General features: G+C 58.3%; 51 protein-coding genes and 1 riboswitch (2 of these 52 cut by a window edge). Of the genes, 32 read left to right on the forward strand and 19 right to left on the reverse strand.

Translation table 11 applies throughout. From position 1 onward, the window contains the following. Window positions 1-2598, reverse strand: partial view of a sensor histidine kinase gene (locus tag CU102_RS18135; RefSeq protein WP_106712506.1) — the 5' portion only. It extends 87 nt beyond the left edge of the window; the window shows 2598 of its 2685 coding nt (coding positions 1-2598); it begins with the start codon at window positions 2596-2598; its stop codon lies off the left edge, out of view. A gap of 155 nt (window positions 2599-2753) precedes the next feature. On the opposite strand from CU102_RS18135, the gene CU102_RS18140 reads away from it, so the two are divergent. Beyond that, entirely contained in the window at window positions 2754-3047 is a 294-nt protein-coding gene (locus CU102_RS18140; RefSeq protein WP_106712507.1) for a Dabb family protein, read from the forward strand. A gap of 62 nt (window positions 3048-3109) precedes the next feature. On the opposite strand, the gene CU102_RS18145 is transcribed toward CU102_RS18140, so the two are convergent. Both CU102_RS18145 and CU102_RS18150 read right to left on the reverse strand, forming a co-directional pair. Continuing rightward, on the reverse strand, window positions 3110-4078 hold the full coding sequence (locus CU102_RS18145; protein WP_425351568.1) for a methylated-DNA--[protein]-cysteine S-methyltransferase: 969 nt from the start codon (window positions 4076-4078) through the stop codon (window positions 3110-3112). 5 nt (window positions 4079-4083) lie between these two features. Further along, on the reverse strand, window positions 4084-4578 hold the full coding sequence (locus CU102_RS18150) for a DUF2244 domain-containing protein (RefSeq protein WP_166648399.1): 495 nt from the start codon (window positions 4576-4578) through the stop codon (window positions 4084-4086). A 34-nt stretch (window positions 4579-4612) separates the two neighbouring features. On the opposite strand from CU102_RS18150, the gene nth reads away from it, so the two are divergent. Then, window positions 4613-5371: an endonuclease III gene (nth, locus tag CU102_RS18155; protein ID WP_106712510.1), complete on the forward strand. Its 759-nt coding sequence runs from the start codon at window positions 4613-4615 to the stop codon at window positions 5369-5371. Here the strand turns inward: nth and CU102_RS18160 are convergent. Then, complete coding sequence (locus tag CU102_RS18160) at window positions 5368-6081, reverse strand: sulfate transporter family protein (RefSeq protein WP_106712511.1); 714 nt, start codon at window positions 6079-6081, stop codon at window positions 5368-5370. The genes nth and CU102_RS18160 overlap by 4 nt on opposite strands. Window positions 6082-6240: 159 nt before the next feature. On the opposite strand from CU102_RS18160, the gene CU102_RS18165 reads away from it, so the two are divergent. Then, window positions 6241-7233 carry an adenosine kinase gene (locus CU102_RS18165; protein WP_106712589.1) on the forward strand — a complete coding sequence of 331 codons (993 nt, stop codon included), beginning with the start codon at window positions 6241-6243 and terminating at the stop codon, window positions 7231-7233. Here the strand turns inward: CU102_RS18165 and CU102_RS18170 are convergent. From CU102_RS18170 to hrcA, 3 genes are all read right to left on the reverse strand, one after another. Beyond that, window positions 7225-7878, reverse strand: a complete 654-nt coding sequence (locus tag CU102_RS18170) for a trimeric intracellular cation channel family protein (protein WP_106712590.1) — start codon at window positions 7876-7878, stop codon at window positions 7225-7227. The two genes, CU102_RS18165 and CU102_RS18170, sit on opposite strands and share 9 nt — an antisense overlap. A 113-nt stretch (window positions 7879-7991) precedes the next feature. After that, entirely contained in the window at window positions 7992-8705 is a 714-nt protein-coding gene (gene grpE, locus CU102_RS18175) for a nucleotide exchange factor GrpE (RefSeq protein ID WP_106712512.1), read from the reverse strand. Window positions 8706-8779: 74 nt separating this feature from the next. Further along, window positions 8780-9850, reverse strand: coding sequence for a heat-inducible transcriptional repressor HrcA (hrcA, locus tag CU102_RS18180; protein ID WP_106712513.1), 1071 nt, complete (start codon window positions 9848-9850; stop codon window positions 8780-8782). Between the two features lie 126 nt (window positions 9851-9976). On the opposite strand from hrcA, the gene rph reads away from it, so the two are divergent. From rph to rsmI, 5 genes are read left to right on the forward strand one after another with little or no spacing between them, the layout of a single operon-like run. Beyond that, window positions 9977-10693: a ribonuclease PH gene (rph, locus tag CU102_RS18185; RefSeq protein WP_106712514.1), complete on the forward strand. Its 717-nt coding sequence runs from the start codon at window positions 9977-9979 to the stop codon at window positions 10691-10693. A 9-nt stretch (window positions 10694-10702) separates the two neighbouring features. Next, entirely contained in the window at window positions 10703-11110 is a 408-nt protein-coding gene (locus CU102_RS18190) for a VOC family protein (protein WP_106712515.1), read from the forward strand. Further along, the gene (gene rdgB / locus CU102_RS18195) at window positions 11107-11754 is read left to right on the forward strand and encodes an RdgB/HAM1 family non-canonical purine NTP pyrophosphatase (protein ID WP_106712516.1); all 648 of its coding nucleotides are present in this window, start codon (window positions 11107-11109) and stop codon (window positions 11752-11754) included. The genes CU102_RS18190 and rdgB overlap by 4 nt, the downstream gene beginning before the upstream one ends. Next, complete coding sequence (gene hemW, locus CU102_RS18200; protein WP_106712517.1) at window positions 11751-12914, forward strand: radical SAM family heme chaperone HemW; 1164 nt, start codon at window positions 11751-11753, stop codon at window positions 12912-12914. The genes rdgB and hemW overlap by 4 nt, the downstream gene beginning before the upstream one ends. Before the next feature lie 12 nt (window positions 12915-12926). Next, a complete protein-coding gene (rsmI, locus tag CU102_RS18205; protein WP_106712518.1) occupies window positions 12927-13826 on the forward strand; it encodes a 16S rRNA (cytidine(1402)-2'-O)-methyltransferase in 900 nt (299 codons plus the stop codon). Between the two features lie 147 nt (window positions 13827-13973). On the opposite strand, the gene CU102_RS18210 is transcribed toward rsmI, so the two are convergent. After that, window positions 13974-14369, reverse strand: a complete 396-nt coding sequence (locus CU102_RS18210; protein WP_106712519.1) for a VOC family protein — start codon at window positions 14367-14369, stop codon at window positions 13974-13976. A 346-nt stretch (window positions 14370-14715) separates the two neighbouring features. Here CU102_RS18210 and cysG point away from each other — a divergent pair, with 346 nt between their 5' ends. From cysG to CU102_RS18245, 7 genes are read left to right on the forward strand one after another with little or no spacing between them, the layout of a single operon-like run. Continuing rightward, window positions 14716-16167 carry a siroheme synthase CysG gene (gene cysG / locus CU102_RS18215; protein ID WP_106712591.1) on the forward strand — a complete coding sequence of 484 codons (1452 nt, stop codon included), beginning with the start codon at window positions 14716-14718 and terminating at the stop codon, window positions 16165-16167. Window positions 16168-16185: 18 nt separating this feature from the next. Continuing rightward, window positions 16186-16500 (forward strand): DUF2849 domain-containing protein, encoded by a 315-nt coding sequence (locus tag CU102_RS18220; RefSeq protein WP_106712520.1) that lies wholly within the window; start codon window positions 16186-16188, stop codon window positions 16498-16500. 17 nt (window positions 16501-16517) lie between these two features. After that, on the forward strand, window positions 16518-18188 hold the full coding sequence (locus tag CU102_RS18225; RefSeq protein ID WP_106712521.1) for a nitrite/sulfite reductase: 1671 nt from the start codon (window positions 16518-16520) through the stop codon (window positions 18186-18188). Beyond that, window positions 18178-18933 carry a phosphoadenylyl-sulfate reductase gene (locus CU102_RS18230; protein ID WP_106712522.1) on the forward strand — a complete coding sequence of 252 codons (756 nt, stop codon included), beginning with the start codon at window positions 18178-18180 and terminating at the stop codon, window positions 18931-18933. The genes CU102_RS18225 and CU102_RS18230 overlap by 11 nt, the downstream gene beginning before the upstream one ends. A 5-nt stretch (window positions 18934-18938) precedes the next feature. After that, complete coding sequence (locus tag CU102_RS18235; RefSeq protein ID WP_425351570.1) at window positions 18939-19466, forward strand: DUF934 domain-containing protein; 528 nt, start codon at window positions 18939-18941, stop codon at window positions 19464-19466. A gap of 38 nt (window positions 19467-19504) precedes the next feature. Next, window positions 19505-20530 carry an NAD(P)/FAD-dependent oxidoreductase gene (locus CU102_RS18240; protein WP_106712524.1) on the forward strand — a complete coding sequence of 342 codons (1026 nt, stop codon included), beginning with the start codon at window positions 19505-19507 and terminating at the stop codon, window positions 20528-20530. A gap of 11 nt (window positions 20531-20541) precedes the next feature. After that, window positions 20542-20889 carry a 2Fe-2S iron-sulfur cluster-binding protein gene (locus CU102_RS18245; protein WP_106712525.1) on the forward strand — a complete coding sequence of 116 codons (348 nt, stop codon included), beginning with the start codon at window positions 20542-20544 and terminating at the stop codon, window positions 20887-20889. 104 nt (window positions 20890-20993) lie between these two features. On the opposite strand, the gene CU102_RS18250 is transcribed toward CU102_RS18245, so the two are convergent. Together CU102_RS18250 and CU102_RS18255 are read right to left on the reverse strand one after the other, a co-directional pair. Beyond that, on the reverse strand, window positions 20994-21557 hold the full coding sequence (locus tag CU102_RS18250; protein WP_106712526.1) for a L,D-transpeptidase: 564 nt from the start codon (window positions 21555-21557) through the stop codon (window positions 20994-20996). A gap of 169 nt (window positions 21558-21726) precedes the next feature. Continuing rightward, entirely contained in the window at window positions 21727-22665 is a 939-nt protein-coding gene (locus CU102_RS18255) for a nucleoside hydrolase (protein WP_106712527.1), read from the reverse strand. A gap of 147 nt (window positions 22666-22812) precedes the next feature. Between CU102_RS18255 and CU102_RS18260 the strand changes: the two genes are divergently transcribed. Then, window positions 22813-23235 (forward strand): Hsp20 family protein, encoded by a 423-nt coding sequence (locus CU102_RS18260; protein ID WP_106712528.1) that lies wholly within the window; start codon window positions 22813-22815, stop codon window positions 23233-23235. A gap of 56 nt (window positions 23236-23291) precedes the next feature. Next, window positions 23292-23549 (forward strand): BQ00720 family protein, encoded by a 258-nt coding sequence (locus CU102_RS18265; RefSeq protein ID WP_245425401.1) that lies wholly within the window; start codon window positions 23292-23294, stop codon window positions 23547-23549. A gap of 19 nt (window positions 23550-23568) precedes the next feature. On the opposite strand, the gene pncB is transcribed toward CU102_RS18265, so the two are convergent. Then, window positions 23569-24876 carry a nicotinate phosphoribosyltransferase gene (gene pncB / locus CU102_RS18270; protein ID WP_106712529.1) on the reverse strand — a complete coding sequence of 436 codons (1308 nt, stop codon included), beginning with the start codon at window positions 24874-24876 and terminating at the stop codon, window positions 23569-23571. 274 nt (window positions 24877-25150) lie between these two features. Here pncB and CU102_RS18275 point away from each other — a divergent pair, with 274 nt between their 5' ends. The 4 genes from CU102_RS18275 to preA all read left to right on the forward strand — a co-directional run bounded on the left by CU102_RS18275 (window position 25151) and on the right by preA (window position 32570). Continuing rightward, the gene (locus CU102_RS18275; protein ID WP_106712530.1) at window positions 25151-26323 is read left to right on the forward strand and encodes an efflux RND transporter periplasmic adaptor subunit; all 1173 of its coding nucleotides are present in this window, start codon (window positions 25151-25153) and stop codon (window positions 26321-26323) included. Window positions 26324-26384: 61 nt separating this feature from the next. Further along, the gene (locus CU102_RS18280; protein WP_245425404.1) at window positions 26385-29459 is read left to right on the forward strand and encodes an efflux RND transporter permease subunit; all 3075 of its coding nucleotides are present in this window, start codon (window positions 26385-26387) and stop codon (window positions 29457-29459) included. Window positions 29460-29790: 331 nt separating this feature from the next. After that, window positions 29791-31248, forward strand: a complete 1458-nt coding sequence (locus CU102_RS18285) for an NAD(P)-dependent oxidoreductase (RefSeq protein ID WP_106712532.1) — start codon at window positions 29791-29793, stop codon at window positions 31246-31248. Window positions 31249-31259: 11 nt separating this feature from the next. Next, window positions 31260-32570: an NAD-dependent dihydropyrimidine dehydrogenase subunit PreA gene (gene preA / locus CU102_RS18290; protein ID WP_106712533.1), complete on the forward strand. Its 1311-nt coding sequence runs from the start codon at window positions 31260-31262 to the stop codon at window positions 32568-32570. Window positions 32571-32577: 7 nt separating this feature from the next. On the opposite strand, the gene rutR is transcribed toward preA, so the two are convergent. Next, window positions 32578-33237: an HTH-type transcriptional regulator RutR gene (gene rutR, locus CU102_RS18295; RefSeq protein WP_106712593.1), complete on the reverse strand. Its 660-nt coding sequence runs from the start codon at window positions 33235-33237 to the stop codon at window positions 32578-32580. A 207-nt stretch (window positions 33238-33444) separates the two neighbouring features. Between rutR and aptA the strand changes: the two genes are divergently transcribed. The 8 genes from aptA to CU102_RS18335 are packed head-to-tail and all read left to right on the forward strand — an operon-like array spanning window position 33445 to window position 41841. Then, a complete protein-coding gene (aptA, locus tag CU102_RS18300) occupies window positions 33445-34770 on the forward strand; it encodes an omega-aminotransferase AptA (protein WP_106712534.1) in 1326 nt (441 codons plus the stop codon). Between the two features lie 11 nt (window positions 34771-34781). Then, window positions 34782-36029 carry a Zn-dependent hydrolase gene (locus CU102_RS18305; protein WP_106712594.1) on the forward strand — a complete coding sequence of 416 codons (1248 nt, stop codon included), beginning with the start codon at window positions 34782-34784 and terminating at the stop codon, window positions 36027-36029. A 59-nt stretch (window positions 36030-36088) separates the two neighbouring features. Further along, window positions 36089-37543 (forward strand): dihydropyrimidinase, encoded by a 1455-nt coding sequence (gene hydA / locus CU102_RS18310; RefSeq protein WP_106712535.1) that lies wholly within the window; start codon window positions 36089-36091, stop codon window positions 37541-37543. Beyond that, window positions 37543-38382, forward strand: coding sequence for an ABC transporter ATP-binding protein (locus tag CU102_RS18315; protein ID WP_106712536.1), 840 nt, complete (start codon window positions 37543-37545; stop codon window positions 38380-38382). The genes hydA and CU102_RS18315 overlap by 1 nt, the downstream gene beginning before the upstream one ends. A gap of 16 nt (window positions 38383-38398) precedes the next feature. After that, complete coding sequence (locus tag CU102_RS18320) at window positions 38399-38860, forward strand: GNAT family N-acetyltransferase (protein ID WP_106712595.1); 462 nt, start codon at window positions 38399-38401, stop codon at window positions 38858-38860. Continuing rightward, a complete protein-coding gene (locus tag CU102_RS18325; RefSeq protein WP_106712537.1) occupies window positions 38857-39732 on the forward strand; it encodes an ABC transporter permease in 876 nt (291 codons plus the stop codon). Before CU102_RS18320 ends, CU102_RS18325 begins: the two co-directional genes overlap by 4 nt. After that, entirely contained in the window at window positions 39729-40829 is a 1101-nt protein-coding gene (locus tag CU102_RS18330) for an ABC transporter permease (RefSeq protein ID WP_208113818.1), read from the forward strand. The genes CU102_RS18325 and CU102_RS18330 overlap by 4 nt, the downstream gene beginning before the upstream one ends. A 25-nt stretch (window positions 40830-40854) precedes the next feature. Continuing rightward, on the forward strand, window positions 40855-41841 hold the full coding sequence (locus CU102_RS18335; RefSeq protein WP_106712538.1) for an ABC transporter substrate-binding protein: 987 nt from the start codon (window positions 40855-40857) through the stop codon (window positions 41839-41841). Window positions 41842-41910: 69 nt separating this feature from the next. Here CU102_RS18335 and ilvD read toward each other — a convergent pair whose 3' ends face one another. Both ilvD and CU102_RS18345 read right to left on the reverse strand, forming a co-directional pair. Continuing rightward, complete coding sequence (gene ilvD / locus CU102_RS18340; RefSeq protein WP_106712597.1) at window positions 41911-43764, reverse strand: dihydroxy-acid dehydratase; 1854 nt, start codon at window positions 43762-43764, stop codon at window positions 41911-41913. Window positions 43765-43927: 163 nt separating this feature from the next. Next, window positions 43928-44164: an Lrp/AsnC ligand binding domain-containing protein gene (locus CU102_RS18345; RefSeq protein WP_106712539.1), complete on the reverse strand. Its 237-nt coding sequence runs from the start codon at window positions 44162-44164 to the stop codon at window positions 43928-43930. Between the two features lie 106 nt (window positions 44165-44270). Then, window positions 44271-44357, forward strand: a riboswitch (glycine riboswitch). A 212-nt stretch (window positions 44358-44569) separates the two neighbouring features. Here CU102_RS18345 and CU102_RS18350 point away from each other — a divergent pair. The 3 genes from CU102_RS18350 (at window position 44570) to CU102_RS18360 (ending at window position 52648) form a co-directional block, all read left to right on the forward strand. Then, window positions 44570-45844, forward strand: coding sequence for a D-amino acid dehydrogenase (locus CU102_RS18350; protein ID WP_106712540.1), 1275 nt, complete (start codon window positions 44570-44572; stop codon window positions 45842-45844). Window positions 45845-46121: 277 nt separating this feature from the next. Further along, on the forward strand, window positions 46122-48050 hold the full coding sequence (locus tag CU102_RS18355) for an autotransporter assembly complex protein TamA (RefSeq protein WP_106712541.1): 1929 nt from the start codon (window positions 46122-46124) through the stop codon (window positions 48048-48050). After that, window positions 48047-52648 carry a translocation/assembly module TamB domain-containing protein gene (locus CU102_RS18360; protein WP_106712542.1) on the forward strand — a complete coding sequence of 1534 codons (4602 nt, stop codon included), beginning with the start codon at window positions 48047-48049 and terminating at the stop codon, window positions 52646-52648. The genes CU102_RS18355 and CU102_RS18360 overlap by 4 nt, the downstream gene beginning before the upstream one ends. A 22-nt stretch (window positions 52649-52670) precedes the next feature. Here the strand turns inward: CU102_RS18360 and CU102_RS18365 are convergent, their stop codons facing one another. The 5 genes in view from CU102_RS18365 to CU102_RS18385 are tightly spaced (at most 27 nt apart) and all read right to left on the reverse strand, a layout consistent with a single transcriptional unit that may run on beyond the window. Continuing rightward, entirely contained in the window at window positions 52671-53510 is an 840-nt protein-coding gene (locus CU102_RS18365; protein ID WP_106712543.1) for a fumarylacetoacetate hydrolase family protein, read from the reverse strand. A 23-nt stretch (window positions 53511-53533) separates the two neighbouring features. Further along, window positions 53534-54286 (reverse strand): SDR family NAD(P)-dependent oxidoreductase, encoded by a 753-nt coding sequence (locus tag CU102_RS18370; protein WP_106712544.1) that lies wholly within the window; start codon window positions 54284-54286, stop codon window positions 53534-53536. Between the two features lie 27 nt (window positions 54287-54313). Further along, on the reverse strand, window positions 54314-56116 hold the full coding sequence (locus CU102_RS18375; protein ID WP_106712545.1) for an IlvD/Edd family dehydratase: 1803 nt from the start codon (window positions 56114-56116) through the stop codon (window positions 54314-54316). Window positions 56117-56132: 16 nt separating this feature from the next. Then, window positions 56133-57032, reverse strand: a complete 900-nt coding sequence (locus CU102_RS18380) for a carbohydrate ABC transporter permease (RefSeq protein WP_106712546.1) — start codon at window positions 57030-57032, stop codon at window positions 56133-56135. Between the two features lie 12 nt (window positions 57033-57044). Further along, window positions 57045-57671, reverse strand: partial view of a carbohydrate ABC transporter permease gene (locus tag CU102_RS18385; protein ID WP_425351571.1) — the 3' portion only. Its footprint extends 225 nt past the window's final position; the window shows 627 of its 852 coding nt (coding positions 226-852); its start codon lies beyond the right edge, outside the window; it ends in the stop codon at window positions 57045-57047.

Genomic DNA, 57671 nt, shown 5'->3' on the forward strand with positions numbered 1-57671 from the left:
CGCCTTGATAGTTCCGCCCATGGATTCCACAAAGCCGCGGGCTATCGATAGACCGAGGCCTGTTCCCGGCGCCCGGCCGTCACCCTTCGCGCGCCGGTAGAATTTGTCGAAAATCTTGTCGAGATCCTTGGGCGGAATGCCTTTGCCCTGGTCGGTGACGCTGATGGACACTTCCGAATCCTCCTGCCTGGCGTAGACGGCGATGGGCCCCTCACCGGCATATTTGGCGGCATTGTCGAGTAGATTGAACAATACCTGACCCAACAGGGAAGGGTCACCGCTCACTGCAGGAAGATCGGGAGCGATGCTGATCTCGATGGCAATTTCCGGCTTCTGCTTCTTCATTCGCTCGATTGATGAGGCAATCGCATCGGCCACGTCAACCGGTATACTCCTGACTTTGAGCGTACCCGCCTCGATGCGTGTCATGTCAAAAAGGTTGGCAACGAACCGTGTGAGGCGCCCGGCCTCTTCCTCGATGGACAACAGGAGATCGTCGCGGCCATCTGGTTTGATACGGTCGCCGAGTTGACGCAAGGTGGTGACGGCGCCGGTGATGGACGCGAGCGGTGTCTTCAAATCATGTGAAAGCGAGGAAAACAGCGCAGTGTGTAGCTTTTCGCTTTCCTGCAGGGCAGTGGTCTGGGCGTTTTCGCGGACGAGCTGCGCGCGATCAATGGCGATGGCTGTCTGGTCAAGAATTGCCGTCAGCATCCGGTCTTCATGCTCGGTGAAGGCGTCATGATCCTGCATTGACAGGCCCAGCACCCCAGCAACTCCATGTGAGGTGTGGATGGGAAGAAATTGCCAATCGATCAGGGGCAATGTCGCCGTGTCATGGCCCGCTTGCTCATTCTTTTCGAAAGCCCAACGAACGGCGGTCATATCCGTGCCATCAAGCGTCAGATCCGGTGGCCAGATCGTCTGTATCGCAAGGTCGCCATCATTGGGCAACAGGATGGCGACGCCGGTGCCAAAGGTCGAATGCAGATGGGTCGCGGTCGAAAACAGCACATCGTCGAGCCGGGCGGTCCCCGACAACTTGCGCGAGAATTCGTAGAGCGCCTGCGTATTCTTTGCCTGATTGCGTGAACGGGCAACCTGATCGCGAAGGCGTCCGGCGAGATCGCCGATCATCAGCGCAACGGTGAGGAAGACGACAAGGGAAAACAGCTGGTGTGGTTTGGCAATGCTGAGGTCGTGCAGCGGTTCGAGAAAGAAGAAGTTGTAAAAAGCGAAGGAAAGCCCTGCTGCAATCACCGCGGCAAGCCGTCCGCTGTACATGGCCGAGAGAATGACGGCTACGAGGAACAGCATTGAGAGATTCTGCGGATGGACGATCGTGCTAGCGCCAAGGCCAAGCAATGTTGCTATGCCCGTTGCAGCGACAGGCACTGCGATCGCTGTTGCAAGCTCAAGCCGGGTGCGCTTGCGCAGCGACGGTGGCTGATAGGGTGTGCCCTGTTCTTCCCCAGTGACGATATGCACGCCTATGTCGGTGAAGCGTTTGATAATCTCGTCAGGCAATGAACGCCGGAAGGGATTGGCAAATCGTCGCGATTTGGGGCGACCGACAACAATCTGAGTGACGTTTTCTCGCCGGGCGATGCGGAATATCTCTTCGACAAAATCCTGTGCGATGACACGACGCGTTTCGGCGCCAAGGCGTTCGGCGAGGTCGAGCAGTTCATCGATGCGTTTGGTCGTCTCGGTTCCCGCGTCGTTCGTCTGGGTAAGCGAAACAACCAGCCAGCGCGCGTTGAGTCCGGAAGCCAGCCGGCTCGCCGTACGCACAACCTTGTCGGACAGACTATCGGGCCCGACACAAACCAGAAGGCGTTCGCCGGTCGCCCATGGACCTTCGATAGCGTTCTGACGCAAGAGGTCGATCATCTGATCATCGACTCGGTCGGCCGTGCGCCGCAGTGCCAGTTCACGCAGGGCAGTCAGGTTTGCCGGTTTGAAGAAACCCTCGGCTGCTCGCTCGGCATTGCCGGGCAGATAGACCTTGCCCTCCTTCAAACGTTCGATCAGTTCCGCGGGGGGCAGGTCGACGAGCAGGACTTCGTCCGCTCGCTTAAGGACCGTGTCGGGCACGATCTCGCGCACGGTCACGCCGGTGATCTTTGTCACCAGATCGTTCAGGCTTTCCAGATGCTGGACGTTCATCGTAGTCCACACGTCGACGCCCAGCCAAAGCAATTCTTCTATATCCTGATACCGCTTCGGGTGGCGACTTCTTGGAGCATTGGTATGCGCAAGTTCATCAACGACTAGAATTTTCGGTTTGCGGACGATCGCGGCGTCGAGGTCGAATTCCTCCAGTTGCCGCTCGCGATAACCGACCTGTTTGCGCGGTAAGATCTCAAGGCCTTCCAGCAATTGCGCGGTCTCGGCACGGCCATGGGTCTCGGCCAGGCCAATAACGATGTCCTCGCCGTCATCCTTGAGCCGGCGGGCCCGCAGGAGCATTGCATAAGTCTTGCCGACGCCGGGCGCCGCTCCGAGGAATACAGTCAGCTTACCGCGTGTTTCGCGCGTAGCCAGCTCGAGCAACTTGTCGGGATCTGGTCGATTTTTTTGACCACGATCGGTCATCCATACCTCAATTTATTCGTGTTGCCCATCGAGCACCAGACGTTTAGCCCACCTTGTCTGCAATTGCCAAGGGCAGACTGCGACAGCGCATCTATTGACGGCAGCCGTCCGAATATGAAAAGTCCCGCGCAGTCAATGCAGCAGGAAATCAGACAGTGATCCGCCATATTGTGTTCTTTAGCGCCCGTAATCCGGCAGATGTCGAGGCGATTGCCGCCGGCCTGAGACGCCTGGGCGAAATTCCTCATTCAGACGTCTTCGAAGTGATGACGAACACCAAAACGGATCCGATATCCGGTGAAATAGATGTGGTTGTCTACGGGGAATTCAAGGATGCCGAGGCGCTGGCAGCCTACAAAGCGCATCCGATCTACAGCGAAACGACAGCGGTCGTCCGCCCCTTGCGTGAGCTGCGCATTTCCGCTGACGTCGTCTCAACACTCCGTTAAGCCAATAGCAAAAAGCCCGGCAAAATGCCGGGCTTTTTGCTTGGGAGGATGCAAATTCGAATTCAACCCGTCTGGCCCATTGCGGAATCCGCACTCAGTTGACCAGCTTCCCATCCGAGGATGGCGCGTTTGCGGGTCAGGCCCCAGTGGTATCCGGTCAGCGCGCCCGACTTGCCGACGGCGCGATGGCAGGGCACGACAAACGAGACCGGATTGGCACCAACTGCGGCGCCAACTGCGCGTGATGCAGTGGGTGATCCGATCTCCGCGGCGATGTCCGAATAAGCTACACATTTGCCCATCGGGATCTTGAGCAGGGCCTCCCAGACGCGCAGTTGGAAGTCCGTGCCTATTGTTACTACTTTGAGCGGACGGTCGGCACGCCACTCTGCCGGGTTGAAGATGCGTGCCGCATAGGGAGCGGTTGCGGCGATATCTTCGACATAGGTGGCATTCGGCCAGCGTGATGTCATGTCGGCCAGCGCCTCGTGTTCCTTGCCCGGATCGGCGAAGGCAAGACCCGCCAGCCCGCGGTCCGTGACCATAATCAGAGCGAGACCGAATGGCGAGATGAGAAAGCCGTAGCGGATGGTGAGGCCGGCGCCACGAGTCTTGTAATCGCCCGGTGACATGCCCTCATGGGTGACGAACAGGTCGTGCAGGCGGCTTGGACCGGACAGTCCCGTCTCATAAGCTGTTTCCAGGAGCGGCATGCCCTCGTCGAGAAGACGGCGTGCATGGTCAATGGTCACCGCCTGCAGAAAGCCTTTGGGTGAAAGACCGGCCCAGCGCGTGAACAATTTCTGCAGCGCGGTCGGAGACAGACCGGTATCTTGGGCCAATGTCTCAAGCGATGGCTGGTCGCGATAGTCCTTGCTGATACGCTCGATGATATGGCTGACGATGGCATAATCGTCGCCAGTAGGGGTGATGTCTTTCTGGAGTATGGCTTGTGGTGTCATGAGCTTTACCTCTCTATTGAGGCTATATGAACATTCCGGTGTCTGATCTGCCACCCGATTCTTGCACAAGAGGATCAGCGGCCTTTGGCCGTCGCAAGCGCAACCTGGAATGCAGAGGCGAAGCTTTCGCGGTCGTCAGGATTGAGAAACGAGCCGATTGTCACGATCTTGCCCTGCCCCTCGATCTTCATCGAGGTAATGCCGATCTCCGCATGGCGGGCGACACTGAATCGCGCCCAGAACGGATTGAATTCATGCAGCTTTAAACGGCCAGACGGGGCAACCTGGCGGATCTGCAGCGCAATGCGCGAGATGCTCACCTCCTCATGGACCTTTCCTGAGGCGTAGTTCATTCGAAACGCGATGTAGATAATCAGAACGTCGAGGCCAAAAAAGCCGAAAACCGGCCAGGCGCCGAGCGACAGGAAAAACAGGCCGGTAAAAAAGCTGCTTACCCCAAACGTGCCCATGAGGATGAGGAAACCCGTCTTGCCAAGCGACCGGTGTGGCACGAGAAGTGCGCGGAAGATTTCTTCCTCGTTCATGGCCGCCGGGTCGATCGGGTTCATTGTTTGACTCATGGCAATTAAGTATAGAAGGCAAATGGAAAATCCCAAGCGCAAAATTGACCCGATCGATGCGAGCCTTGCCAAGCCTGCCAAGGTCCGCAACGTTCCCGGGATCCGCTATACTGCCGCGGAAATCTACGAAATCTTCCGTCGATTCTCCATCCAGCGTCCTGAACCGAAGGGCGAACTTGAGCACGTTAATCCCTTTACGCTGCTGGTCGCTGTGGTGCTGTCGGCGCAGGCAACCGACGTGGGTGTCAACAAGGCAACCCGGGCGTTGTTCAAAGCCGCGGACACGCCGGAAAAGATGCTGGCTATGGGTGAGGCCAAGGTTGGTGACTACATCCGCACCATCGGGCTCTGGCGCAACAAGGCGAAGAATGTGATCGCCTTGTCCGAGGCCCTGATCGATCAATATGGCAGCGTGGTTCCGCCCGATCGCGACGAGTTGGTCAAGTTGCCCGGTGTAGGCCGCAAGACGGCCAATGTCGTGCTCAGCATGGCGTTTGGACAATCGACCATGGCTGTCGACACGCACATTTTCCGCATTGGCAACCGGCTGGGGCTCGCCCCTGGCAAGACACCGGAAGAGGTGGAAGCCAGGCTGATGAAGATCGTTCCGTCAGAGTATCTCTACCACGCCCATCATTGGCTGATCCTGCATGGGCGATACATCTGTAAGGCCCGTAAACCGGATTGCCCCGCCTGCGTTATTGCCGATATCTGCAAGGCGGCAGAAAAAACATCGGAGATTCCGGCGCCGCTGGTCCCTCTACCGCCCCAAGTTTTCTAGACCGCCGCCGGTGGTTCGGCGCGCGTCACGGCCTTGTGCAGATGGACCATCATGGCAGCGGCAAAGAGCGGCGTCAGCAGGTTGAGGATTGGGATTGCCATGAAGGCGGCAATAATCAGGCCAGCAAGAAATACCGTCGTCGAATGTTTCGAACGGAGCGCCTTTGCCTCCATTTCCGGGCGAAAGCGCATTGCGGCGAACTCGAAGAACTCGCGCCCGAGCAGATAGCCATTGACGACGAAGAAGGCGATAATATTGACGGCGGGGATCAGGAGCATGAGCAGTGCGACGATATTGCCGACTATGACAACACCCATGAATTTAACGGACAGGACGAACGATCGTATTGCGGGAAGGGGTTTGCCCTTCGGATCAAGGGGATAGTCCGCCTTTTCCACGATCTCAGCCACGTCGTCGAGGAACAGACCGGCAACGATTGCCGTGACCGGCGCAATCAACAGGGCAAGGCCGAGCGCAAGGCCCACACTGGCAAGGATGCCGGCGATGAGTCCGATCCAGCCGGTCCAGGAGGGCAGGTCCGGCATCATCTGATCGAAAAATGGCCAGGCCAGAAGTTCGAACACTTCACGCAAGCCGAACCATATGCCGATAAGCAGGAGCAGGGTCAGTCCAAGCGATTTCCACAGGACGGCGCGGAACTCGGGACGGAACAGATGACTGGCGGCTGCACGGGCACTTTCTACGATCATTTGTTAACTCGCTTCCGTGGGTATCGAAACCCGACATAGGGGCGTCTTTCCACGCAGACAAGACAAGACGTGAAAGAAGGGGTGGTCAATTGCCCGCCTTTGCTCTAGAGCAGGGGCAAAATGACAACCGCCAACCGGCAGCCCAATTCCGGAGTTTTCATGTCCAGCTATGACGTGCTTTGCATCGGCAACGCCATTGTCGATATCATTGCCCGAACCGATGACGATTTCATCGTCAAGAACGGCATCATCAAGAACGCAATGAACCTGATCGATGCCGATCGTGCAGAGTTCCTCTACGAGCGCATGGGCCCCGCGATCGAAGCTTCAGGCGGAAGTGCCGGCAATACCGCGGCAGGTATAGCCAGCCTTGGTGGGCGTGCCGCATATTTCGGCAAGGTTGCCGACGATCAGCTTGGTCATGTCTTCACCCATGATATCCGTTCACAGGGCGTTGCATTCGACACGCGCGTGCTGAATGCGCCGCCACCCACGGCTCGCTCGATGATCTTCGTGACGCCAGATGGCGAACGCTCGATGAATACGTATCTCGGTGCCTGCATCGAGCTTGGACCCGAAGACGTCGAAAGCTCCAAGGTTTCTGAAGCCAAGGTGACCTATTTCGAAGGCTACCTCTGGGATCCGCCGCGGGCCAAGGAAGCGATCCGCCTCTCGGCGAAGATTGCCCATGAGCACAAGCGCGAAGTGTCGATGACCTTGTCCGATCCGTTCTGCGTTGATCGCTACCGGGAAGAATTCCTTGATCTGATGCGCTCCGGCACAGTCGATATCGTCTTTGCCAATGAAGCTGAACTGAAATCGCTCTACCAGACGCACGATTTCGAAAAGGGCCTTGAGCTGATCCGCAAGGATTGCAAGCTTGCTGCTGTCACGCGTTCTGAAAAAGGCTCCGTCGTCGTTTCTGGCGACGAAACCGTTGCGGTTCCGGCAATCGAGATCGCCGAACTTGTGGACACCACGGGCGCTGGCGACCTTTACGCCGCCGGGTTCCTGTTCGGGTATACGACTGGCCGCACCTTGAACGATTGCGCCCGCCTTGGCTCGCTGACAGCAGGCCTGGTTATACAGCAGATCGGCCCACGCCCGCAGCTCAATTTGAAACTTGCCGCCGAGCAGGCAGGCTTACTCTGACCGGATAAAGCCGTCGCGCTCAAGTTCCTCGGTCGTGCGGCCGGGCTTGTGATATGTCGGCAATGCCCAGCCGAAATAGAGTGCGCCGCCGCGTACCGCAAAGGCAGTGAGGGCTGCGGCAAGGGCCGACAGCTCCAGCCCGGCGGAAAGGGCATGCAGGATGATGTAGACGATCGATCCCGCAAGGGCGGCCGTTACATAGATTTCGCGCCGCATGAGCACCGATGGCTCGCCGGAAATGATGTCGCGCAATATTCCGCCGAAGGTCGCAGTCATGACGCCCGTGACGACGGCGATGCTTGAATCAAAACCCAAGGCCAGGCTCTTGGCTGCACCCATGACGCTATAGGCGGCGAGGCCGACGGCATCGAGCCACAGCAATACGCGATAGCGCGATTCAACCAGGTTGGCGGAGAAATAGACGACGACTGCGGCGGCAGCGCAGACGAGCAGATAGTCGGGATCCTTGACCCAGAACACCGGCACGCCGAGGATGAGATCGCGCAGCGTACCGCCGCCGATGCCGGTAACAGCCGCAAGAAAAATGAAGGCAATGATATCGAGCTGGCGACGCGAGGCTGCCAAGGCGCCCGTTGCAGCAAATACGAAAATACCGGCATAGTTGAACAGCTGGATCGTGGTCATCGGCAATTCCCCTTCGCCGTTATTCTCACCACGATAGTGCATGATCGTTGCAATTGAAAAGAGCCGCATTTCATGGATGAAACGCGGCTCTAATGGAAGACAATTCGTTGAGATCAGGCGTCTTTTTCCGCCTGGGGATTGATCGGGCCCGGTTCTGGTTGGCTTTCGCCCGCCGCCTGCTTGGGGCCGCCCTTGGATACGCCGACAAGCGCCGGCCGCAACATGCGGTCGCCAATAACGAAGCCAGCCTGCGCTACCTGCAGGACGGTGTTATGCGGCACGTCCGCATTCGGAATTTCGAACATCGCCTGATGGAAGTTCGGATCGAACTTCTGGCCTTGTGGCTCGATCTTTTTGACGCCATGCCGTTCCATGGCCACCATCATGGCCCGCTCGGTCATCTCGACGCCGTCGACAAGGCTCTTCAACCCTGTATCGCCATTGGTCAGCGCTTCGGCGGGAATGGCTTCCAGTGCGCGCTTTAGATTGTCGGATACCGAAAGCATGTCGCGAGCGAAATTGGCGACCGAATAGGCACGCGCATCGTGAACATCGCGCGCGGTGCGCTTGCGCAGGTTTTCCATGTCGGCAACTACCCTGAGCAATTGGTCCTTCAGGTCGCCGTTCTCGGCGCGCAACCTGTCGAGCTCGGCCCAATTTTGGGCGTTGGCCTCAACTTCGTCTTCCTGGGCGCTGGCATACTCTTCGGCCTTGCGCGATTTCAGAAAATCATCGGCAGCGCGCTTCAGCGCATCGCGATCGCGCGGATTCTTCAGGTCGCGCTGGTCGAGATCGGGAGTGTCGTGATTTTTCTTTTCGTCAGCCATGTATCCTGTCCGTTCACTATTCGTAAGTTGCGCTGGATATCGAGGTTTAGGCCATAAAAATCAAGTGCAAATGACTATCTCAGAAGGCGCGACACAAGTTGGGCCGTATAATCCACCATCGGTACGATGCGCGCATAGTTGAGCCGCGTCGGCCCGATGACGCCAAGCGCACCGATGACCCGCTGCTCCGTATCCCGATAAGGTGCAATGACCAGCGAGGATCCGGACAGCGAAAACAGCTTGTTCTCGGAGCCAATGAAAATGCGCACACCGGGTCCCGCTTCAGCCAGATCGAGCAATTGCAGCGTGCCCTCCTTGGTTTCGAGGTCGTCGAAGAGATGGCGCAGGCGTTCAAGATCGGCTTCGGCGCTGACCTGCTCGAGCAGATTGCCGCGCCCGCGGACGATCAGTCGCGCGGGCTGCCCGCCACCGGCTCCGCCCCAGATGGCGAGGCCCTGTTCGACCAGATGCTGCGACAAAGCGTCGAGTGCCTGTTGGGTTTCTTCCTTGAGCCGGGCGATTTCCTGCCGCGCTTCGGTGATGGTCCGTCCCTGAATATGTGCGTTGAGGAAATTCGATGCTTCGATGAGTTGAGATGGTGTGACGCCGACCGGAAGGTCTATCACCCGATTCTCAATGTCGCCGCTTTGGGTAACAAGCACCGCTAGTGCTTTGGTCGGTTCAAGCCGGACGAATTCAATGTGCTTCAGTGCACCTTCGGCCTTGGCAGCAAGAACAAGACCGGCCCCACGCGACATGCCGGACAGGATCTGGCTTGCCTGCGTCAAAACACTCTCGGGTGAATGGGTTTCGTCGGCCGCGCGGACTTGCGCCTCGATCGTGTTGCGCTCTGCCGAGGACAGGTCACCAACCTCCATGAAGGCATCAACGAAGAAGCGCAGGCCAAGCTGCGTCGGTAAGCGCCCCGCAGAGATATGCGGAGCATAGACCAGCCCGAGATGTTCAAGATCGCTCATCACATTGCGGATGGTCGCAGGCGACAGCGATACGGGCAGGATGCGTGACAGGTTACGCGATCCCACCGGCTCGCCATCGCCGAGATAACTCTCGACAATGCGCCGGAAAATATCGCGCGACCGCTGGTCGAGCGACTGCAATGTTTCCGGAACCACGGCCCTGTTCATCGTACCTCGTACTTCTGTTCGCAATGGACCTGATATAAGCATTGTCTGGCCAATCATCAAAGCCTTTGCTTCGCATGCCCTTTGCTCTAAAAGGCCGGACAACGTATTTTTCAAAGAGGTATTTCAATGCGTCCTTCCAAACGAGCCCCCGACGAGATGCGTGCCATTTCCTTTGAGCGCGGCGTTTCCAAACATGCCGAGGGCTCGTGCCTGGTCAAATTCGGCGATACCCACGTTTTGTGCACCGCCAGCCTTGAGGAAAAGGTGCCAGGCTGGATGCGCAACACCGGTAAAGGGTGGGTCACCGCAGAATATGGCATGCTGCCGCGTTCGACCGGCGATCGAATGCGCCGCGAAGCTTCCTCGGGTAAGCAGGGCGGGCGAACGCTGGAAATCCAGCGGCTGATCGCCCGCTCGCTGCGTGCGGTCGTCGATCTGCAGGCGCTAGGCGAAGTGCAGATCACCGTTGACTGCGATGTCATCCAGGCCGATGGCGGCACACGCACGGCGGCGATCACCGGCGGTTGGGTTGCGTTACACGAATGCCTGAGCTGGATGGAAGCGCGGCAGATGGTCAAGGTCGATAAGGTTCTGAAGGATCATGTTGCCGCGATCTCCTGCGGAATTTCCGATGGTTCTCCGGTTATCGACCTCGACTATCAGGAGGACTCGACGGCTCAGACTGACGCCAATTTCGTCATGACTGGCAAGGGTGGTATCGTTGAGGTGCAGGGAACTGCGGAAGGCGAACCCTTCTCAGAGGACGAGCTGCTTTCATTGATGAGCCTTGCGCGCAACGGCATCAACCGCCTGGTGTCCTTGCAGAAAATGGCGATCAGCTAGAGATCGAACATGCAGCCATCGGGAATTTTGGAAACAGCGCTCTATGTAACCGATCTGGTGGCGGCAAAGGACTTCTACGCCGGAATTCTTGGGCTCGAGATCATTCTCGAGACGCCAAAGCGTTCGATCTTCTTCCGCTGTGGTTCCGGTGTGCTTATCCTGTTTGATCCCGTCTTGATCAACGAACGTCCGGCCGGCAGCCTTCCAATACCCTCGCACGGTGCGACTGGTCCGGGTCACGTATGTTTTCGCGCGACGCGGGATGAAATTGCGGAGTGGAAATCCCATCTGCAGGCGCATGGTATTGCCATCGAGAGCGAATTCGATTGGCCGAATGGCGCACACTCACTGTATTTCCGCGATCCCTCGGGAAACTCGATTGAATTCGCGGAACCAGAACTATGGAATCTGAAATGAGAACACTCGAAAAGGGCAAACTGCTCGTCGCCAGCCACAACCAGGGCAAGATCAAGGAAATGATCGATCTGCTCGGACCGTTTGGCTTCGAAGTCGTGTCGGCGGGCGACCTTGGCCTGCCTGAACCCGACGAGACGGGCATGACCTTTGAGCAAAACGCCTATATCAAGGCCTTCGCAGCGGCCAAGGCGACGGGTCTCGTCGCGCTCTCTGATGATTCTGGGCTATGCGTCGATGCGCTGGGTGGCGATCCGGGTGTCTACACCGCCAATTGGGCGGAGCTGCCCGGCGGGAAGCGCGATTTTGCTTTCGGCATGCAGAAGGTGGAGAAAGCGCTGCAGGACAAGGGCGCGATCAGACCGAAAGACCGCAGCGGCCGTTTCGTTTCCGTTATCTGTCTCGCCTGGCCGGACGGCGAAGCCAATTATTATCGCGGCGAAGTAGAAGGCGAGATCGTCTGGCCGCCGCGCGGTACAGCCGGTTTCGGCTATGATCCTGTGTTCAAGCCGGAGGGCTACGATGCGACCTTCGGTGAGATGACCGCAGAACAGAAGCATGGCTGGAAGCCGGGCGACACAGACGCGCTGTCGCACCGCGCCCGCGCATTCCAGCACTTTGCCAGAGATTGCCTGGACGCCGGATGATCCACCCCGACCAAGGCGAATCCGGCTTCGGCGTATACGTCCACTGGCCCTTCTGCATGGCCAAATGCCCTTACTGCGACTTCAATTCGCATGTCCGGCACGAACAGGTCGACCAACCGCGCTTTGCCGCCGCCTTTGCGCGAGAAATGGCCACGATGCGCGAGCGTAGCGGCCAGCGCACGGTTTCCAGCATCTTTCTCGGCGGTGGTACCCCGTCGTTGATGCAACCGGAGACCGTTGCGTCGGTTCTCAATGAAATTGCCCGCAACTGGCATGTACCAGACAATATCGAGATTACGCTGGAGGCCAATCCAACCAGCGTCGAGGCGGACCGGTTTCGCGGCTATCGCGCGGCTGGTGTCAATCGTGTCTCGCTTGGGGTGCAGGCGCTCAACGATGCGGATCTGCGCAGGCTTGGCCGCATGCACAATGTCAACGAAGCGTTGGCTGCGATCAAACTGGCCCGCGAAATATTCCCGCGGCTGTCATTCGATCTGATCTATGCGCGTCCGGACCAGACCATCGAAGCTTGGCGTGAAGAACTTGCTCGCGCGATATCCTATGCTGCCGACCATCTGTCGCTCTATCAGCTGACCATCGAGGAAGGCACGCCCTTTTACAATCTCTGGAAAGCGGGCAAGCTCGTGACGCCAGACGGCGACCATGCGGCAGCGCTCTACTCGGAAACCCAGGATGTGACGGAACAGCACGGTTTGCCAGCCTATGAGATATCCAATCATGCTGTGCCCGGTGCGGAGTCGCAGCACAATCTGGTTTATTGGCGCTACGGCGAATATGTCGGCGTCGGCCCGGGAGCGCATGGGCGCTTCATCGAAAAGGGCACACGAGCAGTGACGATCACCGAACGCCATCCCGAAACCTGGGTGCAAAGGGTCGAGGCAGGGGGGCACGGTGTCGTCGAGGAAGAGGTCCTGACTCACGAACAGGAAGGTGATGAATTCCTGCTCATGGGCCTGCGACTCTTCGAGGGCATCGACCTTGCCCGCTATGAGCGTTTGACCGGGCACAGCGTCAAGGAAAAGCGCGTGATCTCGTTGGCCGAACAGGGCCTTATCGAATATATCGGCAACAGCCGCATCCGCACGACACCCGAGGGCGCGATCGTGCTCAATGCTGTAATTGCTGATCTCGCGGCCTGAAGGGGATCGAGCGTGTCTGACGGCGAAGCCAGAGAACGAGACTATCAAATCGGTAGCGCTTCATTCCGGGCGCGCCCGCTCGAGCCAGCGCTCTATATCGTGGCGACGCCTATCGGCAATCTTGGCGACATGACGATACGCGGTATCGAGACCCTGGCGGCCGCGGACGTCATCGCCTGCGAGGATACGCGGGTCAGCCGTGTCCTGCTCGACCGCTATGGTATTTCGCGCCGCCCCTATGCCTATCATGAACATAATGCAGACCAGGCGGGCCCAAAGCTGATTGAAGCGCTGCTCGCAGGCAAGAGTGTCGCCTTGGTCTCCGACGCGGGCACGCCGCTGGTTTCGGACCCGGGCGGACGCCTGGTCCCGGAAGCCAAAGCCGCGGGTATCAGGGTTGTGCCGATTCCGGGTGCATCGTCTGTCCTTGCAGCGCTGACCGCTTCGGGATTGTTCAAGGATAGTTTTTATTTTGCCGGCTTTCTATCATCGAAGCAGGGTCAACGACGTACGAAACTGGAGTCGCTGAAAGCGCTCGACACGGCACTGGTTTTTTTCGAATCGCCCAACCGGGCTGTAGCAACACTGGCCGATATGGTCGACGTCTTCGGACCCGAGCGCGAGGCTTCGTTATGCCGCGAACTGACCAAAACCTACGAGACCGTGGTTACCTTGCCACTCAAGGATCTTGCGAGCGAATTCGATGGCGAAGACCGGATCCGCGGTGAGGTTGTGCTAGTGATCGGGCCGCCCCTGGTGGACGAGAACGTGCCGCGCTCGGATGACGATATCGATACCCTTTTGCGGGCGCTCGTTCTTGAGATGCCGCCGGCGAAGGCAGCGGGGGAGGCGGCGCGCATGACCGGGCGACCGAAAGGCGAACTCTATCAACGGCTCTTGGCGATGAAATGAGCGCGGCGGGCAAACGGCAAAAGGGCCAATCTCAACGGTTATGACGCATATTGCCTGGCGGTTCGATACCGGCTCATGCCCGGGGTCTGGTAAACGCCGCAACGAATATTGCCCTCCTGACTCCGCGCAGGAGGGTCGTTTCCTCTGTTACTCTGCAGGCATGTCCATATGCATGACTTCCCAGACGTGCCCATCTAGATCCTGGAAACTGCAGCCATACATGAATCCCATATCCATGATCGGCTTCCACGCCTTGCCGCCGGAAGCAAGTGCCTTGGCGAGAGTGTCATCGACCTCGTCACGACTGCCGGCCGATAAAGCAATAAGCACTTCCTGTGCCCTGGTAGCGTCGCTGATATCGTTGTTGATAAATTCCTTGAAGCGCTCCTCAACGAGCAGCATCGCATAGATGTTCTCCTCTATGATCATGCAAGCGGTTTTGTCGTCGGAGAAATCCGGATTGAAACTGAATCCGAGGGCGGAAAAAAATCCTTTGGACGCTTCCAGATTCTTGACCGGAAGATTTACAAAGATCATGCGCATTCAATGGTTCTCCTCTCGATGTGACGATGCTGTCTATACAGGAACGATCTTGGCTTCGCGACGGTCCATTGGGTCAAAGCGAGAAATCTCTTGCATTTCCTCATTAACACTATAAAGGTAGTCGTGTATTGATTTGGTCGTTCAAACGTGGCTGACCTTGCATGTCTCGCTTTGCGTTGAGGCGGACCGCAGACGTGCATCTCTTTCTGCACTTAGAAAGAGAATCCGCTTGCCCCCGTTAATTCAGAAATTCCATGCTCCTGCTCAGAGTTCGGCGCACTTCTGTTCCTTATAAACACGTGCCGTATCATGGATAATCCCGTTGAACCTCGGGATGACCTCATTCATGTCCATGCATGCTAACCAGCTTTCCGTCTTTCCGGCCTTCTTCCGCGTGCGGAACGAAGTGCTTGTGGTCGTCGGCAATGGCGAAGAAGCGCTCAACAAGGTGCGGCTTCTGGCGCAGACGAATGCAGCCATTCGCGTTGTCGCGGCCGAACCTGAACCTGAATTGGCGGACTTTTTGCGTAACGGCAATTATGATCACGTCGCAGAAAATTTTGCTCCCAAGCATCTGACTGACGTAAAACTGGTCTTCGTCGCCACCGGCGATGAAGACCAGGACAGTGCGATTGCCGCTGAAGCACGCCGTCAGGGCGTTCCTGTCAACGTCGTGGATCGGCCGGACCTTTGCGATTTCTTCACGCCCGCCATCGTCAACCGCGCACCGGTTGCTATCGCCATCGGCTCGGAAGGCACCGGCCCCGTTCTCACCCAGATGATCCGCGCGCGTATTGATGCGGCCTTCTCGCCGCGCCTTGGCGATCTGGCCCGTCTTGCCAATGCCTACCGGCCGGTCGTCGAGAAACTGGTCAAGAAGGGTCTGCCGCGCCGGCTGTTTTGGCGTTCGTTCTTTGCCGGCGACGTCGCTAGCAACATCTACAACAATGATTTGACCGGTGCACGCCGGGCCGCAACGAACCTTCTGGAAATCCAGGATGAGCCAAAGGGTTATGTCTGGCTGGTGGGTGCGGGTCCAGGAGCCGAAGACCTTTTGACGCTGCGCGCGCATCGCGTGCTCATGGAAGCCGATGCCATCGTCTATGATGCGCTGGTACCGGAGGCGGTCGTCGCCATGGGCCGCCGTGACGCAACGCGGCTTTCTGTCGGCAAGCGCAAGGGTTGCCACTCCAAAAGCCAGAGTGAGATCAATGATTTGCTCGTTTCGCTCGGCCGTGAAGGCAAGCGCGTCGTGCGCCTGAAGTCGGGTGATCCGCTGGTCTATGGCCGCGCCGGTGAGGAAATGGCTGCGCTGCGTGACGCGGGCATCGCCTTCGAAATCGTTCCCGGCATCACGTCGGCTTTCGCAGCGGCGGCCGACATGCAATTGCCCCTGACCCTGCGCGGTGTCGCATCCTCCCTTGTCTTCACCACAGGTCATGACATGGCCGGCGAAGTGCTGCCCGACTGGGCGCGCCTTGCCATCTCGGGTGCAACGATCGCTGTCTATATGGGCCGCAGCGTCGCCGCTTCCGTTGCGGAGCGGTTGATGCAGGCGGGCCTTCATGCCGATACCGGCGTTGCAGTCATCGAAAATGCCGGGCGTCCGGAGCGACGCATGTTCCACGGGACGCTCAACGATTTGCCCGCTCTGGAACAGCGCGGCGATCTTGATGGCCCGGTCATGGTCGTCATCGGCGATGCGGTCGCCGGCGCCGCTATCGACAAGGCCGAACCGCTAGCTGCCCAGAACAAGAATTCGATGGTGCTGCGCCACCTTGAAACCAATGCTGCCTGAACGCGAAGGATCACGATCATGAGTGTCAAAGTTCTCACCGCAAACCGCCTGACCGATGGCGAAGCTGTTTGGCTCGGCGCCAATGGCGAGTGGCTCGAGCACATCGATGGCGCGCTGATCGCTCGTCACGCGGAAGCCGTGACCGCTCTCGAGGAGGCAGGAAAGGCTGCGATCAAGTCGAACCTTGTGATCGATGTCAATGTGATCGACGTTGAAGAGCGCGGCACCAATCTTTATCCGCTGCGCCTGCGCGAACGCATCCGGCAGCTTGGCCCAACCATCCGTCTTGATCTCGGCAAGCAGGCTGAAAAGCCTAAAGCAACCGCCGCTTAATAGTCAAAGGCCCCAGAATGTATCGTTACGATGAGTTTGATCACGCGTTTGTTTCGGCCCGCGTTGATCAGTTCAAGGATCAGGTTGAGCGCCGTCTTGCCGGCGAATTGACGGAAGACCAGTTTCGTCCGCTGCGGCTGATGAACGGCGTCTACCTGCAGTTGCATGCCTATATGCTGCGTGTCGCCATTCCCTATGGCACGCTCTCAAGCCGCCAGATGCGCAAGCTCGCTCATATCGCCCGTCACTATGATCGTGGCTATGGCCACTTCACCACACGCCAGAATCTGCAATACAATTGGCCGGCATTGAAGGACATGCCCAAGGTTCTCGATGAACTCGCATCCGTCGAAATGCACGCGCTGCAGACGTCTGGCAATTGCATTCGCAACGTGACTGCCGATCATTTCGCCGGTGCTGCCGCCGACGAGGTCGCCGATCCGCGCCCCTATGCGGAGATACTGCGCCAGTGGTCGTCGATGCATCCGGAGTTCTCCTATCTGCCGCGCAAGTTCAAGATCGCCGTGACCGGTGCCGAGCGTGACCGCGCCGCCATCCAGGTGCACGATATCGGCCTGCATCTGAAGAAGAACGCGACCGGCGAAATCGGCTTTGCCGTCTATGTCGGCGGCGGACAGGGCCGTACGCCGATGGTTGCCAAGAAGATCCGCGATTTTCTGCCCGTTGAGGATTTGCTGTCCTACACCACCGCAATCATGCGCGTTTACAATCTGAATGGCCGCCGCGACAACAAGTACAAGGCCCGCATCAAGATCCTCGTGCACGAGACCGGAACGGAAGAACTGACCCGTCAGGTAGAGGCGGAATTTCGGGTGCTCAAGGAAACCGATCTCAAGCTGCCGCAAAAGGATGTCGACGCCATCGACAGCTATTTTGCTCCGCCGAGCCTGCCGGTGCGGCCTGAAGGCTGGTCCGAGCTCGCCGCTGCACGCAAGGCTGACCATGCCTTCTCCGCCTGGGTCGACCAGAATGTGACCCCGCACAAGAATCCGGACTACGGCGTCGTAACCATCTCGCTGAAGCCGATCGGCGGCATTCCGGGTGATGCGACCGATGCGCAGATGGATTTGGTTGCCGACATTGCCGAGAAGTTCTCGCAGGACGAGATCCGCGTCAGCCATGAACAGAACCTCGTGCTGCCGCATGTGGCGATCGCCGACCTTCGCATCGTTTATGACCTGCTGCTGACTGACGGCCTTGCAACGGCGAACGCCGGCCTGATCACCGATATCATCGCCTGCCCCGGCCTCGACTATTGCGCCCTTGCCAATGCCCGGTCGATCCCCGTTGCCCAGCGCATTTCCGAACGCTTCGGCAAGCCAGAACGCCAGTCCGACATTGGTGAACTCAAGATCAAGATCTCGGGCTGCATCAACGCTTGCGGTCACCACCACGTCGGCCATATCGGCATTCTCGGCGTGGAAAAGAAGGGCGAGGAGCTCTACCAGATTTCGCTCGGCGGTTCCGGTGATGAAATCTGCACCATCGGTGACATCACTGGCCGCGGCTTCTCCTCCGAAGAGATCGTCGATGCGGTCGAAACGATCGTCGATCGCTATCTCGAAATCCGAACCGACAAGGAAGAGACCTTCCTTACCACCTACCGGCGTGTGGGCGCTGCACCGTTCAAGGATGCGCTCTATAGCGAGGCTGCAAATGCTGCTTGAAACCAACGAGAAAACCGTAGCGGATGAAGCGCGTGCGCTCCAAGCCCGTTACGGCAATCTCGAACCGTTGGATGTTATCGAGCTTGCCATCGATCATCTCTTCAACGAGGAGATCGCCGTGGTTTCTTCGTTCGGGGCAGAGTCATCGGTTTTGCTGCACATGATTGCGCAGGTGGACCGCGCAACCCCGGTATTGTTCCTTGAGACGGGCAAGCATTTCCCGGCAACCCTGCGCTATCGCGATCAGCTTGTCGGTGATCTGGGGCTGACTGATGTTCACGACATCCACCCTCTGAAGCAGAGCCTGAAGGATGAAGATCCGTTCGGCGCGCTATCGATGACGAACAAGGATCGCTGCTGCTACATTCGCAAGGTCGAGCCTATGGCGCGTGCCGTTGCCCCCTACCGCGCATGGATGACGGGTCGCAAGCAGTTTCAGGCGTCGACCCGCACGGCGCTGCCGGTTTTCGAATCCGTCGGATCGCGCGTTCGCATCAATCCGCTGGCCCGCTGGACTTCGGCCGATCTCAAGGACTATATGGCGGCGCATGAACTGCCGCCGCACCCGCTGGTTGCCGAAGGTTACCGATCGATCGGCTGCATGCCATGCACCCAGCCTGTCAAGGATGGTGAGGATGATCGCGCCGGCCGCTGGGCTGGAACGGACAAGACCGAATGCGGCATTCATCTGACTGGCCTTACCGATCAACTGAGTAACATTTCTCTGACGGATTCGAATTTATGAGTGACATTTCTGAAAAGCCTCACGGAGAACTCTGGAGCCGCGAAGGCTTCCGCGAGGATCCCTATATCACAGCCGAAACGCTGGAAGAGGCGGGCGATGCGCCGGCCATCATCTTGCCTTTGGCGGTATGGCTCGGTCTTGATGAGGAAGTGCGCAACGCTACCAATCGCAAGATCGGCGTTTCCGTTGCTCCGGGAGAGAGCATCGATCCGCTGTTGACCTTGCTCGACACAATTCCGGTAATCGCCCTGCACTTCCCCGCCTTCAATGATGGCCGATCCTATTCGAAGGCCGAGATGCTGAAGAACCAGCATCAGTTCAAGGGCGAACTGCGCGCCGTAGGCGATGTTCTGATCGATCAGGTCGCCTATATGCTGCGTACCGGGTTCGACACGCTGAAGGTGACCCATGCGGTGACACTGACCCGTCTCGCTGACCATAATTTGCACGATACGCCGGTTTACTACCAACCGGGCCGGGGCTCGCACACAGCGCCCGGCACCTATAGTTGGCGCCGCGTACCCGCTGTCTGATCCCATTGAAATCCACGATATCTATTGGAAAGCACTATATGTCCGACATTATTGAAACAGATGTGGTTATTGTTGGCGCAGGCCCCGTCGGCCTCTTTGCCGTTTTTGAACTTGGCCTGCTCGATCTGCGCGCCCATGTCATCGATATTCTCGATCGTCCCGGCGGCCAATGCGCCGAACTCTATCCGGAAAAGCCAATCTACGACATTCCGGGCCTTCCAGAAGTCACCGGTCAGGCTTTGACTGACAACCTTTTGAAGCAGATCGCGCCTTTCGATCCGCAGTTCCATTTTTCCACGATGGTCACCGCGCTGGAGAAACTTGACGACGGCCGCTTCCGCGTCGAAACCGATGCGGATGAAGTGTTCATCACCAAGGTGATCGTGATTGCGGCAGGAGGTGGTTCCTTCCAGCCGAAGCGTCCACCCATGCCGGAAATCGAACTTTACGAAGGTACGAGCGTTCATTATGCCGTGCGCAAGATCGAAGCTTTTCGCGGCCACGATGTGGTGATCGTCGGCGGCGGTGATTCTGCACTCGACTGGACGCTCAATCTCGAACCGGTGGCGAATTCCGTGACGCTTGTGCATCGCCGTCCGGAATTTCGCGCCGCGCCCGATAGTGTCAACAAGATGTGGGCTCTGGAGAAGGAAGGCCGCGTCAAGTTCCGCATGGGCCAGGTAGTGGGCCTCGAAGGCGCCGACGGACAGCTATCCAAGGTCATTCTCAAGGGTGCTGAGGGCGACGAAGTTCTCGATGCCGGTCGGTTGCTGCCGTTCTTTGGATTGACGATGAAGCTCGGACCGATTGCCGATTGGGGGCTCAATCTCGATCAGAACCTGATCGCTGTCGACACCGAGAAGTTTGAAACGTCGGAGCCTGGCATCTTCGCTATTGGCGATATCAATACCTATCCTGGCAAATTGAAGCTGATTCTGTCCGGTTTCCACGAGGCGGCACTCATGTCGCAGGCAGCAAAACGCATCGTTGCCCCTGGCGAACGCATCATTTTCCAGTATACGACGTCCTCCACCTCCCTGCAGAAGAAACTGAAGGCGGCATAGGTAGCATCCGGATGAGCTCAGAATCCCTCTATATCCACGTCATCGATCAGCACGGCAAGCGCCATACGCTGGAAGCCCTCGAAGGGTTCCGCGTCATGGAGGTCATCCGCGATTGGGGTCTCGACATCAAGGCCGAATGCGGCGGCGCCTGCGCCTGCGGTACCTGCCATGTCTATGTCGATCAGGATTGGACGGAGAAGCTCTACGAGCCTCAGGACGAGGAAATCGACCAGCTCGACGTGACCTTTCACGTCGAGGACAATTCCCGGCTCTCTTGCCAGCTGATCATGTCCCAGGAGCTGAACGGCCTGGAAATAACGCTGGCTCCCGATACCCAGCGGGACAGCGTAGCCGCCTAAGCGCGAGAGCATTTCGTTTTTCTTTGAATCACAGAAATGCTCTCGCTATTTGCTTTTGCGCAATTCCGGACGGAAAACCGCTTCGTATTTTTCCTGAATTTGCTTTAGATGACAACGACACGTGCGCCGATCGGCACCCGAGCGTAAAGGTCGACCACGTGCGCGTTTATCATTCGGATGCAGCCGTTTGAGACGGCGCGCCCGATCGTCCAGGGCTCGTTCGTCCCATGGATCCGGTAATAGGTGTCGCGACCGTTCCGGTACAGATAAAGCGCACGTGCGCCGAGCGGATTGCGAGCTCCGCCGGCAACGCCATCGGCGTACCGCGCATATTTTTCTGGCTGGCGCCGGATCATGTTCTTGGTTGGCATCCAGTGCGGCCATTTTTCCTTGCGCCCGATTTTGGCACTGCCACGGAAGGCGCGGCCGGCTTTGCCTACGCCAACGCCGTAGCGCCGTGCCGTAAACTCGTCCTCGACCAAGTAAAGGAACCGCCCACGTGGATTGATGACCACCGTCCCAGGAGCATAGGAAGAATCGAACGGCACATACTGCGGCTGGTATTCCGGATTGATGACGAAAACTTTCTTCCTGGGCCTTGCCAGCGCGGTTTGCGGCGCCAGCACCGCCGCGAAAAGACCTGTCAGAACAACACGCCGTGTCAGCATAGCAACCCCCGAGTTTCCTGCTGTCCGTCATTCGGACACTACTCTCATGGGTTAGTTTTGTCCGGGAATTGCTGATTGATGGTTTACGCCGACTCAACTTTTCGTGATGAAACAAGGAGATAGCCCGGCGATAGTGCACGCCGGGGCGCTCTTTCCGTTCGGAAAACCACTAGGGCAGCCGAGCTACGCGTTCGAACAGAAGATCGAAGAAGCCCTCATCGTCGACGTCGCGAATATAGAAGGCGTTCTTCGGACGATCGGTAACACCCCACCAGTCGGCAATAGTCATGCCCAGTGTCAGTTCGTTCGATGCATCGACGGTCACATTGCAGTATCTGCCGCCATAGAGCGCCGGCTTGAGCACATAAGCAATGACGTTCGGGTCGTGCAGAGGGCCGCCGTCGCGGCCATATTTTTCTTCGTCGAACCGTTCGAAGAATTCGAGAAGGGCGACCGAAGCATCACCCGATTTCGTTCCCATCGCGCGGAAACGGTCAACGCGCTTGGCGGTTGTCAAAGCCTTGTGGGTCACATCAAGCGGCAGGATGACCACGGGCACACCTGATTGCAGCACCACCTGTGCGGCTTGCGGATCAACATAGATGTTGAATTCGGCCGTTGGGGTAATATTGCCGCCTTCGAAGAACCCGCCGCCCATCAGGACGATCTCGCTGATGCGCGGAGCCAATTCCGGTGCGCGGATGAGCACATGGGCAATATTGGTGAGCGGCCCCAGCGCGCAGAGGGTAACACTTCCCGATTCCTCGTTACGCAATGTTTCGATAATGAAATCGACGGCATGCTGCTTCTGCAGCGGCATTTCTGGCTCCGGCAGGTCTGGACCATCGAGGCCCGTCTTGCCATGTACATGTTCTGCGGTGATCAGGGGGCGCATCAGAGGACGGTCGGCACCAGCGAAAACCTTTGCGTCTGGGCGTCCCGCCAGTTCACAAATCTTCCTGGCATTCACCTCGGTCAAGGCGAGCGGCACGTTGCCGGCAACGGCGGTAATGCCGAGAATTTCCAATTCCGGACTGGCGAAGGCCAGAAGAATGGCCAGGGCATCGTCCTGGCCCGGATCGGTGTCGATGATGATTTTACGCGTCATGTCTTACTTTCTCATGGCCTCAATCAGGCACTCTCTTGAACTCTGAAGTTCTATCGACCATATCAAAGGGCAGAAGTGAAATGCCATCATTGATCAGACGAGATCACGGGTTTTGCTTTTAGGTCGCTTTACTCAAGGACTGCACAAATGACACGAATGACACCATTTTCAAGCCCTTTGCTGCTTGGTTTCGACACGATGGAAAAGACGCTGGAGCGCATTGCGAAATCCGGCGACGGCTACCCACCTTACAATATCGAACGCATTCGCGGCGAAAACGGCTGTGAGAAGCTTCGAATAACGCTGGCGGTGGCCGGATTCGGCAATGACGATCTTGAAGTCACCACGGAAGACAACCAGCTGGTCATTCGCGGCAGGCAGGCCGAAGAAGGCGAACGCGAATACTTGCATCGTGGCATTGCTGCACGTCAGTTCCAGCGCATTTTCGTACTTGCCGATGGAATGCGCGTCAGCGTTGCCACCTTAAAGAATGGGCTTTTGTCGATCGATCTCGACCGGCCGGAACCCGAACGATTGGTCAAACGCATCAACATTGCGGTACAGGACTGATTGTAGCTCTAACAGGACAGGGCCTAGGAATGGATTGTCCGAACATGGAGGCTGTTATGCAAAACTCTGTTCACAAGAATCTCTTGAGCGAACTCGAATTCGCGCGTCTCGGCGCCGGACAAGTAGCCTATATGCGCAAGGTCAAGACAGACGATCTCGCCCACAGCTTTCCGGCGCTTCCGCCGATGACCCCTGGCATCGAGCTCTGGGCCCTCTTTGCCGCCAATGGCGACCCGATCGTGCTCTCTGACGAGCGCGACAATGTCCTTGTCGGCGCACAGGAACATGAATTGCGCACGGTGATGCTGCACTAAGATGATCCAATCGCGTGGTTCAGACCTTGACGGCCTGTTCCACGCGGTCCTCGGCACCAAACAACTCCAGATAACGTTTGATTTCGGCCGGGTCGCCGGTTGCTTTCTTCGGATTGTCCGATAGCTTGACCGCCGGCCGCCCATTCGCCTCACTCACCTTGCAGACCAGTGATATGGCGTTGAGCTGGTCATTATAACGCGGCGCGCAATCTTCGAAATCATTCGTGAGATTGGTTCCCCAACCAAAGCTCATCCGCACCTTGCCCCTGAAGTGGTGGTACGTCTCCTCGATTGTGTCGACGTCAAGTCCGTCGGAGAATACCAGGAGTTTCTGGCGCGGGTCCTTGCCCTTCGACTGCCACCAGGCAAGGATTTTTTCCCCGCCTTCGATCGGCGGTGCGCTGTCCGGCCGGAAGCCTGTCCAGTCGGCTACCCAATCAGGCGCGTCGCGCAGGAATGCGGCGGTGCCGAACGAATCGGGCAGAACGATCAACAAGTTGCCGCCATAGTAGCGGTTCCAGTCCTGCAGCACCTTGTAAGGGGATTTCAGCAGCTCAGCTCTGGTCGTGCTCAAAGCGGCCAGAACCATCGGCAACTCGTGCGCATTGGTGCCGAGGGCTTCAAGATCATTGTCCATCGCCATAAGCACGTTGCTCGTGCCGGTGAAAGCTTCGCCAATGCCTTCCTTTAGGGCTTCCACGCACCAGCGCTGCCAGAGGAAGGAATGACGGCGGCGCGTGCCGAAATCGGAAATCCTGATATCAGGGAGCGTTCGCAGTCGCTCCACTTTCGACCACATCTTGGCCTTGGCGCGTGCATATAGTACATCGAGTTCGAAGCGCCCCATCTTTTTCATGGCCGCACGCGAGCGCAGTTCGTTGATGATGGTCAGCGCCGGGATTTCCCACATGGTGGTATACATCCACGGCCCGTAGAAATTCAGCTCGTACTGCCCGTCGCGCCTCGTCAGCTCATACTCCGGCAACTGGAAATTCGACAGCCATTCGAGAAAATCGGGTTCGAAGATCTGCCGCTTGCCGTAGAAGGTATTGCCGCCAAGCCAGATCATCTCTTTCTTGGAGAAGCGAACCGTCCGCGCATGATCGAGCTGCTCCCTGAGCTCCTGCTCGTCGATTTCTTCAGCAAGTCGTACCTTGCTTGTGCGGTTGATCAGCGTAAAGGTTGCATCCACCTTCGGGTAGACACCCCAGATCATCTGCAGCATCAGCAGTTTGTAGAAATCCGTGTCCAATAGGCTGCGGACAATGGGATCGAGCTTCCACGTGTGATTGAACACGCGCCGCGCAATATCGGTCTTGGTCGCCATTGTCTGCTTCCCTGCGAACTATCCGACAGCCATGTTGCACGGCATAGGCGCACCATCAAGCAGAGACAGTCGTGCCCGTCAAATTCGACCCTCGTTTGCCCTCCGCCCGCCTCCATTAAATCTTTGTAACCTCACCGAATTGTCATTAACGGTGGCATCAAACCACCTTATCCTGAAGTTCACGCACTTGTTCGCGCTGCAACGCGCGTTGAGGTATAATCAATATTGACGCTGGCTCTGCTTTGTGTGCGGAACCGGCGTTTTGGAGCGATGCATGAAGGTCTGGAAACAACTCGCTTTGGCATTGGTGATCCTGGCTGTCGCCGGAGCTGGCTGGATGTACCTGTTTCCGGGCGGCAAGGACCTGCTCAGGAGGGTTGGTATCGACCGCAATGCGACAGCGGCCACCGAGCCCGCCGGGGGCCGTCAGGGACAGCGGCGCGGCGGACAGGCACTGCCGCTGGTTGTCGTCCGTGCCGCAGGGGAAGCCAAGATCAATGACAGGCTGACGGCGATCGGGACCGGCAAGGCAAAGAGTTCCGTTGCCGTCACTCCGTTCACAGCCGGTCGCCTGACCGAGATTTTCGTGACCTCAGGAACCAAAGTGCAAGGCGGCGATGTGATTGCCCGTCTTGACTCAGAGGCCGAAAGCATCGTCGTCGATAAAGCGCGGGTAGCACTGAAGGACGCGCAGACCAAGCTTAGCCGCGCGGAAAGCCTGCGCCTGAGCAACACAGTATCTGCAGTTCAGCTTTCCGAAGCTGAACTGGCAGTCGATAATGCGGCTCTCAATGTTCGGGAAGCCGAGCTTGCACTGGATCGCCGCGCCATCAAAGCGCCAATCGGCGGCATTGTCGGCATCCTGCCGATAAACGCCGGCAATTACATCACGACATCGACCACGGTCGCAATGATCGATGATCGTTCCGACCTGCTGGTCGATTTCTGGGTGCCGGAACGTTTTGCGCCCGCTATCACCATCGATCTGCCGGCGACAGCGACATCGATCGCCCGTCCGGGAGAAACCTTCAGCGGCGCGATCAGCGCCATCGACAACCGCGTCGACCCCGCCAGCCGCACACTGCATGTTCAGGCCAAGATCACCAATCCGAAGGACACGTTGCGGGAAGGCATGGCATTTCAGATGTCGATCGGCTTCCCCGGAGACACCTACCCAACCGTTGATCCCCTTGCCATTCAGTGGGGCACTGAAGGCGCTTATGTCTGGCGGATCGTAGACAACAAGGCGGAACGGGTGCTGGTGCGGATCGTGCAGCGCAACACGGCCTCCGTGCTGGTGGATGCAGCCTTAGATCCGGGCGATCAGATCGTGGCAGAAGGCGTGCAGTCGGTCCGAGAGGGTGGCCTTGTCCAGGTTCAAGGTCAGCCTGCACCCGAGAACAATACAAAGGCAGGTCCTCTGGCCTCCGCCGGCGAACAGGGGTGAGCCGGTGAACACGTCCCAAAGCCAGGCCGATTTTACCGCTCTCTTCATTCGCCGCCCGGTCATGGCGCTGGTCCTCAATGCCTTGATTGTCGTGGCCGGGCTTGCCGCCTATTACGGCGTCGACGTGCGAGAGTTGCCCGATGTCGACCGCCCGGTCGTTACCGTTTCGACGGATTTCGAGTCGGCTGCGGCAGAGACCGTTGACCGCGAGCTGACATCCGCCATTGAAGGCGCTGTTTCGCGCGTCTCAGGTGTCAAATCCATCTCGTCCAGTTCTTCGTTTGGCAACAGCCGCGTCACGGTCGAATTCAACGATGATGTGGATCTCAATGTCGCCGCGGCCGACATGCGCGATGCGATCAGCCGCATTTCCAATATGCTGCCGGACGACGCCGATCCGCCGCGCATCGTCAAGGCCGATGCGAACTCCGACGCGGTCATGCGCCTCGCCGTTACGTCCGATACGTTGGCGGTCGAGGACATGACGGTTTTGGTCGAGGATCAAATCGAGGACGTGCTCGCTTCTGTCCCGGGCGTTGCCGACGTCCAGATCAACGGCAATCGCAGCAAGATTTTCCGTATCGACATCAATCAGGGTAAAGTCGCCGGCCTCGGCATGAATATCGCCGACATCCGCAATGCGCTGAACACGATGGCCTTCGATACGCCTGCCGGGCAGCTCAATAGCAATGATCAAAGCATCGTTGTGCGAGCACAGGCGCCGGTGACGACGCCCGAAGATTTCGAAAACATCATCATCAAGGGTCAGACCAAGATCCGCGACGTGGCCACCGTGACAATGGGCCCTGACATCGGGACATCGACGCTGCGTGCCAACGGCAAGACTGGCATTGGGCTTGGCATTATCCGCCAGGCGCAGTCGAATACGCTCGATATCTCCAAGGGCGTGCGCGCGGCAGTTGCGGAGCTGCAGAAAACCTTGCCGGAGGGCGTGGATATCCGTGTCACAAGCGACGACGCCGACTTCATCAATGGCGCAGTCCACGAGGTGGAGATCGCTCTTGGCGTGTCCGTATTGATCATCATCATGATCATCTACCTGTTCCTGTGGGACATTCGCGCAACGCTCATCCCGGCTGTCAGCATGCCGGTCGCCCTGATCGGCACTATCTCCGCCATCTATCTGGCCGGTTTCTCGATCAACATTCTGACGCTGCTGGCCCTAGTCCTTGCAACTGGCCTCGTTGTCGACGACGCGATCGTTGTGCTTGAAAATATCGTGCGCCGGCGCAATCAGGGCATGGGTCCACGCGCGGCCGCGGTGCTTGGCACACAGGAAGTGTTCTTCGCCGTTGTCGCTACAACCGTGACGCTTGCTGCCGTGTTCGTGCCGCTTTCATTCCTTCCTGGCCAGACCGGCGGTCTTTTCCGCGAGTTCGGGTTCGTCCTTGCAATCTGCGTGCTCCTGTCGGCCGTGGTGGCGCTTACTCTGTGTCCGATGCTCGCCTCCCGGTTGCTTAGTGTCAACGAAGAAAGACATGAGGATGTGACCCACGCTCCAGGTCTGGTTGGCCGCATCGGCAGGTGGTTCGGCTGGCTGTATCGCCGTATGCTTAACGCCTGCCTTGCTGGCCCGTGGATCGTTGTCCTGGTTTCGCTGCTGTTTGCGGGTGCTGCCTTTGGTGGCTTTTCCCTGCTCAAGCAGGAACTCACACCATCGGAGGATCGCGCGTCGGCCTTTCTGCGCATAACGGCGCCGCAGGGTGTCAGCCTCGAATATCTCAATGACGAGATGCGAAAGATCGAAACCCTGATTCAGCCCTTGCGCGACACCGGAGAGATCCAGAACACGTTCTCCATTGCCGGACAGAACGGTAACACCAATCGCGGCTTCATGGTGCTCAGCCTTGCAACCTGGAAGGAGCGCGAGAGAAGCCAGCAGGAGATCATCGCGGATGTCTCGCGGCGTGTTCGCAACATTCCTGGCATTCAGGTCTTCGCCGCGCAACCCAATTCGCTCGGCATTCGCGGCGCAGGCAATGGCCTGCAATTTGCGGTAGTCGGTACGAGTTATGCCGAGCTCGGTACGGTAGCTACGAAACTGGTCGCGGAGTTGGAAAAGGATAGCCGCTTTGATCGCCCGCGCCTGACCAACGAACCAACACAGCCGCAATTGGCCGTATCAATCGACCGTGAGCGCGCCTCTGATCTGAGCATCGATATCACTGGCCTTGCACAGGCGCTCCAGTCGGTTCTCGATGGCTATAAGATTGGTTCGGTGTACATCGAAGATCGCAGTTTCGACGTCAAACTCGTCTCGACTACCAATCCGATCAACGATCCGACCGATCTGGAAAACGTCTTTCTGCGTACCGGTGACGGGCGCTTTGTTCCGATGTCAACCATTGCGCAATTGAAGGAAGTCGCTGTACCACCGGCCTTGACCCGCGAGCAGCAGATGCGTTCGGTTGCCATCACCTCGGGTCTCAGTCCTGACTTCGCGCTTGGCGATGCCTATAAAACGGTGCAGGATATCGCCGCGCCGACACTACCGCCAGGATATCGCATCATACCGCTCGCCGAAGCGGCGACGCTGGGCGAGAACTCATCCAGCATGGCGATCACATTCGGATTCGCGCTTCTGATCATCCTTCTCGTTCTGGCTGCCCAGTTCGAGAGCTTCATTAGCGCCATCATCGTCATGGCCACCGTACCGCTCGGCCTTGCCTGTGCGGTCTACGCCATGCTGATGACGGGAACGAGTATGAACGTCTACAGCCAGATCGGTCTCGTGCTGCTCGTCGGCATCATGGCGAAGAACGGTATCCTGATCGTCGAGTTTGCCAACCATCTGCGCGACCAGGGCAGGAGTGTTCGTCAGGCGATCGAGGAGGCCTCGAATATCCGCCTGCGTCCGGTTGTGATGACTATGCTCTGCGCGATCCTTGGCGGTGTCCCGCTGGTACTTGCCAGTGGTGCCGGTGCAGAGGCCCGTATCGCACTTGGCTGGGTGATCGTTGGCGGTCTGGGCATGGCGACTGCCTCAACCCTGTTCCTGACTCCTGTCGCCTATCTGCTGCTCGCCGGTTTCTCCAAGCCCAAGGCTGAAGAGGAAGCGAGGCTCAATCGCGAACTGCTGGAAGTGATTTCACAGCCGCCATTGGCGGCGGAATAACCATTCGAAGCATTCCACTGCAATGGGTGGTTCAATTCTTCCCGATTCGTCAACCGCGTCAATATTGGCGGTATCACTTTGCGGCGCCGGTCGGATAACTGACTTCGCATCGGGTTTCTCAGGAGACCAGGGTTAGGCCCGGCAAGACCGGGCCATTTCTTTTTTGGAATTCGCTATAGTTGCCAAGTCTTTTTCTTGACCGTTTGATAAAAAATTTGACCTTTCATAAAAATCTGCCATTCTTTTCGTGAGAGGGCCGGACGAACCGGCCAATCACAATGGCTGTGACCCAAGGGAACCGGGCGCAGTCAACAAGAGGAGATGCGATTTCATGGGATCGATCGATTCTGGCATCCGTGACGTGAGGGCAGGACGCCTTGCTTCCGACGCTTATAGCGACGTGTTTTCCGATCTTCATCCGCCACTTACCCGGCACGAGGCTTTTGTCGAATCGGACCGCTGCTACTTCTGTTACGATGCGCCATGCATGAATGCCTGCCCGACGGGCATCGACATCCCGCTGTTCATTCGTGAGATAAACGGGGACAATCCGACCGGTTCTGCCAAAACCATTCTTTCCGAAAACATTCTTGGCGGCATGTGTGCTCGTGTCTGTCCGACGGAAACCCTATGCGAACAGGCTTGCGTCCGCGAAGTCGCTGAAGGCAAGCCTGTGAAGATTGGTCTGTTGCAACGCTATGCCACTGATCATCTGATGGCGAACGGCCAGCACCCGTTCAAGCGCGCCGAGCTCACCGGAAAATCCATCGCCGTTGTCGGTGCGGGTCCTGCCGGTCTCTCCGCGGCGCATCGCCTTGCTATGCATGGTCATGACGTGACGATCTTCGAAGCGCGGCCCAAGGCTGGCGGCCTCAATGAATATGGCATTGCCGCCTATAAGAGCGTGGATGATTTTGCCCAGAAGGAACTCGACTTCATCCTCGAGATCGGTGGTATCACTATTCAGAACGACAAAGCGCTTGGCCGTGACATCAGCCTCGATGCGCTGAAGGCGGGTTTCGACGCGGTCTATTTGGGCATGGGTCTGCCGGGTGTCAACGAACTCGGGCTTGAGGGCGAGGATGCCGCCGGCTGTATCGACGCTGTGGATTATATCTCCGTCTTGCGCCAGAGCGATGATCTCTCGCAACTTGCGGTCGGCCGCGATGTCGTTGTCATCGGCGGCGGCATGACCGCAATCGACGTTGCGGTTCAGACCAAACTGCTTGGCGCCGAGAACGTCATTATCGCCTATCGCCGGGGTCCGGAAAACATGAACGCCAGTGCCTATGAGCAGGAACTGGCGCTGAAAAACGGCGTGATTATCCGCCATTGGCTGCAGCCGCGCGTCCTGACCCGCAATGAACACGGCGAGGTCTGTGGCATCACATTGGACTATACGGTGATGGCCGACGGCCGCCTTGTCACGTCAGGTGAAAGCATCACGCTGGCCAGCGACCAGGTATTCAAGGCGATAGGTCAGACCCCCGCCGAAGCAATACTTGCGGAAGCTGGTATCGCGTTGTCGCGCGGCCGTATCAGCGTAGATGATGAAGGTCGAACCTCGATCCCCGGTATCTGGGCGGGAGGCGATTGCATCGCTGGCGGTGAGGACTTGACCGTCGCGGCGGTACAGGACGGCAAGATCGCGGCTGAATCCATTCACCGTACGCTGACCCAGCAACCGGACAAGGTCAGCGGTTTCGTTGAAGCGGTCATGGCAGACAGTTCAGAGGGCGCATCGGCAACGACGCAGCATCCCAATCATCCAAGCCAGATTGCTGGCTGAAGGAGATCGATATGGCTGATCTTTCAACGAATTTTCTTGGCATCAAATCTCCCAATCCGTTCTGGCTGGCTTCTGCACCGCCAACCGACAAGGCCTACAATGTCGAACGGGCCTTCAAGGCGGGTTGGGGCGGCGTGGTATGGAAGACCCTTGGTGAAGAGGGGCCACCCGTGGTCAACGTCAATGGTCCGCGCTACGGTGCGATCCATGGTGCTGATCGGCGCCTGCTCGGCTTTAATAATATCGAACTCATCACAGACCGCCCGCTGGAAGTGAACCTGCGGGAAATGACGGAAGTGAAGAAGAAGTGGCCCGATCGAGCCCTGATCGCCTCGATCATGGTGCCATGCGAGGAGGAGTCCTGGAAGGCTATCCTGCCGCTGGTCGAAGCCACCGGTTCCGATGGCATCGAGTTGAATTTCGGCTGTCCGCATGGCATGTCCGAACGCGGTATGGGTTCCGCCGTTGGCCAGGTTCCAGAATACATTGAAATGGTCGTGCGCTGGTGCAAGCAGTATACGCGCATGCCGGTCATCACCAAGTTGACGCCAAACATCACCGACATTCGCAAGCCGGCGCGGGCGGCAAGATCCGGCGGCACGGATGCCGTGTCGCTGATCAATACGATCAATTCCATTGTGTCTGTCGATCTCGACAATTTCGCCCCCGTGCCTTCCATCGACGGGCGTGGCTCGCATGGCGGTTATTGCGGCCCCGCGGTAAAGCCAATCGCACTCAATATGGTGGCGGAGATCGCCCGTGATAGCGAAACGCGCGGCCTGCCCATCTCCGGGATCGGGGGCATCACGACCTGGCGCGACGCCGCGGAATATATTGCGCTGGGCTGCGGTAATGTTCAGGTTTGCACCGCCGCGATGACCTATGGTTTCAAGATTGTGCAGGAGATGATTTCCGGCCTCTCCGACTGGATGGATGGGAGGGGCTTCCGGACGATCGAAGATTTCCGCGGCCTTGCCGTACCGAACGTTTCCGATTGGCAGTACCTCAACCTCAACTACATCACCAAGGCCAGGATCGATCAGGACCTCTGCATCAAATGCGGCCGCTGCTACATCGCCTGCGAGGACACGTCGCATCAGGCGATCACCGCTATGGTCGATGGTGCAAGACACTTCGAGGTGATCGATGAGGAATGCGTCGGCTGCAATCTCTGCGTCAATGTCTGCCCGGTTGACAATTGCATCAGCATGGTGCCGATGACGTCAGGTGTTGATCCGCGCACCAAGCTGCCGATCCAGCCGGACTATGCCAACTGGACGACTCATCCCAACAACCCGATGGCCAAGGCGGCCGCGGAGTAAGGTTGGTCTATGAGACGGGGCGCGGGCGGATACCGTTGAGAATGATGCTCAACACGGCCTGCGCCGTCTGCTCGCGGAAGCCGGGGCGGCCAACCTGGCTGCCCATGATTGCTCGTACCTGCACGTCGAAATCCGCATAATGCTGCGTCGTTGCCCAGATCATGAAAATGAGATGGTAGGGATCGACCGGTGCAAGCTTGCCTTCACCGACCCAGCGGCGGATGACGGCTGCCTTCTCGTCGACGAGAGGCTTCAGGTGCTTCGTCAGAAAATCGCTGATCGCCGGAGCACCATGCAGCACTTCGTTGGCAAACAGCCGCGACGCTTCGGGATGACTCTCGGACATGTTGATCTTCAGCGTGATGTAGTTGCGTAGCTGTTCGATCGGGTCGCCATCCGCGTCGATTTCCGCCAGAGGCGCCAGCCATTCGGCAAGGGTCTCCTCGAGCAGCGTCACATAGATGTTCTGCTTTCGTGGGAAGTAATACAGGAGGTTGGGCTTGGACATTCCGGCCTTCTCGGCGATCTGGTCGATCGTGGTGCCGCGAAAGCCATAATTGGAAAACACGTCGAGCGCCGCGTCGAGAATAAGACGGCGATTGATCTCCTGTATCCGGGTCGTTTTTTCCGGCGTCTCGCTCGCCTTTTTCTTTGCCGCCCTCGTCATGCCGCTCATCCCTTTGCCATTTGGCCCGACAGGCCCTTTCGTCGCATCCCGGAACTGCTCTAAAATCCCATAAAGCGCTTGACCACTTTCCTATGCTCTTCTAGCCTGCATTTTGACCAAGTAGTCAAGTTTTTGATTGTGCCAGAGGTTCAATCATTCGGGAACACAAAACTAGCGGTAACATCCGCAATCAGGAGGCGAAGTCACATGTCGAAATCGGCATTGGGGACCAATAATATCGACGCGTTCTGGATGCCGTTCACGGCAAACCGGCAGTTCAAGCAGAACCCCCGTCTCCTCGTCGGCGCCAAGGATATGCATTACAAGTCGCATGATGGCCGCGAGATCCTTGATGGGACGGCAGGTCTGTGGTGCTGCAATGCGGGTCATGCACGCCCGAAGATCGTCGAGGCCGTACAGAAGCAGGTCGCTGAACTCGACTATGCCCCTGCCTTCCAGATGGGTCATCCAAAAGTTTTCGAACTGGCGGCGCGGCTTGCTGCCATGCTGCCATCACCCATTGACCACGTCTTTTTCACCAATTCCGGTTCGGAGTCGGTCGATACCGCGCTTAAAATCGCGCTCGCCTATCATCGCGCCAAGGGTAACGGCACCAAAGTCAAGCTGATCGGCCGCGAGCGCGGTTACCACGGCGTCGGCTTTGGAGGCATTTCGGTCGGGGGGATTTCCGGCAACCGCAAGGCGTTTGGCAATGCTCTGGGCGGGATCGACCATATCCGCCATACGCACGATGTGGCCCGCAATGCCTTCACCCGCGGCGAACCGGAATATGGTGCGGAGTTCGCAGATGATCTTGAACGGGTCATTGCGCTGCATGATGCCTCCAATATCGCTGCAGTCATCGTCGAGCCTGTGGCCGGTTCAACCGGGGTTCTCATTCCGCCGAAGGGCTATCTGCAGCGACTGCGCGAGATCTGCACGAAGCACGATATTCTTTTGATCTTCGATGAAGTCATCACCGGTTTCGGCCGCCTCGGCACACCCTTCGCTGTCGATTATTTCGGCGTCGTCCCCGATCTCGTCACGACGGCCAAGGGCATAACCAGCGGCGTCATTCCGATGGGTGCCGTGTTTGCGACGCGGCAGATCTACGAAGCGTTCATGACCGGCCCCGAGCACATGATCGAGTTGTTCCACGGTTACACTTATTCCGGTCATCCGATCGCCTGCGCCGCCGCCTTGGCAACGCTCGACACCTACGAAGAAGAGGGCCTGATGACTCGCGCCTCCGACCTCTCGGAGTACTGGGCCGATGCGCTGCATGCGCTGAAAGGCCTGCCCCATGTCATCGATATCCGCAATCTTGGCCTGATAGGCGCCATCGAACTACAACCGATTGACGGTGCGCCGACCAAGCGCGCATTCCAGGCGTTTCTTGATGCCTATGAGAAGGGTCTGCTTATCCGGACCACTGGTGACATTATCGCATTGTCGCCGCCACTTATCATCAGCAAGGGTCAGATAGAACACCTGTTCGATACGCTGGCCGATGTTCTGAAGAATCTTGCATAAGAGGTATGGCCATGACGCTCACGGGAAATCTCAGGATTAACGGCGACCGTCTCTGGGACAGCCTGATGGAAATGGCGAAGATCGGACCGGGCCTGCGCGGCGGCAACAACCGGCAGACGCTGACCGACGAGGATGGCGAAGGCCGGCGTCTTTTCCAGTCCTGGTGTGAAAAGGCAGGCCTTTCCATGGGCGTCGACACGATGGGCAACATGTTCTTCACCCGTCCGGGGGCGGATCCTGACGCATTGCCGGTTTATGTGGGCAGTCATCTCGATACACAGCCGACCGGCGGCAAGTTTGACGGCGTCCTTGGCGTTCTCGGTGGGCTGGAACTGGTCCGCACGCTTGATGATCTCAACATCGAGACCAAACATCCGATTGTCGTGGTCAACTGGACCAATGAAGAAGGGACTCGCTTTGCCCCGGCCATGCTGGCGTCCGGCGTCTTTGCCGGCATCCATGACCAGGATTGGGCCTACAATCGCGAAGACGCCAAAGGCAAGAAGTTCGGCGACGAACTGGAACGCATTGGCTGGAAGGGCGAAGAAGAGGTCGGCGCACGCAAGATGCATGCGCTGTTTGAACTGCACATTGAGCAGGGTCCCATCCTCGAAGCGGAGGGCAAGGACATTGGCGTTGTCACCCACGGACAGGGCCTGTGGTGGCTGCAGATCACGCTGACCGGCAAGGAGAGCCATACCGGCTCGACGCCGATGCCCATGCGCAAGAATGCCGGGCTCGGCATGGCGCGCATCACTGAGCTCGTCCACACCGTCGCCATGGCCAACCAGCCGGGCGCCGTTGGAGCGATTGGTCATGTGGATGTCTATCCGAACTCGCGCAATGTCATCCCGGGCAGGGTGGTTTTCACCGTCGATATCCGCTCGCCTGACCTCTCGACGCTCAGCGCGATGAAGGCGGAGATCGAGGATAAGGCACCGAAGATCGCCAAGGAGCTCGGTCTGGAAATTCTGATCGAAGAGGCGGGCCATTTCGATCCGGTAACTTTCGATGAGGGCTGCGTGACTGCGGTACGCAACGCGGCGGAGCGGCTTGGTTACACCCACCGCAACATTGTCTCCGGCGCAGGGCACGATGCGTGCTGGATCAATCGTGTCGCTCCGACGTCGATGGTGATGTGCCCGTGCGTCGATGGACTCAGCCACAACGAGGATGAGGATATCTCAAAGGAATGGGCCGCTGCCGGTGCAGACGTGCTTTTGCATGCAGTTCTGGAGACCGCGGAGATCCATACCTGAGCGGCTAACCCAATATTCGGCAACATGTTCGGCAAAAGACCAAAAAGGGGAACGGACACATGGCTACGAAAGTAATCAAGGGCGGCACCATTATTGCTGCCGACCGCACGTACAAGGCGGATGTGCTGATCGACGGCGAAACGATCGCAACGATCGGCCCTGATCTTTCCGGCGATGAGACAATTGATGCAACGGGCTGCTTCCTGATGCCGGGCGGCATCGATCCGCATACCCATCTCGAAATGCCCTTCATGGGCACGCATTCTTCCGACGATTTCGATACGGGTACCGCCGCAGCCTTGGCCGGCGGGACGACCATGGTTGTTGATTTTGTCTTGCCGGGACAAGAGGGGCTGCTCGTTGCGCTGCAGGACTGGTTCCAGAAGGCGGGCAAGGCGCGCACCGATTATTCCTTCCATATGGCGATCACCAGCTGGAACAAGCAGGTTTTCGATGAGATGCCGAAGGTGGTGGAGCGCGGTATCAACACATTCAAGCATTTCATGGCCTATAAGGGCGCGCTGATGGTCGACGATGACGAGATGTTTGCGTCGTTCATGCGCTGTGCGGAGATCGGCGCCATGCCGCTGGTCCATGCGGAAAATGGAGACGTGGTTGCGCATCTCCAGCAGAAACTGCTGGCAGAAGGCAATACCGGCCCGGAGGCCCATGGTTATTCGCGCCCGCCGGAAGTCGAGGGCGAGGCAGCCAATCGCGCCATCATGATCGCCGACCAAGCCGGCGTCCCACTCTATGTCGTGCATGTCTCTTGTGAGCAGGCGCATGAAGCCATTCGTCGTGCAAGGGCAAAGGGCATGCGCGTCTATGGCGAACCCCTCGTGCAGCACCTGACGCTCGATGAGAGCGAATACAAGAACGAGGACTGGGACTACGCCGCGCGACGCGTCATGTCGCCTCCCTTCCGTGACAAGGTCCACCAGGACGGTCTGTGGGCCGGCCTCGCTTCGGGCAGTCTGCAGGTCGTCGCCACTGATCATTGCGCATTCACCACCGAGCAGAAGCGCTTTGGCGTTGGAGACTTCACCAAGATCCCCAACGGCACAGGCGGGCTTGAGGACCGCTTACCGGTACTCTGGACCAAGGGTGTCCGCACCGGCCGCCTGACGCCGAACGAATTCGTGGCTGTGACATCCACCAATATTGCTCGCATCCTCAATATGTATCCGAAGAAGGGTGCGATCCTGCCGGGTTCCGATGCGGATATTGTCATCTGGGATCCAAACGCCTCAAAAGTCATTTCGGCAAAGACCCAGAAATCGGCAATCGACTACAATGTCTTTGAAGGCATCGAAGTAACGGGTCTGCCACGCATGACGCTGTCGCGCGGCCAGATCGCCTTCAAGGATGGCGAAGTGCTGGCGCCGACCGGCAGTGGCCGCTTTGTCGAGCGCGAAGCCAACGCGCCGGCAAATCGTGCACTTTCCACTTGGAAGGAATTGACGGCACCGCGTAGAGTGGAACGCGATCCGAAGAATATTCCGGCAGGCGTCTGATGACAGTCGTCGCGCTCCGACCCAAGGCGAAGACGATGGCAGATGCGGCGCCGAAGAATGTGATTGACGTCAACGAACTGTCCTTGGTCTTCCAGACCAATGATGGTCCGGTGAACGCGCTGTCCAACATCAATCTTGCAGTGGGTGGCGGCGAGTTCGTCTCCTTTATCGGCCCGTCCGGCTGCGGCAAGACCACACTGTTGCGCGTTATCGCCGATCTCGAGCAGCCAACATCCGGCTCGATCTCCGTCAACGGCATGACGCCGTCCGAGGCACGGCAGAAGCGCGCCTACGGCTATGTGTTCCAGGCGGCGGCGCTTTACCCGTGGCGTACGATTGCCGGCAACATTTCCCTGCCGCTGGAAGTGATGGGCATTCCCAAAGCGGAGCGGAAGGATCGTATCGCCAGGAATCTGGAGCTGGTCAATCTTTCAGGCTTTGAGAAGAAGTTTCCATGGCAATTGTCCGGCGGCATGCAGCAACGCGCCTCCATCGCCCGCGCGCTTTCGTTCGATCCCCACCTGCTGTTGATGGATGAGCCCTTTGGTGCGCTCGATGAGATCGTCCGCGATCATCTCAACGAAGAGCTGTTGAAACTGTGGGCGAAGACGCAGAAGACCGTGGTCTTCGTCACCCATTCCATTCCGGAGGCAGTATTCCTTTCAACGAAGATCGTGGTGATGAGCCCGCGGCCCGGCCGCATTCATGAGATCATCGACTGCGATCTCGGACCGGAACGTACGCTCGATATTCGTGAGACCCCGAAATTCCTCGAAATTGCCCATCGCGTCCGCGAGGGCCTGCGCCATGGCCATTCCTATGACGCAGCGCATCTGTGACATCGGCAGGAGAAGCATGATGATCATTCGTGCGGCCAAGCTGCGGGACATGTTGGAATGCGCGGAGATCGTCAATGACTGGATCGATGCGACGAAATGGATGCCACGTATTCACCCTCGAGATGTGGTTACCGATCATTACCGTGATACCGTATTTACGAGGCTGGAGGTTTTCGTCGCCGAGCGCGGTGAATGTATTGCCGGGATGGTTGCGCTGTCGCCCGACAATATGGTCAGCGCTCTGTATGTTCATCCCGACCATCGCGGCAAGGGCATTGGCAAAGCCTTGCTCGATCATGCGAAGCGCGAGGCGACCGGCTCGATCGAGCTTTGGACCTTCGTTGCCAATCGCGGTGCACAGGCATTCTACCTGCGAGAGGGTTTCATCGAAATCCGGCGGTCGGACGGCGACAATGAAGAGAAACTGCCGGACATTCTGTACCGCTGGGAGCGGGACGATAGAGGGATGAAGCCATGAACTTCATCCGCAACAGCGTCGTTCCGGTCGGTACTGTTCTGCTCGTCATTCTCGTACTGTGGTACGCGTTTGCCGTCATTCTGAATGCTCCGTTCGAGCGGGATCAGGCAGCGCGGGCAGGGACGACGATATCGACCAGTCAGCTGATCACCAACACGATGAAACAGGAGCGTCCGGTCCTTCCGGCGCCGCACCAAGTGGCGGAAGAAATCCGCAAGACCGTCTTCGACATCAGTCCGACATCGAAGCGCAGCCTTGTCTATCACGGTTGGGTGACGCTTTCTTCAACCCTGCTCGGATTTGCTCTCGGTACGCTGCTCGGCATTCTGTTGGCGATTGCCATTGTTCATTCGCGTACTCTGGACAAGAGCCTGATGCCTTGGATCATCACGTCGCAAACCGTGCCGATCCTTGCCATCGCACCGATGATCATCGTCGTGCTGAACGCCGTCAACATCACCGGCTTGCTGCCAAAAGCGATGATCTCGACATACCTGTCGTTCTTCCCTGTCGCAGTCGGCATGGTAAAGGGTCTGCGCTCGCCGGAGATCATGCACCTCGACCTAATGCGGACCTACAATGCTTCCAAGGCGCAGGTGTTCTGGAAATTGCGCTGGCCGGCGTCGATGCCCTATTTATTCACGTCGATGAAGATCGCGGTGGCAATCAGCCTTGTCGGCGCCATTGTTGGTGAGTTGCCGACGGGTGCTGTGGCGGGCATTGGAGCGCGCCTCCTGGCTGGTTCCTATTATGGCCAGACCGTACAGATCTGGGCAGCGCTGATTGCGGCGGCGTTGATGGCGGCGGTGCTTGTCAGCCTGATCGGGCTGATCGCGAATTTGGTCAACCGGCGCATGGGGGTGCGGACATGAGGCGCTCGCCACTCGCCGTTGTCGCCTTCGCACTGGCAGCCGCCTCGCTTGTGCTGCCAACCGGTGCGGATGGCCCCGGTTTCCTTTTCTTTTCTGCTCCCGCGATAGTGTTCGCGGCAGCCGCTGTAGCATTGTTCGTACCACCTTCAAGAGCCTCTTTGATCGCTTTGCTCATCCTGGTTCATGTCGCTGCCTTCTGCCTGATCGGACTGCTGGGCGCTTTTGCGACAAGTGGCCCGGCCATCGGCTACTGGTGCTCGGTGATCGGAGCGTGGCTGCTGGCCTGGCTCGCCGTGCAACGACTTGCGGCCTTGCGCTTTAAGTCGCCTAATATGCAGCGGCTCTCCAATCTCGCTTTGCCCGTGCTGTTTGGTGCATGGCTGCTCATTCTCTGGGAGATCATTGTCCGCGGTTTTGGCGTGCCAACAATCCTGTTGCCGCCACCCTCGATGATCGCTGCGCGCATCGCCGCGTCTATACCAACGCTCTGGGCTGATTTCCAGCAGACCTTCCTCAAGGCGGCCATTGCCGGCTATGCCATCGGTTGCGGTTCCGGCTTCATCGCAGCCATCGTCGTCGACCGCGTGCCGTTCCTGCGCAAGGGCCTGCTGCCGATAGGAAACCTCGTCGCCGCGCTGCCTGTTGTCGGCATCGCACCGATCATGGTCATGTGGTTCGGCTCTTATTGGGAATCGAAAGCTGCCGTTGTCGTCATCATGACCTTTTTCCCCATGCTGGTGAACACGGTGGCGGGGCTTGCCGCGTCGGGCGCCATGGAGCGCGACCTGATGCGCACCTATGGTTCAACCTATATCCAGACGCTGCTGAAGCTTCGGCTGCCCGCAGCGATGCCCTTCATCTTCAATGCACTGAAGATCAACTCAACCCTGGCGCTCATCGGGGCGATTGTCGCCGAGTTCTTCGGCTCACCCATCGTCGGTATGGGGTTTCGCATATCGATGGAGGTCGGACGCATGAATGTCGACATGGTCTGGGCCGAAATCTTCGTCGCGGCGCTGGCCGGGTCCCTGTCCTACGGGCTGATTACTCTCATTGAGAGGGCGGTCACCTTCTGGCATCCTTCCTACCGAACATAAAAAAGAACAGAGGAGAACTAAAAACATGAAGAAGACCATTGCACTCACTCTTGCCGCCGCAGCCACCCTCATGGCGGGTTCTGCCCTGGCCGCTGACAAGTTGGTGCTGCAGCTCAAATGGGTCACGCAGGGCCAGTTTGCTGGCTACTACGTGGCCAAGGATAAAGGTTTCTACGAAGAAGCGGGCCTTGATGTTGAGATCAAGCCGGGTGGCCCTGATGTCGCCCCGCCGCAAGTCATCGCCGGTGGCGGAGCTGATGTGGTGATCGACTGGATGCCGTCAGCGCTAGCAACACGCGAGAAGGGCCTCCCTCTGGTCAATATCGCCCAGCCCTTCAAGCGTTCCGGGATGATGCTGACCTGCCGCAAGGAAACCGGCATTGCCAAGCCGGAGGACTTCAAAGGCAAGACGCTTGGCGTCTGGTTCGGCGGCAATGAATATCCGTTCCTGTCCTGGATGAACCATCTTGGCCTCAAGACCGATGGTGGGCCGAATGGCGTGACGGTGCTCAAGCAGGGTTTCAACGTCGATCCGCTGATCCAGAAACAGGCCGACTGCATCTCGACGATGACCTACAATGAATATTGGCAGGTGATCGATGCGGGCATCCCCGAGGATCAACTGGTGACGTTCAAGTATGAAGACGAGGGTGTCGCGACCCTGGAAGACGGGCTCTATGTGCTTCAGAAGAGCCTCGACGATCCAAAGATGGTCGACAAGCTTGCCCGTTTCGTGAAGGCTTCGATGAAGGGCTGGGATTACACCCGTGCCAATCCGGACGAAGCAGCGACCATCGTGCTTGATAACGACGCCAGCGGGGCGCAGACCGAAAAGCACCAGAAGCGTATGGTCGGCGAAATCAACAAGTTGACGGAAGGCTCAACCGGTGTTCTGGACGTCGCGGCAGCAGATCGAACGGTGGAAACGCTGCTCGGCGGCGGTTCGGATCCCGTCATCACCAAGAAGCCGGAAGGTGCGTGGACGACCAAGATCACCGACGCGGCGAAATAAGTCGGTCTCTATAAGAGAAAGGCGGGGGTTCGAACCCCCGCCTTTCTTCATTTTACTAAAGCTGCGAGCTCAGCTCCATTCATCCGGTATCTGCCGTACCGCACCCTTGGCAGCACTTGTCGCCATGGCACCATAGGCGCGCAGGGCAGTGGTAACCTTACGCTTACGTTTTTCAGCCGGTTTCCACGCCGCGGAGCCGTTGGCTTCCATCTGAGCCCGTCGATCAGCGAGGACAGCATCGTCGACGGCAAGGTGGATCTTACGGTTGGGAATGTCGATATCGATGATATCGCCTTCCTCGACGAGGCCGATCAGACCACCTTCCGCCGCCTCGGGCGATACATGGCCGATGGAGAGACCAGACGAACCACCGGAGAAGCGGCCGTCGGTGATCAGGGCGCAGGCCTTGCCGAGACCTTTGGACTTCAGGTAGCTCGTTGGATACAGCATTTCCTGCATGCCCGGCCCGCCACGCGGGCCTTCATAGCGGATCAACACAATATCGCCCGGTTGGATAGCCCCATTGAGAATACCCAGAACCGCGCTGTCCTGACTCTCGAAGATGCGGGCGGGGCCAGAGAACTTCAGAATGGATTCGTCCACACCGGCCGTTTTGACGATGCAACCGTCCTCGGCGAGATTGCCATAAAGCACGGCCAGCCCACCGTCCTTGGAATAGGCGTGTTCCGCATTGCGGATGACGCCCTTCTCGCGGTCGAGGTCGACATCGGCGAAGCGGCGTTCCTGGCTGAACGCAACCTGGGTCGGCACGCCGCCAGGCGCCGCCATGAAGAAATCATGCACGGATTTATTCTTGGTTCGAACCACATCCCAGCGGTCGAGGGCCGCGCCAAGATTGGCCGAATGCACCGAATAGACCGACGTGTCGATGAGCCCGGCACGATCCAGCTCGCCGAGAATGCCCATGATACCACCGGCGTGATGCACATCTTCCATGTGCACATTGGCAACCGCAGGGGCGACTTTGCACAGGACCGGCACGCGGCGGGACAAGCGGTCGATATCGCTCATGGTGAAGTCGACCTCGCCTTCATGCGCGGCTGCAAGCAGATGCAGAACCGTGTTCGTCGAGCCACCCATGGCAATGTCGAGGGTCATCGCGTTCTCGAATGCCGCAAAGGAAGCAATTGAGCGCGGCAGGACCGTATCGTCGTCCTGTTCGTAGTACCGGCGGGCGAGATCGACCACGAGATGACCAGCCTCGACAAAAAGGCGGCGACGATCGGCGTGGGTTGCCAGCGTCGAACCATTGCCTGGCAGTGAGAGGCCGAGCGCTTCAGTCAGGCAGTTCATCGAGTTTGCCGTGAACATGCCGGAACACGATCCGCAGGTCGGGCAGGCCGAGCGCTCGATGACCTTTACTTCTTCGTCCGAGATCCGGTCATCGGCTGCCGCCACCATGGCATCGACCAGATCCAACTTCTTTTCCTTGTCCTCCCAGACGACCTTTCCGGCTTCCATCGGGCCACCGGAAACGAAGACAACCGGGATATTCAGCCGCAGTGCCGCCATCAGCATGCCGGGGGTGATCTTGTCGCAATTGGAAATACAAACCATCGCATCGGCGCAATGTGCATTGACCATGTACTCGACGCTATCGGCGATGATCTCCCGGCTGGGGAGCGAATACAGCATGCCGTCATGGCCCATGGCGATGCCGTCATCAACGGCAATCGTGTTGAATTCCTTAGCAACGCCGCCAGCACTTTCGATTTCACGCGCCACCAGCTGGCCAAGGTCTTTCAGATGCACGTGGCCCGGAACAAACTGCGTGAACGAATTCACCACAGCTATAATCGGCTTGCCGAAATCCTCGTCCTTCATGCCTGTGGCGCGCCAGAGCCCGCGGGCACCTGCCATGTTGCGGCCATGTGTGGTTGTGCGTGAACGGTAGGGAGGCATTCGCTGGATCCTGATGGTGAATTGCAAGAGAGGCAGCATCTCTACAGAAAAACCGCTTCCATGGCAAAGAATGGAATTTTGTTGCCCGCATGCGGGCTTTCTATTGCATTCATTACATAAGGGACTTCATACCCGCAGGAAACGGGACGGAATGTCTCGGGTTTCAAAATGCCGTGAAGGTCATTGTCGTCAGCGAGCGCGCAATGCCTGAAATGTCGAGGACATTGTCGTTGATGAATTTGCCGATATCCTGGTCTTCGGGAATGTAGATCTTCATCAGAAGGTCGTAGTCGCCGCTGGTCGAATAGAGTTCCGAGACGATCTCGCGTTCGAAAAGCGCAGCTGCCACCTCATAGGTTTTGCCGGGGAAACATTGCAGCTGCAGGAAGACGGGTTTCATGAATTAACTCCACAAGGACAGGTTTATGCCTCGCCAACATAATGGGTTGGACCGTTCTTAGCCAGTTGTTCTCTTCTCGCAACTGCGATATAAGCAGCCCGTTCGCACAGGCTATCTGGGAGAGACCGGTAAAACCGGCGCCGATGGAGCAACCGCCCCGGAAACTCTCAGGCAAAAGGACCAGACAAGCATCGAACATCTGGAGAGTGGCGTGATCAAGCGATTTCGCCCACCGAAGGAGAAAGCCCTGCCCGGTGCTTCACCGGTAACGCCGCCAATGACACGGGTGAGAAACACCCGGCGGGCGCGTGAGGGCCAAACTCTCAGGTCCCGTGACAGATGGGGTTTCGTGCCGTTTTGAACGGCGAAACTGAAACCATGTGTTGCTGAAGGACTGCTGCTGTCATGACCCATATCGCTATTATCGGCGCCGGAATTACCGGCGTTACGACCGCCTATGCGCTTGCCCGTCAGGGCTACGCCGTCACCGTTTTCGACCGCAACCGCTATGCCGCGATGGAAACATCCTTCGCTAACGGCGGCCAGCTTTCGGCATCCAATGCCGAAGTGTGGAACAGCTGGTCGACGGTTCTGAAGGGCATGAAGTGGATGTTGCGCAAGGACGCGCCGCTGCTGATGAACCCAAAACCGTCCTGGCACAAATATTCCTGGATGGCGGAGTTCGTGATGAACATTCCGCACTACGAGAAGAATACTATTGCGACCACGAAGCTGGCCATCGATGCGCGCGAGCGCATGTTCGAGATCGCTGCGGAAGAAAACATCGACTTCGATCTGGAGAAGCGCGGCATCCTCCACATCTACCGTTCGAAATACGGCTACGACCATGCGGTCAAGGTCAACAAGCTTCTCGAAGCTGGAGGCCTTGATCGCCGCGCCGTGACCAATGAGGAAATCCACAATATCGAGCCCTCTCTTGACGGATCATTTTATGGCGGCTTTTTCACCCCTTCGGATTCAACCGGCGATATTCACAAGTTCACCCGCGGCCTCGCCGACGCCTCCGTTCGCCGTGGCGTGCGATTTGTCGGTGATGCCAATGTGCAGACGCTGAAGCACGGTAGGGACGGCGTCGTTGTGTCGTGGAACAAGGCCTCGGCCGCACTGTCGGAGTTCGAGACTGAGCGCTTCGATGCGGTTGTCATTTGTGCCGGCATTGCCAGCCGCAAATTCGCAGCGCAGCTCGGTGACCGGGTCAATATCTATCCGGTCAAGGGCTATTCGATCACCATCAATCTCAACGATGACGCAAGTCAGAAGTCCGCCCCCTGGGTCAGTCTGCTCGACGATGATGCGAAGATCGTCACCAGCCGCCTTGGTGCCGGACGCCTGCGGGTTGCCGGAACAGCCGAATACAACGGCGAGAACCGCGATATCCGCCATGACCGAGTGAAACCGCTGGTCGACTGGAGCCGCGATCTGTTTCCCGGCATGGATACATCCAATGTCGTGCCCTGGGCCGGCCTGCGTCCCATGATGCCGGATATGCTGCCGCGCGTTGGCGGCGGGAAGCGCCCCGGCGTCTTCTATAACACGGGCCATGGGCATCTCGGCTGGACCCTGTCGGCAGCCACTGCGGAGATTGTGGCGGGCCATATCACTGCATCTATGCCGGCCGGCGACAAGCCACAGACCGAATGGCTGGCCGCCGCGGAATAGGCAAACAAAGCAACAGTCTGCCCGGATCCGGGCAGACTGTTGCATGCTCCTAACAAAAAGTGATTGCCGATGTGGCCACGTGAACGGCAATTCTGTGGCCGTACGGCCACAAACGATCGCTTGCGCGTCGCTGCATAGCCGTGGCGGGTTGGCCGGGTTTCCCCACCATGTTATCGTTTTCTTAAGCTCGGGAGGGGAATTTCAGCGATGGCAGGATAGGTTTCTCCGTTCCCGCGGCGTATTTGTGTGTCTTCTTGAGTAGGGAATTTGCTGGTTGATGGACTTGAGGCGCCCACAGGCCAGTTTTTTTGGCGCCGCATTGCTGGCATTTACCGCCCTTGTTTCGCCAGCGCAGGCCTTCGACCTTTTCGGCATTCATCTCTGGGGTGAAAGAAAAGACGCCGAAGCCGATTCGGTTATCGCGGACCCGCACAAATACACGGTTGAAATTGCTCAAGGTGAGAACAAGGAAACGAAGAAGCTCATCGAAGGCGCTTCGAGTCTCGTAGCTGACAAGGACAAGCCAGCGTCGGGCGCGGCTGGTTTGCTCGCCAAGGCGAGAGGCGATTATCGCCACATCCTCGGCGCGCTCTATGCGGACGGCCGTTATGGCGGCACGATCAGCATCAAGGTCGACGGACGAGAAGCAGCCGATATTCCACCCGATGCTACCCTCCCTAACCCGGCAACAGTAACGATCTCTGTCGATCCCGGTCCGCAGTTTCTTTTCGCCACCGCCCGGGTCAAGAATATGGCGCCTCCGCCGGTCGATCCCAAGGATGAGGTTGACAGGCCAGAAAACCAGGGATTTGCGCCCGGTGACGTTGCCCGGTCGACAGCAATTGTGAAGGCCGAACGACTCGCCGTGGATGCGTGGCGCGAACAGGGCCACCCCAAGGCTAGGATCGTCTCGCGTGAGGTGCTCGCCAACCACGACAACAACAGGGTCGATGCAACAATTGAGGTCGATCCAGATCGGCGGGCGGCTTTCGGGCCAGTGCAAGTGACCGGCACAGAGCGCATGGATCCAGAGTTCGTCGCGTTCATCACCGGCCTGCAGCCTGGGGTCGAATATGATCCCGATGAGATCGAGCGTGCCAAGAAGCGCCTGTCGCGCCTTGAAGTCTTCCGATCTGCCCGGATTGAAGAGGCCGATGCCATCACCAATAATGGCCTGTTGCCGATCACCGTTGCTGTCCAGGAACAGAAATTGCGGCGATTTGGTTTGGGCGGCTCCTATTCGACGCTGGATGGCGCCGGGTTCGAGGCCTTCTGGCTACACCGCAACCTGTTTGGCAGGGCGGAGCGGCTGCGCTTTGACGCAAGGATCAGCGGCATCGGAGATCAGTCCTATGATCCGCAGGATTATAGCTACCTGCTTGGCGTCAGCTTCACCAAGCCGGGCGTCTACACACCCGATACCGATTTTATCTCATCGCTTATCGGGGAGCGCAAGGTTCTCGATGCCTACACCCAAACATCGGTCACTGCCGATGCCGGCTTCACTCACACTTTCTCCGATGAACTGATTGGAAAAATCACTGCGAATGTTTCGAAATCGCGCTTTGACGATGATTTCTTTGGCGACCGAGATTTCCTGACCGCCGGCCTGGTGGGGACACTGACCTACGATAGCCGCGACAGCAAGGTCGACCCGTCGCGCGGATTTTTCCTCGAAGGATTGCTGTCGCCGTTCTACGAATTCGAATACGGCAACTTTGCCACCAAGTTCACCGCGGAAGGCCGCACCTATTACAGTCTCGACGTCGACAACCGATACATTCTTGCCGGGCGACTGAAGCTCGGCAGCATCGTCGGTGCCGAGGTGGCTGAACTGCCGCCTGATCAGCTGTTCTTCGCTGGCGGCGGCGGTTCTATTCGCGGCTACGCCTATCGGAATGTTGGCGTGAACGTGACAAGGGATGGCGAGGATTTTGTTATTGGCGGGCGCTCGCTGATCGAGAGTTCCGTGGAGGCGCGTATGCGCATGACGGATACGATAGGTGTCGTTGGCTTTGTCGACGCGGGTTATGTTGGCGAGGAGTCCTTTCCGGATTTTGCCGAGAACATGCGAGTCGGTGTCGGCGCCGGTCTGCGCTATAATACCGGTCTCGGCCCCATCCGACTCGATTTCGCCGTGCCGCTCGATCCGACGGACGACGATCCAGATTTTGCTTTTTACGTTGGCATAGGACAGGCGTTTTGACCCGGATTCTGGCAATCATATTTCTGCTGCTGCTTGCGGCCCCGGCCACTGCACAGGATAGTGCTGAGGCGGAGAAGTCCTATTTCCTGAGCTTCGTTCAAAATCAGCTTTCAACGCCCAATCGCCAGATCGTCATCTCCGACATTCAGGGTGTTCTCTCCTCCGAAGCCAGCATCGGCAGCATCACGGTTGCAGACCGCGAAGGCGTATGGCTCAAGGTCACAAATGCGAAAATCGTCTGGAGCCGCCTCGCCTTGCTGCGCGGTCGCTTGGACGTCAACACGCTGGCTGCCGAGCGAATCGACATTCTGCGTAAGCCACTACCGGATGAAAGTCTTCCCTCTCCTGAAGCCAAAGGGTTCAGCCTGCCGGAATTGCCGTTGGCGGTGATCCTGCAGGATCTGCAGATCGGGCGCATAGCCTTCGGCGATGGTGTCTTCGGCCTTAGATCTGAAATCTCACTGGCGGGCAATTTGCGACTGGAAGGCGGATCGCTCGATTCCAGTCTGCAGGTGCGCCGTCTCGATGGTCCGGGCGGCGAGTTCCAGATCAAGGCTGCCTATGCCAATGAAAGCCAGCAACTCGATCTCGATCTCACGCTGAACGAGCCTGAAAACGGCATTGTTGCCAACCTCCTGAACATCGAAGGCAAGCCACCGGTAACGCTGGCGCTGAAGGGCTCCGGTCCATTGAGTGATCTCGCCTTGCAATTGACCCTCGATGCAGCGGGCAAGCGCGTACTCACCGGCGAAACCCGCCTCGACCGCCAGAGCGACGGACTCCAATTCAACACCACGCTCAATGGCGAGATTGCCGCGCTGATTCCCCCGGTGTTTCGCGACTTCTTCGGCAACGAAACGGCGCTCATCATCAATGGCACGCTGCGCGATGCCGGTGGTGTGGCGCTTGACCGGCTGAACATCAAGAGCAATGCATTGGCTCTTGATGCGACCGGCGAGACCACCAATGATGGCTTCCTGCGTCAGCTGAAAGTCGATGCAACCATCGCCGACCCGACTGGCAAGAAGGTCATCCTTCCCGTCAAGGGTGGCCAAACGACGGTCGACAAGGCAGTTCTTGCTGTCGCTTTCGGCACCAGCAACAACAATGACTGGACCAGCAATATCGAGGTCACCAACCTCACGACCGATAGCTTCGCCGCCAAATCCGTCAACATTCTCGGCAGGGGGCTCGCGGAGAACATCGACAATCCGACGGCCCGCTCGCTCACCTATGATGTCAACGGCGACGTTTCCGGCATCACTGCCAAGCGGGCAGATATCGCCGAGGCCCTGGGCGAAGTGATTCAGCTCAAGATCAACGGCGACTGGAAGGCCGGAGCCCCGGTCAATCTCAGGCAGGCGCTTGTCGCCGCGAATGGGTTCAGCGCGGCGCTGGCCGGTACGATCAATGACTTCGCCTATCGCGGCGATATCCTCGTCAAGGCGTCCAGCATCGCACCATTCTCGGCGCTGGCCGGGCGCGAACTTGCCGGCTCGATCGATCTCAAGGCCAATGGTCTTGTTGAAGCGCTGACGGGCGGTTTCGATCTGATGCTGGATGGACACACCACCGGGATGCAACTCGGCATCGAGGCCGCCGACAAGGTGCTTGCCGGCGAGACCCGCATCACTGGTGGTCTCGCCCGCGGTGAAGCCGGGCTCAGCGCCAAGGACTTCAAGGTCGAAAATCCGCAGACGCTCGTGACTGCCAACGGTACCTTTGCCAGCGGCGCGGCGAACTTCGATTTTGGCCTCGATCTGACCGACCTTGCCTTGCTCTCCGAGAAGGCCGGAGGCGCGCTCAAGGTAAAAGGCAGCGCCCGCGGCCAGGACAATATCATCGCTCTCGCTTTCAATGCGGGCGTTCCCGAGGGCACGTTGTCGGGCCGAAAACTGACTCAGGGAGATCTGACCTTCAATGGCACGCTCTACAAGGGTATCGTCGATGGCAAAGTCTCCGGCCTTGCCCTCCTCGATGGCATCCGTGCAGATCTCGCGACGGAGATTGCGCTGCACAAGGACGAGAAGCGTCTCAGCAACGTGTCGTTCATTGCGGGTGGTACGCGGCTGCGCGGCGATGTGACCCAGAACAAGAAGGGTCTCCTCCAGGGCAACCTCACGCTGGCCTCCAGCGATGTGTCGACGGCGGCCGCGCTGTTCCTCGTCGAAGCAACCGGCAAGGCAGACGCCACCATTGCGCTGACCCACGATGAAGAGAAACAGAATGTCGATATCAATGGCCAGATCGACGGCCTGAAGGCAAATGACATCGTCGTTGGCAAGGCGGCAATTGCGCTGGCGGCGCAGGACATTTTCAGGGTCCCGTCGGCCAATGGTTCCGTCACTGCCTCCAATGTGTCGGCAGCTGGGATCGACGTGAACAATCTCGATGCGCAGGCGACTCAGGACGGAAAGACCACCATTTTCACGATGAGCGCCGGCTTGAAGAATGGCGCAAGAACGTTGGTTGGAGGTTCGCTGCAGCCCACGGACGCCGGATATCGCCTGTCGCTGGCCAATGCCGACCTGACTCGCGGCGCGTTAGCCGCCCGGCTGGTGCAGCCGGCTACCATTGATGTTGCGGGCAGCAATTTCTCGCTCAGTGATATCATTCTCGACGTTGGCCAAGGCAGAGTCACGGTCAGTGGCGAAGTGGCCGAAACGCTCAATCTCGCTGTTGCCATCCAGAAGCTGCCGCTCGACATAGCCAATACGATCAAGCCGGACCTCGGTCTCGGCGGCGAGGTCAACGGCACGGCCAAAATCGGCGGTACGCGGCAGAAGCCGGATGTAAATTTCGACGTGCAAGCCCGCGCGATCACCGCCGCCGCGCTGAAGCAGGTAGGACTTGATGCACTCAATCTCGATGCGAAGGGTACGTCCACCACCGACCTGCTCAACATCGACGCGCATTTGACCGGTGCGGGCGGTCTCGATGCCTCTGCAAGGGGGGCAGTGCCATTGGCGCAGGGCCAGCTCGGTGTCGATTTCGAGCTCAGAAGTTTTCCGCTCACCGCACTCAACGGTGTCGTCAAGGGCCAGAACCTTGCCGGGAACATCTCGGGCAGGGGCCGGGTCACAGGCACGTTGCAAAGACCCAATGCCGAGTTCGACCTGAAAGGCACCGGTCTGTCCGCACGGCCGCTTCAGGAAGCTGGGCTCGCTCCATTGCAGCTCGCGGCTGCGGGCCGCTTTGTCAACAACACGCTGTCGCTTTCCTCCGCCAAAGTGGATGGGCCGCAAGGATTCACAGTATCCGCCAATGGCAATGTTCCCGTGTCCGGCACGGGTCTCGGCATCAATGTTACGGGCAAAATTCCACTGTCGCTTGCCAACCGTTTCCTTGCCGATCGTGGCACACAGGCAAGAGGAATGATCGATGTGAACGCTTCGGTCACTGGAAATTTCGCAAAGCCGCAGATTAGCGGCACGTTCTCGGCCAATGGTGCGGAGGTGATCGACCCGGAAGCCAACATAAGGTTACAGCGCATCACGTTGCTCGGAAGTATGGAGGGCACCACTGTTACCATCCGGACGCTGAACGCCGCGCTCTCGACGGGCGGTACCATCAGTGCAACCGGTACTATCTCCACCGATGCGGCGGCCAATTTCCCGGCAAACATCGATATCCGGCTCGACAGGGCGCGTTATGCCGATGGCAATCTGGTCGTCGCCACTGTCACAGGCGCGCTTGCAGTCAAGGGCCCCCTGACCCGCGATCCTGTCATCTCCGGCAACATCAACATCGACCGGGCCGAAATCACCGTTCCGGAAAGCTTTGGCGGTTCGTCAGCAGTGATCGACGTCAAGCACAAGGATCCCTCAAAAGCCGTTGCACAGACGCTCAAACGCGCCAAGGCAGATCAACCCGCAGTGGCAACCCCGACAGCCCGTCCCAGCGTGGTGCGCCTCGACATCAATATCACAGCGCCCACCAAGATCTTCATCCGGGGTCGCGGTCTTGATGCCGAAATCGGCGGATCCGTGCGTATCACCGGTCCGGCAACGAACGTCCAGCCGGTCGGAGCATTCGACCTCATCCGCGGTCGCCTCGGAATTCTCGGCCAGCGCATCACCTTCACCGAGGGGCAGGTGACACTGGTCGGCGATCTTGATCCCGAACTCAATTTCCTCGCCAGTACGCAAGGAACCGACATAACCGTGAACGTTGCAGTAAGGGGGCGCGTTTCGGATCTGCAGATCACCTTCTCGTCGCAGCCAGAACTGCCGCAGGACGAGGTCATGGCACGGCTGATCTTCAATCGCTCGATCAGTGAATTGTCGCCGCTGCAGGTGGCCCGGCTTGCCGCCGCTGCTGCGGAATTGGCAGGGGGCTCGAATTCCTCACTGCTCGACAGTCTTCGCAAGAGTACGGGCCTCGACGATCTGGATGTCGTGACGGACAGCGAGGGCAATGCAGGTGTGCGTGCCGGCCGCTATATCCGCGACAACGTCTATCTTGGAGTGGAAGCCGGCGCTGCCGGCAAGACCAAGGGCACGATCAATCTCGATATCACACCAAATCTCAAGGCCAAGGGCTCGGTCGGCAGCGACGGCGATTCCGGGGGCGGGCTTTTCTTCGAGAAAGACTACTGATTGGTAGTCCGGCTCAGCAGACTTAACCCAGCACGACCTCCTGCCTCTGCTCGCCCAGCCCTTCGATGCCAAGTGTGATCACATCACCAGCTTTGAGAAAGACGTTCGGCTTCTGGCCGAGACCAACACCGGGCGGCGTCCCGGTTGAGATGATATCACCAGGATGCAGGCTCATGAACTGCGAGAGATAGGAAACGAGGAACTTGACCCCGTAAACCATGGTTGCAGATGAACCGTTCTGGTAGCGATGGCCATTGACTTCGAGCCACATCTTCAGATTTTGCGGGTCCTCGATCTCGTCCTTGGTTACGAGCCATGGCCCGGTTGGCCCAAACGTGTCACAGCTCTTGCCCTTGGTCCACTGGCCCTGACGTTCTGCCTGAAATGCACGCTCGGACACATCGTTGACCAGACAATAGCCGGCTACATAATCAAGGGCCTCATCTTCGCTGACATATTTTGCGTGCTTGCCGATAACCACGCCAAGCTCGACTTCCCAGTCGGTCTTGAGTGACCCCCGCGGTATTTCGACATTGTCATTCGGCCCGACGATTGCCGACGTTGCCTTCATGAAGATGATGGGCTCCGGTGGTACCTTGGCACCGGTTTCCGCCGCATGATCGGAATAGTTGAGGCCGATGCAGATAAATTTGCCCGTTCCCGCAACGCATGGCCCATAGCGACTGATCTCGGCCAGCGGCAGAGAAGCGGCGTCGATCGCCGCAATCTTCCTGAGCCCTTCCGGAGAAATTGCATCACCGGCGATGTCTTTCACATGGCCGGACAGATCGCGGATCTTGCCATCCATGTCCACAAGACCGGGCTTTTCGTGCCCGGCAGGACCATAGCGTACGAGCTTCATGGGGTAACCTTTCTAGCTTGGGATCAGTATGTTGCGCGGCCGCCCGAAATGTCGAAGACGGCGCCGGTCGTGAACGAGCATTCCTCGCTGGCAATCCAGGTTATCAGCGCCGCCAGTTCCTCGACCTTGCCGAAACGCTGCATGGGTATTTTCGACAGCATGTAGTCGATAAAGTTCTGCTGCAGTTGTTTCAGGATCGGTGTTTCTACAGTAGCCGGGGTGATCGCATTGACGGTGATGCCGTCATGAACCAATTCCTTGCCAAGCGATTTGGTGAGGCCGATCACTGCCGCCTTCGACGCACTGTAGGCAGACGCGTTGGGATTGCCCTCCTTGCCGGCAATCGACGCGACATTGACGATACGGCCATAGCCGCTCTTCTGCATGATCGGTACAACGAAGCGGTTGCAATAGAACAAGCCATGGAGATTGATGTCGAAGACGCGTTTCCACTCGTCAATCGGGTAGTCGGCGACCTTGGCATTGGGACCGGTGATCCCTGCCGAACAGACAAGCACGTCAATCTTGCCGTATGCCTTTGCCGTCTCCTGCGCAGCCCTTGCCACCTGGTCGGGATCGGCAACGTCGAGTCTCACGCCGTGAGCTGCGTCGCCGAGTGCATTCTTCGCCTCGTCGATCTTCGCAGCGTCAACGTCCCAGATGCTGACCGTGCCGCCTTCCGACACGATCCGCTCTGCCGTCTTGAAGCCGATACCAGAGGCGCCACCGGTAATGACCGCGTGCCGCCCCTCATAGCGCCTGATCGAGTTCGCCATGCTGTTTCCGTTCCTCCCTTGGACAGATCAGTGATTGTCGCGCGGCAATCCCTTCGTCTGGGCGATGCGCTGGAAGTCGACGGCGGGTTTTAGAACCATGCCCTCGTCCAGCTGGCCGACCATGGCACGTTGGATTTCCTGCCAAGGCGTCTGGCTCGCTGGATACTTGTACCCGCCGCCCGCCTTCAGATCGTCCTTGCGCTTCTGCAATTCTTCGTCATCGATCAGAATATTGGCCGTGCCCTTGTTGAGGTCGATGCGCAGGTGGTCGCCAGACCGCACAAGTGCCAGACCGCCACCCGCCGCGGCTTCAGGGGACGCATTGAGAATGGAAGGCGAGCCGGATGTGCCCGACTGGCGCCCGTCACCGAGACAGGGCAATGCGCGAATACCCTTCTTCAGCAAATATGCAGGCGGCTGCATGTTGACGACTTCCGCCGCACCAGGATAGCCGATCGGGCCCGTGCCACGCATGATCAGGATGCTGTTTTCATCAAGAGCAAGCTTGGGATCGTCGATGCGGTGATGATAGTCTTCCGGTCCATCGAACACTTCCGCAATGCCTTCGAACGCTTCGGGGTCTTCCGGATTGGAGAGATAGCGTTCACGGAACTCCTCGGAGATCACGCTGGTCTTCATGATGGCACTGTCGAAGAGATTGCCCTTCAGATTGATGAAACCCGCCTTTTTCTTCAACGGCGCATCGTAAGGTTTGATGACGTCGGTGTTGAGGTTTTCAGCGTTCTCGCAGTTGGCTCCGATGCTCTTGCCGTTGACGGTGACAGCACCCGGATGCGGTAGTCTACCCGCTTTCAACAACTCGGCGACAACGGCTGGGACACCGCCCGCCCGATGGTAATCCTCACCGAGATACTCGCCCGCCGGCTGCAGATTGACCAGCAGCGGCACGTCGTGGCCGATCGCCTGCCAGTCGTCATTATCGAGCGGGATATTGAGATGGCGAGCGATGGCGTTCAAATGGATAGGCGCATTGGTCGAGCCGCCGATTGCCGAGTTAATGACGATGGCGTTCTCGAATGCCTGCCGCGTCATGATATCCGAGGGCTTGAGATCCTCGCGCACCATGTCGACGATGCGCTTGCCGGTATCATAGGCCGTCTGTCCGCGCTCGCGATACGGTGCGGGGATGGCCGCGCCGCCGGGGAGTTCCATGCCGAGGGCTTCAGCCAGAGAGTTCATCGTCGTTGCCGTGCCCATTGTATTGCAATAGCCGACCGAGGGAGCGGAGGAGGCAACGATATCCATGAATTGATCGTAGTTGATCTCGCCGGAGGACAGCTTCTCGCGCGATTTCCACACGATCGTGCCGGAGCCGGTGCGCTCACCGCGATGCCAGCCATTGAGCATCGGGCCGACCGAAAGCGCGATCGCCGGTATATTGACGGTTGCCGCACCCATCAGCATCGCAGGGGTTGTCTTGTCGCAACCGATGGTCAGCACAACGCCGTCGAGCGGATAGCCGAACAAAACCTCCACGAGGCCGAGATAGGCAAGGTTGCGGTCGAGCGCGGCGCCGGGGCGCTTGCCGGTTTCCTGAATGGGGTGCACCGGGAACTCGAAGGGGATGCCCCCTGCCGCCACGATGCCGTCGCGCACGCGTTTGGCAAGCTCAATATGGTGGCGGTTGCATGGCGAAAGATCAGAGCCGGTCTGGGCAATGCCGATAATGGGTTTGCCTGACTGCAGCTCCTCGCGGGTCAGTCCGTAATTCAGATAGCGCTCCAGATAGAGTGCCGTCATCCCCGGATTGTCGGGATTGTCCCACCATTCCTGCGAACGGAGTTTTTTCGGGGATTTGTTCGTTGTCATTTGAAAGCGGCTCCAGCTATTCCTTGACCGCGCCGGTCATGGAAGAAACGTAATAATCGACAAAGAACGAGTAGAGGATGACGACGGGCAAGGACCCGAACAGTGCGCCTGCCATCAGTGAACCCCACTCGAAAACATCTCCTCGTACCAGCTCCGTCAGGACACCGACCGGGACAGTCTTGTTTTCCGAGGATTGGATGAAGGTCAGTGCATAGATGAACTCATTCCACGATAAAGTGAAGGCAAAAATACCTGCCGAGATCAATCCTGGCACCGCCAGCGGCAATATGACCCTGATGAGGATTTGCCAGCGTGACGCACCATCGACGAGGGCACTTTCCTCGAGCTCGAACGGGATCGAGCGGAAGTAGCCCATCAATAGCCAGGTGCAGAACGGAATGAGGAATGTCGGGTAGGTGAAGATCAGCGCCAGCTTGCTGTCATACATGCCGAATTTGAAGACGATCACTGCGAGCGGAATGAACAGGATCGAGGGAGGCACGAGATAGGCAAGAAAGATCAGGAGACCCACTGGACGCGATCCAGAAAAACGCACGCGCTCGATGGCATAGGCGGCAAACACCGACGCCGCCAGCGACAATACGGTCGCACAGACTGCAACAACCACGGTGTTCCACAGCCAGCCCGGATATGAGGTCTCGAACAGGAGATACTTGATATGGTCGAGTGTGGGCCCGACGACCCAGAACGGGCTGTAATTGTTGTAGTCAGTCAGCTGTGAGTTCGGCTTCACCGCCGTGATAGCCATCCAGTAAAACGGAAACAGCAGCACAAAGACGAAGACGGCGAGTGGCAGGTAAAGGACAACGATCCGCCGTGGCAGGCGATTGAGATAGCTCATGCCCTGGACGTCGTCGGTAAGCGGCTGAACGGTGGTCTGTTCGGATATGCTCATGATTTGCGCTCCTTAATCCTGTCCGCCCTGTTGCCATTTGCGGCGTTGCAGGCCGAAGAATGAGAACAGGATCGACGCCAGCAGGAAGGGGATCATGGCGACGGCGATCGCCGCGCCTTCGCCGAGCTGACCACCCGGAATGCCGCGCTGGAACGACAGCGTCGCCATCAAATGGGTCGCATTGACCGGCCCGCCCTTGGTCAGAACGTAGATCAGCTGGAAGTCGGTGAAGGTGAACAGCACCGAAAATGTCATGACCACGGCGATGATGGGCGTCAGCATTGGCAGGGTGATGAAGCGGAACCGCTGCCAGCCGGTCGCGCCGTCCAACGATGCTGCCTCATGCAGCGACTGCGGGATTGTCTGAAGGCCGGCGAGCAGCGAGATCGCGACAAAGGGAATGCCGCGCCAGACATTGGCTGCGATCACCGAAGCGCGCGCATTGTTGGGATCGCCGAGGAAGTTGATGGGGCCGCTGATCCAGCCGAGTTTCATCAAGGACCAGGAGATGATCGAGAACTGCGCATCATAGATCCACCAGAAGGCAAGGGCGGACAGCACCGTCGGAACCACCCAGGGAAGGAGAATAATGGCGCGGAAGAAGGACTTGAACGGCAGGTGCTCATTGAGAATGAGCGC

Source organism: Phyllobacterium brassicacearum (assembly GCF_003010955.1).
Classification (GTDB): domain Bacteria; phylum Pseudomonadota; class Alphaproteobacteria; order Rhizobiales; family Rhizobiaceae; genus Phyllobacterium; species Phyllobacterium brassicacearum.

What these genes read in the sequence shown, in the direction of transcription:
- rutR (WP_106712593.1), bottom strand. Translation starts at nt 33,237, where the DNA reads ATGACGAGGGCGGCAAAGAAAAAGGCGAGCGAGACGCCGGAAAAAACG.
- CU102_RS18275 (WP_106712530.1), top strand. Translation starts at nt 25,151, where the DNA reads ATGAAGGTCTGGAAACAACTCGCTTTGGCATTGGTGATCCTGGCTGTC.
- CU102_RS18345 (WP_106712539.1), bottom strand. Translation starts at nt 44,164, where the DNA reads ATGAAACCCGTCTTCCTGCAGCTGCAATGTTTCCCCGGCAAAACCTAT.
- CU102_RS18265 (WP_245425401.1), top strand. Translation starts at nt 23,292, where the DNA reads ATGCAAAACTCTGTTCACAAGAATCTCTTGAGCGAACTCGAATTCGCG.
- CU102_RS18160 (WP_106712511.1), bottom strand. Translation starts at nt 6,081, where the DNA reads ATGATCGTAGAAAGTGCCCGTGCAGCCGCCAGTCATCTGTTCCGTCCC.
- CU102_RS18230 (WP_106712522.1), top strand. Translation starts at nt 18,178, where the DNA reads ATGCTGCTTGAAACCAACGAGAAAACCGTAGCGGATGAAGCGCGTGCG.
- CU102_RS18245 (WP_106712525.1), top strand. Translation starts at nt 20,542, where the DNA reads ATGAGCTCAGAATCCCTCTATATCCACGTCATCGATCAGCACGGCAAG.
- CU102_RS18210 (WP_106712519.1), bottom strand. Translation starts at nt 14,369, where the DNA reads ATGCGCATGATCTTTGTAAATCTTCCGGTCAAGAATCTGGAAGCGTCC.
- CU102_RS18280 (WP_245425404.1), top strand. Translation starts at nt 26,385, where the DNA reads ATGGCGCTGGTCCTCAATGCCTTGATTGTCGTGGCCGGGCTTGCCGCC.
- rph (WP_106712514.1), top strand. Translation starts at nt 9,977, where the DNA reads ATGCGTCCTTCCAAACGAGCCCCCGACGAGATGCGTGCCATTTCCTTT.
- hrcA (WP_106712513.1), bottom strand. Translation starts at nt 9,850, where the DNA reads ATGAACAGGGCCGTGGTTCCGGAAACATTGCAGTCGCTCGACCAGCGG.
- CU102_RS18380 (WP_106712546.1), bottom strand. Translation starts at nt 57,032, where the DNA reads ATGAGCATATCCGAACAGACCACCGTTCAGCCGCTTACCGACGACGTC.
- CU102_RS18170 (WP_106712590.1), bottom strand. Translation starts at nt 7,878, where the DNA reads ATGACCACGATCCAGCTGTTCAACTATGCCGGTATTTTCGTATTTGCT.
- CU102_RS18325 (WP_106712537.1), top strand. Translation starts at nt 38,857, where the DNA reads ATGAACTTCATCCGCAACAGCGTCGTTCCGGTCGGTACTGTTCTGCTC.
- aptA (WP_106712534.1), top strand. Translation starts at nt 33,445, where the DNA reads ATGTCGAAATCGGCATTGGGGACCAATAATATCGACGCGTTCTGGATG.
- ilvD (WP_106712597.1), bottom strand. Translation starts at nt 43,764, where the DNA reads ATGCCTCCCTACCGTTCACGCACAACCACACATGGCCGCAACATGGCA.
- CU102_RS18335 (WP_106712538.1), top strand. Translation starts at nt 40,855, where the DNA reads ATGAAGAAGACCATTGCACTCACTCTTGCCGCCGCAGCCACCCTCATG.
- CU102_RS18320 (WP_106712595.1), top strand. Translation starts at nt 38,399, where the DNA reads ATGATGATCATTCGTGCGGCCAAGCTGCGGGACATGTTGGAATGCGCG.
- grpE (WP_106712512.1), bottom strand. Translation starts at nt 8,705, where the DNA reads ATGGCTGACGAAAAGAAAAATCACGACACTCCCGATCTCGACCAGCGC.
- CU102_RS18370 (WP_106712544.1), bottom strand. Translation starts at nt 54,286, where the DNA reads ATGGCGAACTCGATCAGGCGCTATGAGGGGCGGCACGCGGTCATTACC.
- CU102_RS18305 (WP_106712594.1), top strand. Translation starts at nt 34,782, where the DNA reads ATGACGCTCACGGGAAATCTCAGGATTAACGGCGACCGTCTCTGGGAC.
- CU102_RS18255 (WP_106712527.1), bottom strand. Translation starts at nt 22,665, where the DNA reads ATGACGCGTAAAATCATCATCGACACCGATCCGGGCCAGGACGATGCC.
- nth (WP_106712510.1), top strand. Translation starts at nt 4,613, where the DNA reads ATGGAAAATCCCAAGCGCAAAATTGACCCGATCGATGCGAGCCTTGCC.
- CU102_RS18315 (WP_106712536.1), top strand. Translation starts at nt 37,543, where the DNA reads ATGACAGTCGTCGCGCTCCGACCCAAGGCGAAGACGATGGCAGATGCG.
- rdgB (WP_106712516.1), top strand. Translation starts at nt 11,107, where the DNA reads ATGAGAACACTCGAAAAGGGCAAACTGCTCGTCGCCAGCCACAACCAG.
- CU102_RS18375 (WP_106712545.1), bottom strand. Translation starts at nt 56,116, where the DNA reads ATGACAACGAACAAATCCCCGAAAAAACTCCGTTCGCAGGAATGGTGG.
- CU102_RS18350 (WP_106712540.1), top strand. Translation starts at nt 44,570, where the DNA reads ATGACCCATATCGCTATTATCGGCGCCGGAATTACCGGCGTTACGACC.
- CU102_RS18285 (WP_106712532.1), top strand. Translation starts at nt 29,791, where the DNA reads ATGGGATCGATCGATTCTGGCATCCGTGACGTGAGGGCAGGACGCCTT.
- CU102_RS18330 (WP_208113818.1), top strand. Translation starts at nt 39,729, where the DNA reads ATGAGGCGCTCGCCACTCGCCGTTGTCGCCTTCGCACTGGCAGCCGCC.
- CU102_RS18240 (WP_106712524.1), top strand. Translation starts at nt 19,505, where the DNA reads ATGTCCGACATTATTGAAACAGATGTGGTTATTGTTGGCGCAGGCCCC.
- CU102_RS18355 (WP_106712541.1), top strand. Translation starts at nt 46,122, where the DNA reads ATGGACTTGAGGCGCCCACAGGCCAGTTTTTTTGGCGCCGCATTGCTG.
- CU102_RS18190 (WP_106712515.1), top strand. Translation starts at nt 10,703, where the DNA reads ATGCAGCCATCGGGAATTTTGGAAACAGCGCTCTATGTAACCGATCTG.
- CU102_RS18220 (WP_106712520.1), top strand. Translation starts at nt 16,186, where the DNA reads ATGAGTGTCAAAGTTCTCACCGCAAACCGCCTGACCGATGGCGAAGCT.
- pncB (WP_106712529.1), bottom strand. Translation starts at nt 24,876, where the DNA reads ATGGCGACCAAGACCGATATTGCGCGGCGCGTGTTCAATCACACGTGG.
- preA (WP_106712533.1), top strand. Translation starts at nt 31,260, where the DNA reads ATGGCTGATCTTTCAACGAATTTTCTTGGCATCAAATCTCCCAATCCG.
- hydA (WP_106712535.1), top strand. Translation starts at nt 36,089, where the DNA reads ATGGCTACGAAAGTAATCAAGGGCGGCACCATTATTGCTGCCGACCGC.
- CU102_RS18365 (WP_106712543.1), bottom strand. Translation starts at nt 53,510, where the DNA reads ATGAAGCTCGTACGCTATGGTCCTGCCGGGCACGAAAAGCCCGGTCTT.
- CU102_RS18165 (WP_106712589.1), top strand. Translation starts at nt 6,241, where the DNA reads ATGTCCAGCTATGACGTGCTTTGCATCGGCAACGCCATTGTCGATATC.
- CU102_RS18250 (WP_106712526.1), bottom strand. Translation starts at nt 21,557, where the DNA reads ATGCTGACACGGCGTGTTGTTCTGACAGGTCTTTTCGCGGCGGTGCTG.
- CU102_RS18225 (WP_106712521.1), top strand. Translation starts at nt 16,518, where the DNA reads ATGTATCGTTACGATGAGTTTGATCACGCGTTTGTTTCGGCCCGCGTT.
- hemW (WP_106712517.1), top strand. Translation starts at nt 11,751, where the DNA reads ATGATCCACCCCGACCAAGGCGAATCCGGCTTCGGCGTATACGTCCAC.
- CU102_RS18260 (WP_106712528.1), top strand. Translation starts at nt 22,813, where the DNA reads ATGACACGAATGACACCATTTTCAAGCCCTTTGCTGCTTGGTTTCGAC.
- CU102_RS18150 (WP_166648399.1), bottom strand. Translation starts at nt 4,578, where the DNA reads ATGAACCCGATCGACCCGGCGGCCATGAACGAGGAAGAAATCTTCCGC.
- cysG (WP_106712591.1), top strand. Translation starts at nt 14,716, where the DNA reads ATGTCCATGCATGCTAACCAGCTTTCCGTCTTTCCGGCCTTCTTCCGC.